The organism is Phaeobacter sp. 11ANDIMAR09, from assembly GCF_001294455.1.
In the GTDB taxonomy this organism is placed as follows: Bacteria; Pseudomonadota; Alphaproteobacteria; order Rhodobacterales; family Rhodobacteraceae; genus Pseudophaeobacter.
The window spans coordinates 113,221-170,275 of the sequence record NZ_LIKT01000009.1 but is presented as its reverse complement, the minus strand read 5'-3'; the positions used below and the strand labels follow the sequence as shown (position 1 = coordinate 170,275).

The following is a 57,055-nucleotide window of genomic DNA, read 5'->3' as shown; positions in this document are numbered from 1 at the left end:
CGTAATACTGGCGCGAGGCCTGATCTGCGCCATCCAGACGGGTGAGTAGCGACAGGATGCGCCCGTTTAGCGCTCGTTTACCGGCACTTATGGCATCGGGGGAATAGCCGCCGTCAATGGTCGTGTCGGCATAGAGCCGGGGCAGGCTGTCAGCCAATTTCTGCGCAAGGGTCAGGGCAAAGGTCTCAGCCGCATCGCCAATCTTTTGCGGGTCGGGCGTATGGCCGCGTTCAAACAGCGCCTGGGCAATATCGGACTGGCTGGGAGGTTGCAGCACCAATGCTCGGAAAGCCGGGTCCAGATCATCGTCGCGCACCAACTTTTGCAACGCATCCAGATAAGCGCTATCTGGGGCGGCGCCCTCCAGAACCATGGCAATGCGAGCCTCGCGGGCCAGTGCATTGCCGGCCTCCCAGCGGTTGAACAGATCGCTGTCATGGGCCAGCAAAAAGGCCCGCTCCGCGTTGCTGATCTCGCGCTCCAGAATGACCGGGGCTGAAAACTCGCGCAGGATCGACGGCACCGGCTTGCTGGCGAGCCCCTCAAATCGGAAGCTCTGCTTGGCCTGTGTCATTTCCAGAACCGTGGTGGGCTGGACCTCATCACCATTGTCATTCAACAGGCCAACAGCAATTGGAATGACCCGTGGATCTTTGTCCGGCTGGCCGGGCGTTGGTGCGGTTTTCTGTTCAAAATTGAGCGTATAGGTGCCGTTTTCATAGCTTTCAGCCACCTGCAGGCGCGGGGTGCCGGCCTGGGCGTACCAGCGTTTGAACTGGGCGAGATCACGGCCGGTGCTGTCTTCGAACACCTGCAGCCAGTCCTCGATGGTGCAGGCCTGGCCATCGTGACGGTCAAAATAGAGATCCACTGCGGCGCGATAGGCCTCATCCCCCACCAAGCGTTTCAGCATACCGATGATTTCGGCGCCTTTCTCGTAGATGGTGGCGGTGTAGAAGTTGTTGATCTCTTGGAACTCCTCGGGGCGTACCGGATGTGACAGCGGGCCCTGATCCTCGGGAAACTGGCGGGCGCGCAGATCAATCACATCCGAGATCCGTTTCACCGAGGCAGAGCGCATATCGGAAGTGAACTGCGCGTCGCGGAACACTGTAAGCCCCTCTTTGAGGCAGAGCTGGAACCAGTCGCGGCAGGTGATACGGTTGCCGGTCCAGTTGTGGAAATACTCATGCGCGATGATCGCTTCGATGCGTTCAAAATTGGCATCCGTCGAGGTTTCCGGCGAGGCCAAGACGCAGGAAGAGTTAAAAATATTCAACCCTTTGTTTTCCATAGCGCCCATATTGAAATCATCCACTGCGACGATGTTGAAGATGTCGAGATCATATTCCCGGCCATAGGCTTCCTCGTCCCAGGTCATGGACTTCTTCAGTGCCTCCATGCCAAAGGCGCATTTGTCCTCATCTCCGGGGCGCACCCAGATGTTCAGCTCCACCTCTTTGCCGGAGCGGGTGGTGAAGCTGTCGGGGTGATTGACCAGATCGCCAGCCACCAGCGCAAAGAGATAGGCAGGTTTGGGCCAGGGATCGTGCCATTCCGCCATGCCCTGTTCTTGGCAAACCGGGTTGCCGTTGGAGAGCAGCACTTCCTCGTCGCCCTCGATGCGCACGGAGAAGGTGGACATCACATCGGGGCGGTCGGGATAATAGGTGATCTTGCGAAAGCCCTCGGCCTCGCATTGGGTGCAATACATGCCGTTCGACATATAGAGCCCCTCGAGTGCAGTATTCCCTGCCGGGTCGATTTCGACCTCGGCTTCCCACAGGAACGAGACCGCCGGGACAGCGCAGGTCAGCCCCTCGGCGCTGACCTGGGGCGAGACCTCGGCGCCGTCGATTTTGGCGGAGATCAGGTTCAGTTTTTCCCCGTGTAAAAAGAAACGCGGATCAGCGGCATCCGCTTTGGGCGTAAAGCGGATCTGGCTCAACACGCGAGTGGTATGGGGCGCAAGTCGGAAAGTCAGCTGGACGCTGTCCACCTCAAATCCAAAGGGGGTATAGTCTTTTAGATAAAAGGTTTCTGCTTCGGTTTGGGCTGCTTCGCTGGTCATCTTGCTGTCCTCGTCTCGCCGTACCCTAAGCCTAGGTCGGGTGTTTTAGTCTTGTCTGGGTCTAGTGGTAGGCAATGGCGCTGGGCCGGGCAAGCGGATGTCGCGGAAAATGCGAGCAAAATCGAGCCGTATTCGCCAGTTCTTTTTGAAATACCGGGTGATTTGCTGGGAAATTTTGAAACAGCCTTGCGATAATTGGTAAAGTTTGTTTACCGCATCTGTTGCCGATAGGAAACTTTTCCTGTATCGGAGAAACAGGATCGACAATCGGCGAAGGAGATTATCAGTGAGCGAGATGCGCAATATCGAGGGAATGCAGGTCGCGGCCCATTTGGCGGAGTTCATTGAAAATAAGGCTTTGCCAGGCACCGGTGTCTCCGCAGCAGCCTTTTGGACCGGCTTGTCCGGGTTGGTCAATGGCATGGGCGATGAAAACCGAGCTTTGCTGGCCAAGCGCGCCGATTTGCAGGGTCAGATCGATGCTTGGCATGTGGCCAACCGGGGCGCAGCGCCCGATAGCGCTGCCTATCAGGCGTTTTTGCGCCAGATCGGCTACCTGCTGCCTGAAGGCGATGATTTTGAGATCGAGACCGAGAATGTCGACGCCGAGATCGCCTTTACGCCAGGTCCGCAGCTGGTGGTGCCGATCACCAATGCCCGTTTTGCGCTGAACGCGGCCAATGCCCGTTGGGGCAGCTTGTATGATGCGCTTTATGGCACCGATGCCATGGGCGACCTGCCTAGCGCTGGCGGCTATGATGCGGCGCGTGGCGCCCGGGTGATTGCCTGGGGGCGCGCCTTCCTGGATGAAACCTTCCCGCTTCAGGCTGGTAGCTGGAGTGACATCACTGGCCTTTCCGTTGTCGCAGGTGTCCTGCAGCCTCAGCTGAAAGATGCGACCCAGTTTGCGGGCCACGTCGGCGAGGCCGCGGCGCCAATGCGGGTGCTGTTGAAAAACAACGGTTTGCACGCGGTGATCGAGATCGACACCGCAGGAAACATTGGCGCTTCTGATGCTGCCGGTATCAATGACGTCACCCTCGAGTCGGCGCTTTCGACCATTATGGATTGCGAAGACTCGGTGGCCTGCGTCGATGCCGAGGACAAGGTGGTGGCCTATTCCAACTGGCTGGGCCTGATGAAGCGCGATCTGGCCGAAGAAGTCAGCAAGGGCGGCAAAACATTTACCCGCGTATTGAATGGGGATCTGGAGTTTACCTCCGCAGCGGGCGATGCCGCCAGCCTGAAGGGGCGTTCGCTTCTCTTGGTTCGCAACGTGGGTCATCTGATGACCAACCCGGCGGTTCTGGATAGCGCAGGGCGGGAGGCCGGCGAAGGCTTCCTGGACGCAATGATCACCGTGATGATCGCCATGCATGACCTGCAGGCCGAGGGCGGCAATTCGCTCAAAGGGTCGGTCTATGTGGTCAAGCCTAAGATGCACGGCCCCGAAGAGGTCGATTTTGCCTGTCGTATCTTTGACCATGTCGAAGCGGCGCTGGGCCTGCCGGCCAATACCGTCAAGATCGGCATCATGGACGAGGAACGCCGCACCAGTGCGAACCTCAAAGAATGTATCCGCGCGGCCAAATCCCGCGTGGCCTTTATCAACACTGGCTTCCTGGACCGGACCGGGGATGAGATCCATACCTCGATGGAGGCCGGGGCCATGTTGCCAAAGGGCGAGATGAAAGGCACCCCCTGGATTGCCTCCTATGAGGACCGCAATGTCGATATTGGTCTGGCCTGTGGTCTGAAAGGGCGGGCTCAGATCGGCAAGGGCATGTGGGCCATGCCCGATCTGATGGGCGAGATGCTGGCGGCCAAAATTGGTCATCCCAAATCCGGGGCCACCTGCGCCTGGGTGCCATCCCCCACCGCGGCCACTCTGCATGCGACCCATTACCACCAGTTTGATGTGCTGGCCCATCAGGATACGCTGCGCGCTGCTGGCCCGCGCGGCACTCTGGAGGATCTGCTCACCGTGCCGGTGATGCAGGGGCAGAACCTGTCTGACGAACAGATCACCCGCGAGATCGAGAACAATGCTCAGGGGATCCTGGGCTATGTGGTGCGCTGGGTGGATCAGGGCGTCGGCTGTTCCAAAGTGCCTGACCTCAATGATATTGGCCTGATGGAAGACCGGGCGACCTGCCGGATCTCCAGCCAGGCGCTGGCCAACTGGCTGCACCATGGCGTGGTGGATGAGGCCCAGGTGATGGCGGCGATGCAAAAGATGGCGGCCGTGGTGGATGATCAGAACGCAGGGGATGCCAGCTATATGCCGATGGCGCCCGGCTTTGACGGCATTGCCTTCCAGGCCGCCTGTGATCTGGTGTTCAAGGGCCGCATCCAGCCATCAGGCTATACCGAGCCAGTGCTGCATGCTCGCCGTCTTGAACTCAAGGCAGCAAATTGAGACACCATCAGACAATAGGGGCAGGGATCTTCCTGCCCCTTTTTCACACCCAGATCCTGATCACGAGGACAACCCCATGACGATCTCATTGAAATCCGCTCAGACCATCATCGACATCTCCCTGGCCAAGGGCAAGGAGATGGGCCTGAAACCGCTCTCTGCTGTGGTGCTGGATGCGGGCGGCCATGTTCAGGCCTTTGCCCGCGAAGACGGCGCTGCACCGGGCCGTTTTGCCATTGCCCATGGTAAGGCGTATGGGGCGGTTATGCTGGGCATGGCGGGCACAGCGCAGATGGCGCGCGCCGAGGCGCAGGCCTATTTCATGGCGGCGGTGAACGGTGTCTATGGCGGGCAGGTCATCCCTGTCCCTGGTGGGGTGCTGCTGCGCGATGAGGCTGGAGAAGTCATTGGTGCGGTGGGTGTGACCGGTGATACTTCGGACAATGATGCCATCGCCGCCATGGCCGGGATCGAGGCCGCCGGGCTCATTGGCGAGATCTGAGATCCGCAACATCTGTTGAAATGCATCGGGGGGCGTCGCAGTTTGCGGCGCCCCTTATTTACGCCCTGGGCTGAACCATGTTTCCGGTCTGCCTCATTTAACCTCTCATCTTCTCCGATGACGTCAGGGCGTGCAGAATTGAACAGGCCTTTGCGCGGGCTCCTGGGGTCTGGGAGGTTGCGGGACGCGGGGCTAGGCCTTAGCCTTGGGTCATCTATCACATTCGGAGTCCCCATGGCGCGTCCCAAAGTCGGCATTATCGGCAATTCCTATTTGCTCAACGATCAATACCCAGCCCATGCGGGTGGCACCATGAATTCCGAGGCCGTGGCCGAGGTTGCGGGCTGTATGCCGCTCTTGATCCCCTCGGATCCGCGCTTTTTGTCGGTGGAAGAACTGTTGGAGAGCTTTGACGGCTTCCTGCTCACGGGGGGGCGCCCCAATGTGCACCCAAATGAATATGGCGAGGCTGAGACCGCAGCCCACGGGGCCTTTGATCGGGCCCGCGATGCCATCGTGCTGCCGCTGGTGCGGGCCTGCGTTGAGCGCGGTCAGCCCTTCCTGGGGATCTGTCGGGGCTTTCAGGAGGTCAATGTCGCCATGGGCGGGACGCTCTATCCGGAAATTCGCGATCTGCCGGGGCGGATGAACCACCGGATGCCCCCAGATGGCACACTGGAAGAGAAATTTGCCCTGCGCCATCCGGTCAAACTGGAACCTGCTGGTGTGTTTGCGCAGGTCTTCGGCGCGGAGGAGGTCATGACCAACAGCCTGCACGGGCAGGGGATCAAAACTCCCGGCGCGCGGATCGTGGTCGAAGGCCAGGCGCCTGATGGAACCCCTGAAGCGATTTATGTTAAGGACGCGCCGGGCTTTACCCTTGCGGTGCAATGGCATCCGGAATGGGATGCCAATAACGATCCGGTCTCTAGGCCTCTGTTTCAGGCCTATGGTAAGGCTGTGCACGCTTGGGCGCAGGGCGAACGCCCCGCCGCCCAGCAGCAAAAGAGGGCCTGACATCAATCTGTGTGGCAGCTTCTAGCGCAACTGGAGCCAGGCTTTGGCTTGCCGCCGTAGGGGTGCGAAGTATTCGCGCTACCTTTCACAACACTGCGACGGAACTTGTCCCTGATTGCGTTACATAGGTAACGCAATCAGAAGGGCATTGTTATGTTTTCTCGTCTGTCCCCCTTTTGGCTTTGGCTGCTCCTGTCTCTTCCTGCCCTCGCCTTCATGTCCCAATCCGTTTCTTCACCGGACCCAAAGGTCTTTCATCAGTTGTTGCATCCTACCGGAGAGTTTGGCGCGCGGCTGCTGATCATATCCATGTTGGCCTCTCCCTTGGCACTGGTGTTCCGCGGCTGGCGCGGCCCTGCTTGGCTGAAAAAGAACCGACGCTACTTTGGGGTTGCCGCCTTTGGGTATACCATGCTGCACTTGGTGTTCTATTTTGTGGATCGCGCCAGCCTGACCAAGGCTATTGGCGAAGTGACCCAACTAGATATCTGGACCGGTTGGCTGGCCTTTTTTATCTTTCTGGCATTGGCCGCGACGTCCTTTGATGCAGCAGTCAAGGCCATGGGCACCCGTTGGAAAACCTTGCAGCGCTGGGTCTATCTGGCGGCAGCCCTGACCCTGCTGCATTGGGCCGCGCATGATGAGTTTAAAGGGATTGGGCCCGCGTTGGTCCATTTTGGCCCTCTCCTGCTGCTGGAAAGCTATCGTCTTTGGTTTTGGTATCTGCGCCCGCCTGCGCGAGTTGCCTAGGAGCTGGGCCGACAAAAGTAAAAAAGGCGCCCTGTCATAGGGCGCCTTTTTCTAGTGCGTTGCTGATGTGGTCAGCTCAGCAGATCAAAGTCATGCATCAGGGGCAGGCGGCGGGCGCGTTTGCCGGTGAGATCAAAGAGCGCATTGGCCAGGGCAGGTGCGGCCGGCGGGGTGCCGGGTTCGCCCGCACCACCCATGTGTTTCTGGTTCTGCAACACAGCGACCTCGACACGTGGCATGCTGGGCATGCGCATGGCCTCATAATCGGGGAAGTTCTCCTGTTCGACCATGCCCCCCTCAAAGGTGATTTCGCCAAAGCAGGCGGCGGAGAGCCCATAGGCCAATCCGCTGAACAGCTGGGCTTCGGTGTTCTTTGGATCCACGACCAGCCCCAGATCGGCGGCAATCCAGGCCTGTGTGATGGCGATCTGACCGTCGCGATCCTCGACCTCGATCACCTGGGCCACAGGGGTGCCAAAGCTATAGGCCATGGCAACGCCGCGCCCAGTGCCTTCTGGTGTTTTGCCGCTCCAGCCGGACATATCGCGGACCTGCTCCAGCACCTGTGCCGCGGGCTCCCATTCGGCGCGGGCCAGTTCCAGACGGAACTCCAGCGGGTCGCGCCCGGCCTTATGCGCCATCTCGTCGATGATACTGTCCGAGAAGAACCCGTTGAAGGAGGCCGCCACCGAGCGCCAGAAGCCAACCGGTATCATTGGTTTCGCCAGATAGCCTTCGACCCGGAAATTGGGGATTGCCAGCGGTTGGTTAAAGGCGGCATCCACATGGCCCTTGTCGGGGCCGGACATCGGCAGGCCCAGCATCCGCCCGGCGCCTTCCTGGGTGGTCGATTGCGCCGCGATTTTGCCATGGACCATCAGCGCTTTGCCATCTTTGACAGCCGCGCGGTAGCGGGCAATGGCGCCGGGGCGGAAGTAATCATGGCTCATATCTTCTTCGCGCGACCAGGTGAGCTGCACCGGGGTGCCCTTCATCTGCTGGGCGATCTGCACCGCGCGGTTGCAGTAATCCACCTCGATGCGGCGACCAAATCCTCCGCCCAGATAGGTGGTATGAACCTCGATTGCCTCTTTCGACAGGCCCGTCAGATCCGCTGCGGCCTGTTGCACAATGGTTGGCCCCTGGTTTGGCGCCCAGATCTGCAGGGCGTCGCCGGTATATAGCGCGGTGGCATTCATCGGCTCCATGGTGGCATGGGCGAGATAGGGCAGCTGGTATTCGGCTTCGATCAGCTCGGCGCCGTCGGGCAGGGCGGCCTCGACATCGCCATCATCACGCAGGGTGGAATTGGCCGAGCCGTCAAAGGCGGCGGCGATCTCAGCAAAGATGGCATCGGTGGTTTCGGGATAGCTGGGGGCTTCCCAGTCCACGTCGATGGCGTCAACCGCCTGCTGTGCCAGCCAGGTATTGCTGCCGACAACGGCGACAGCATCGCCCAGATCGAGGATTTTCTCTACTCCAGGCATGCCTTCGGCGGCAGAGGCGTCATAGCCACGCTTTCCGGCACCAAAATATGGGCTTTGCTTGATGGCGGCGAATTTCATACCCTCGAGGCGGGTGTCGACGCCAAACCCAGCGGTGCCGGTGACCTTGGCCAGCATGTCAATGCGCGGCACTGGCTTGCCGATGTATTTCCACTGTGCGGCCGGGCGCAGTTCAACCTCTTGCGGCTCAATCCCGGCGGCCTCGGCAGCCAGTTCCGCATAAGAGAGCGTCACACCGCCGGGCGCCAGAACCTGACCATCCTTGGTGTCGAGCAAGGCGCGCGATACGCCCAGCCGCTGGGCGGCGGCCTCTTTCAGCGTTTCTCGCGCAGAGGCACCTGCATGGCGCATACGCTCAAACCCGTCCTTCATCGAGGAGGAGCCGCCAGTGACCTGAAGATCGAGGAATTTGGAGAAATTCCCCACCACCTGTCCCAATGAGTGTTGGAAATCGCTGTTGTTATAGCCACGCCCGGGCAGGGCCTCGGCCATCATCGCGCTGTTGTAATAGGCTTTGGCGGCGGGGCCGTGCAGCACCGTGACCGCTGCCGGATCCACGTCCAGCTCTTCGGCGATCAGTGCGGCCCAGGAGCTGCGCACGCCCTGGCCCATCTCAGCCCGTGGTGCGATCAGGGTGACGCCAGATTGATCCACAAAAACAAAGGGATTGAGCACCGCCTTGCCCTCGGCAGGTTGCAGCGGGTTGGGGGCGGGCTGGTGGTATTTGTAGGTGCCAAAGGCCACCCCGCCGAGAATGGCGGCAGAGCCGATGAGAAAGCTGCGGCGGGCAATTTTTTTCAAGCTGGCCATGGGATCACGCCTCCTGCATCATCTTGGCGGCGGAATGGATCGCGGCGCGAATCCGGGGGTAGGTGCCACAGCGGCACAGATTGCCCTGCATGGCCTCGTCAATATCGGCATCCGTGGGGCTGGGGTTCTCGGCCAGCAGGCTGGCGGCCTGCATGATCTGGCCGGACTGGCAGTAGCCGCATTGCGCCACCTGATGCTCGACCCAGGCAGCCTGAATCTTGGCCATATTGTCAGGCGTGCCCAGGCCCTCGATGGTGGTGATCTCGCCTTCGACATCGCCCAGCGGCAGCTGGCAGGAGCGCATGGCCTCGCCATCCACCTGCACGGTGCAGGCGCCACAGGCGGCAACGCCGCAGCCAAACTTGGTGCCGGTCATACCCAGCTCATCACGCAGTACCCACAAGAGGGGCACATCATCAGGCAGATCGACCTGGTGGGTCTTTCCATTGATACGGAGTGTTTTTGACATGGGACTGGCCTCTTTGCTGGGTCCAATGGATTTCTGACAAAATGGGTGATTTGTGTCAGGGTGTCAATTGACATTTTTCAGCGAAACTGTCAGAAGCACATCATGACTGCGCAAGATCCTATGATGACTTCTGTTTCTATTGCTCCTGATCCCAAGGTGGAGGGCATCCTCAAGGCTGCCTGGGCCGGTTTTGCGGCCTATGGGTTCCGCAAGACCTCGATGGATGACATAGCCCGGGGGGCGGGCATGTCACGTCCGGCGCTCTATCTGCATTTCAAGAACAAGGAAGCGATCTTTCGCGGCCTCGTTGGGCTCTACTATCAGGGTGCCGAGGCTGAAATCCGCGCAGCCCTGAAGGAAGAGGTGACGCTGGAGGCCAAGCTCGCTCGGGCCTTTGCCGCCCATGGCGGTGACAGCATGGAAGACATGATGTCCTCGGCCCATGGTATGGAACTGTTTGAGGCCACGATGAATGTAGCCGGTGACATGATCGAAGCGGGCGAAGGCGTCTTGCGCGGGCTCTATCAGGAGTGGCTGGCGCAGGAGGCGGCAAAGGGGGCAGTCAGCCTAAGTGGCAGCGCTACGCAGGTTGCCTGGCTGTTTTGTGCCTGCCTCAAGGGGATTAAGCATAATGCCACGGGTTTTGCTGAATATTCCACAGGCGTGTCTGACTATGCTCGGCTCTGTGCTATGGCTTTGAAGCCCTGATAGCAGAGGCATTCCCTTCGGTCATAAAGAGTGGTGCGCCTTCGCGTGGGGGAGGTCAGGCGCTGCCCGGCCCCTCAGGGCCGGACATGGCATTCATCGACGAAGTTTTGTGTTTGGCTACAGCGTGGTGCGCAGATGCCAGAGCTCCGGGAAGAGTTCCACCTCCAGCATCCGTTTGAGGTAATTTACCCCGCCGGTGCCGCCGGTGCCGCGTTTGAAGCCGATGACGCGCTCGACCGTGGTCACATGGTTGAAACGCCAGCGGCGGAAGTAATCCTCAAAATCCACCAGCTTTTCGGCCAGCTCATATAGCTCCCAATGCTCTTCGGGGGACTGATAGACCTTGGTCCAGGCTTCCTCGACCGCTTCGCTGGGCTGATAAGGGGCGCTGGAGTCACGCTCCAGCACCTCGGCGGGCAGGGCAAAGCTCTGGTGCAGCGCCTTTAGTGCCACATCATAAAGCGAGGGCTGCGCCAGCTCCTCCTCCAGCAGTTTCACCAGATCCGGGCGGTGGGCATGGGGGCGCAGCATGGCCTTGTTGCGGTTGCCCAGCATGAACTCAATCAGCCGGTACTGATGCGACTGAAACCCCGAGCTCTGCCCCAGGGCATCGCGGAACCGGGTGTAATCCGATGGGGTCATGGTACGCAGCACATCCCAGGCGGAGTTGAGCTGTTCAAAGATGCGCGCCACCCGCGCCAACATCTTGAAGGCCTGTCGGAACTCTCCGGCAATCAGCTGCCTGCGGGCCGCCTGCAATTCATGGATGGCAAGGCGCATCCACAGCTCGGATGTCTGGTGCTGAATGATGAAAAGCATTTCATCGTGGGTGTCGCTCCAGGTCTTTTGCGCATTCAGCAGCATATCCAGCGACAGGTAGTCGCCATAGGACATGCGCCCGTCAAAATCCATCTGGGCGCCATCTTCCGCCGGGTTGAAGGGGCAGGTCTGGGGTTTGGTCTGTGTCTTAGGTGTGGGGTCGCTCATCGGGAGCCCTCCTTTTCCTTGAAAATAGCATGGTTCAGGAAAAAGCGAGGGTTCTCCGGTTGAGCGTGCCGCATTGTGCCAGGCGACGCCAGAGCGCCACCCAGCCAGCGGGCCTGCACAGGGGCAGGCTATGAGATCGACCCAGGTGCATCAGGTCACGGCCGAGCGGATTTTGTATTCGGGCTGATCCCAGAGGCGATCGCCCATGATTTCGGCCAGGATCTCGACCGCGCCATCGACATCTCCCTCGTCGATATAGAGCGGCGTAAAGCCAAAGCGCATGATATTGGGCGCCCGGAAATCACCGATCACGCCGCGCGCAATCAGCGCCTGCATGGCGGCATAGCCCTCGTCAAAGGCAAAGGAAACCTGGCTGCCACGCCCCGCACCATCGCGCGGAGAGGCCAGGGTCAGCTCGGGGCATTTGGCCTCGACCCCGGCAATGAAGCGATCACAGAGCGCGATGGATTTTGCGCGCAGCGCCTGCATGTCCACCTGATCCCAGATGTCCATCGAGGCTTCCAGGGCGGCCAGCTGGATCACCGGCGGTGTGCCGACACGCATGCGCTCAATGCCAGTGCCGGGACGGTAGTCGAGATCAAAGGCAAAAGGCGCCTCGTGCCCCAGCCAGCCGGACAGGGCCGGGCGGGCGGTTTCCGCATGGCGCGGAGCCACATAGATAAAGGCCGGGCCGCCGGGGCCGGAGTTTAGGTATTTATAGGAACAGCCAACGGCAAAATCCGCATTGCAACCTGCCAGATCCACCGGCAGCGCCCCAGCAGAATGCGCCAGATCCCAGACCGTGACCACGCCATTTTTATGGGCCAGTTCGGTCAGGGCCTTCATGTCGTGCTTGCGGCCCGAACGATAGTCCACTTCGGTCAGCATCAACACCGCCAGATCCTCGGTGATATTGTCTGCAACATCCTCAGGGTTTACCACCCGCAGCTCATACTCCGGCCCCAGCGATTTCAGCAGGCCCTGCACGATATAGAGGTCAGACGGGAAGTTGCCGTTGTCCGACAGCACCACCTTGCGGCTGGGGTTCAGCTCCAGCGCTGAGGCGACGGCCTGATAGACCTTGATCGACAGGGTGTCGCCCATCACCACATGGCCGGGCTCCGCCCCGATCAGGCGGCCAATACGGTCCCCAATTGCGGTGGGTTTCTGCATCCAGCCGGCCTTGTTCCAGCCGGTGATCAGCATCTGGCCCCATTCGTCTTCGATCATGGTCGAGACACGATCCTTGGTGGCCTTGGGCAAGGGCCCCAGGGAATTGCCATCGAGATAGATCATGCCTTCGGGCAGGTCGAACATCGCCTTGGTGGCAGCAAAATCGGTCATGGGGCCTCGCAGGTCTGTAATTTATTTCATGCTTAAAGCTTTCTTGTTTCGTATCCGATCGGAGAGAGGCTGTCCAGCCTCGGTTTTTGCCGGATGATCGATTGGAGCAGGCTGCGTTTACGCACGACCTTATAGGCCGCGCCGCGCCTGGTCTGTGCCTCGTGAAGGCGCTTTGCACCCACCCAGGCCGGGGCGCGGCCCTTTTCTTTGCTAGGAGGTTTGAGAATTACTCTGGCTCCGGGATACCCAGTTCTCTGCGCTTCTTTTTGGACAGGCCTGCCGTCACCAACTGATAGGACTGGCGGATACAATCACGCAGCTCCGCATCCGTCAGGCCATCCTCGGCAAACTGCTGCAACCATTTCATGCCGCGCGAGGCAAGATAGGGGGCAGGGCGCACACCGGGGCGCTCTTGCAGCACCTCATAGGCGATTTCGCCCGCTTTGAAGGTAAAGGCATCCGCGCCATCAGCCCAGCCGCAGACGGCAAAGAGCTTGCCGCCTGCTTTCCAGACGTCGGAATTGCCCCATTGCACCACATGGTCCGCAGCCGGGAATGTCGCGCAGAACTGGTTGAATTCCGCTCTGTTCATCTTGTCTACCTCCTCAGGTCTGACCGCCTGCGATCTCGATGGTCTGGCCATTGATCGACTGGGAGCCGGGGCCGACCAGCCACAGGGCCGCCGCTGAGACCTCTTCGGGCTCGATCAGGCGCTGGTGGCGGTTGGCATTGACCATGACCTTGAGCGCCTCTTCCTCGCTGATGCCTGCGCGCTGGGCGATCGAGGTGATGTTGCGATCCACAATGGGCGTATCCACATAGCCGGGGCACAGGGCATTTACGGTGATGGCGGAGCCCATGAAGTCTTCGCTCAGCGCCCGGGTCAGGCCGATCATGCCATGTTTGCTGGCGCTGTAGCAGGCGCCGCCCTTGAGGCCGCGCAGCCCGGCGATGGAGGCCACGGTGATGATGCGGCCCCAATCTGTCTGCACCATGGATTTCAGGCTCTCGCGGATGGTGAGAAAGGCGCCATCCAGATTGGTCGACATCATGTTCCGCCAGAATTCAAGCGATGTCTTATGCAACGCCTTGCCCTCGGCCACGCCAGCATTGGCCACGCAGATCTGGATTGGGCCGCGAGCCTCGACCGCAGCGGCAACCTTGGCAATGATGTCGGCTTCGTCGCGGACATCCATGGCCATAGGATGCAGGCCTTCGGTTGCCACCTCTTCCAGCACCTCGAGGCGGCGCCCGGTGATGGTGACCTGTGCACCCTGTTCGGCCAGAGCCCGTGCAATCGCCAGGCCAATTCCGGTGCCGCCGCCGGTGACCAATGCGTGTTTCCCGTTCAAATCCATCTGTGTCTCCTCCTGTTTGCGACAGGGTATCGGTGCGGCGGGGCGGCGCAAGCGCGCCGTTCCGTCACAGAGCCCGGGGGCGGGAGAAAACCCTATTTACAATCATATTCGCAAGTGTGAATGATTTGTGCAGACCATATGGGAGGATGACATGACCAAAACCGCGTTGACCGGGCTCTTGGCGCCGATCTGTGCCGCAGGGCTGACAGCGCTTGGTGTGGGGTTGCCCCTGGCAGCCACCGCAAGCGAAGAGATTGCCGATCAATATCCCCAGTCCGAGCTGTATTCAAAGCCGGTAGAGGTGATCCCGCATGTCTTTTCGGCCATCGGAGCCACCGCGCCACCGACCTATGAAAACGCAGGTCATAACAACAACCTGTCCTTTATCGTCACGCAAGAGGGCGTCGTGGTGATCAACTCCGGCGCCTCGGATGCTCTGGCAGCGGCCCTGCACAGCGAGATAAAAGCGGTGACAGATCAGCCTGTTGTTTTGGTGATCAATGAAAATGGCCAGGGCCATGCAGTGCTGGGCAATGGCTATTGGCGCGATCAGGGCGTAGATATTCTGGGCCATGCAGATGCTATTGCCGAAACGCAGAAAAACGGTGATTTTATCCTGCAGCGGATGCAATCCTACAATAAGGACCGCGCAGGCGACAGCCGGATGGAGCATGCCAATATCAGCTTTGACGACCGCTATGACCTGAACCTGGGCGGCGTGGAGATCCAAGTTCTGCACCTGGGTCCGGCCCATGATCCCGGCGATGTCCAGGTCTGGATTCCGCAGTGGCAGATCATGATTGCCGGCGATATCGCCTTTCATGAGCGCATGCTGCCAATCTTCCCGCATACCTGCACCAGCTGCTGGATCGAGACCTGGCAGGACAAGCTGGAGCCGATGGCGCCGACCTATGTGATTCCCGGCCATGGTCATCCAACCAATTTTGCCCAGGTGCGCCGTTACACCCTGGACTATCTGACCGATCTGCGCGGCAAGATCGGCGCTCATATCGACGAGGGAGGCGATCTGGCAGAGGCCTATTATGTGGATCAGGAGCAATGGCGCGGGCTGGACACATTCGAGGAGTTGGCAACAAAGAACGCGGGCCGAGTGTTTGAAGAGATGGAGTGGGAATAGGTCAATATGGCCCATTCCGTCTGTTCTGTTTTACAGGTCAGGGTCAAAGCTGATGGAGCAGCGGGAACGAAGTTGTGATAGGGCTTAAAAAATTAGCACGCTGTTCTTTTATCTAGACGGTATTTGCTGAGCCTATGGACCTTCCCTCAAGAAGCGGGGACTGTGCCGCAAACCGCCAGTTACATTGTGGTTTGCGGCTTTGATGAAAGAGACATGAGATGAAATGGATAGACCTTCCGCCGGTCTGGTTGGCGGGATTTGTCGCTCTTGCCTGGTGCCAAGCCCGGTTTATGTCGCTGGGGCTAGACTTCGGGCCGGTCTGGGCGGATCTGCTGGGCGGGCTCTTGGTGGGCGGTGGCGTGGTGCTGATGGCACTGGCTGTCACCGAGATGCGCCGCCAGAAAACCACGATCATGCCGCATGAAACGCCAAGCCATCTGGTGCAGTCCGGCATTTTCACCCGCAGTCGCAATCCGATCTACCTCGGTGATGTGATGATCCTGGCTGGGTTGATCCTGTATTTTGATGCGATTCTCAGTTTGCCGCTGATTCCAATTCTGACCTGGATCTTGGAAAAGCGCTTCATCATTGGGGAAGAAAACCGGATGCGTCGTAGTTTTCGCGCCGATTGGGCGCGCTACGAGGGCAAAGTGCGCCGTTGGCTCTGATCCTTGGGTTGGAAAGGTGTATTTAGAGTGTCTGTATGGCTGAACCCCTGCGGCATATGCGGCAGGATCTTCGGGAATTTGTTGCAAAATGCGACATCTTTTCGTTCAGTGATGCAGAAATGCGGCAGCGCGGCAGTCTCATGCGGCGACGCAGCGAAATGCTTGCGCAAAAATATTGCGCAATGTAGCTAAAATATTTGCAATACGTACCCGGCCGATGCCGGCGCGGATAAGACGAGGGGGACCGACAAGGTGAAAATTGGAACACCCAAAGAGGTGATCACTGGAGAAGCACGCGTTGCCATGACGCCGGAATCTGCGCGCCAGCTGCAGAAACTCGGCTATGACTGCGCCATTGAAAGCGGGGCGGGCCTATTGGCCGGTTTCAGCGATGCCACCTACGAGGAGGCCGGTGTCGAGGTGATCAAGACCGCTGCGGCCCTGTGGAAGGCAAGCGACATCATCGCCAAGGTGCGCCAGCCAAACGAGGCTGAGCTTAAGCGGTTGAACAAGGCGAAAACACTGATCTCCTTCTTCAACCCCGGTGGCAACGAGGAAGGTCTGGAACTGGCCAAAGCCAAAGGCGCCAATGTGGTGGCCATGGAAATGGTGCCACGGATCAGCCGGGCCCAGAAAATGGACGCGCTGTCCTCGATGGCCAATATCGCCGGCTACCGCGCGGTGATTGAAGCAGGTAACAACTTTGGCCGCTTCTTTACGGGGCAAATCACGGCGGCGGGCAAGGTGCCCCCAGCCAAGGTGCTGGTTGTAGGCGCCGGTGTGGCAGGTCTCGCCGCTATCGGGACCTCGACGTCTCTAGGGGCCATCACGCTGGCCTTTGACGTGCGGCCAGAAGTGGCGGAACAGGTTGAGTCGATGGGCGCCGAATTTGTCTATCTCGACTTTGAAGAAGAGCAGGCCGATGGCGCCTCCTCTGGTGGCTATGCTTCGGTCTCTTCGCCGGAGTTCCGCGAAGCGCAGCTGGCCAAGTTCCGCGAGTTGGCGCCAGAGGTAGACATCGTCATCACCACCGCGCTGATCCCCAACCGCGAGGCCCCTGAACTTTGGACCGAGGACATGGTCCAGGCGATGAAGCCGGGCTCGGTCATTGTTGATCTAGCAGCGGAAAAGGGCGGCAACTGCAAGCTCACCGTGATGGACGAGAAGATCGTCACTGAAAATGGTGTGACCATCATCGGCTATACCGATTTCCCCTCGCGGATGGCTGCGCAGTCTTCGACGCTCTATGCCACCAATATCCGTCACATGATGACGGATCTGACCCCAGAAAAGGACGGTCAGATCAATCACGACATGGAAGACGATGTCATCCGTGGCGCCACCGTCACCCATCAGGGTGAAATCACCTTCCCACCGCCCCCTCCCAAGGTGCAGGCGATTGCCGCCAAACCCAAAGAGGTGGTGCCGGAACTGACGCCGGAAGAAAAACGGGCTGAAGAGGTGGCGGCCTTCAAGGCGCAGACCAAGCAGCAGGTGACTTTGCTGGCTGTTGGCGGCGCTTTGCTCCTGCTGGTGGGCCTGGTGGCTCCGGCCTCCTTCATGCAGCATTTCATCGTCTTTGTGCTCTCCGTCTTTATCGGCTTCCAGGTGATCTGGGGCGTGGCACATTCCCTGCACACCCCACTGATGGCGGTGACCAATGCGATCTCCTCGATCATTATTCTGGGCGCCTTGATGCAGATCGGATCCGGGTCCTTCCTGGTGATCCTGTTGGCAGCCTTGTCGGTCTTTATGGCCGGTATCAACATCTTTGGTGGCTTCCTCGTCACCCGGCGCATGCTTGCCATGTTCCAGAAATCTTAAGGGGGACACTGAGATGGAATATGGATTCACCACAGCGGCCTATGTAGTTGCCGCCGTTCTCTTCATTCTCTCCCTGGGCGGCTTGTCCGGTCAGGAAAGCGCCAAACGCGCGGTCTGGTATGGTATTGTCGGCATGGCGCTGGCGGTGTTTGCCACCCTGGTGGGCCCCGGCTCTGGCCTGTGGCTGCTGTCGATCCTGCTGATTGCCGGTGGCGGCGCTATTGGCTACCAGCTGGCAACGCGGGTGCAGATGACCCAAATGCCGGAACTGGTGGCCGCAATGCACTCGCTGGTTGGGCTGGCAGCGGTCTTTGTGGGCCTCATCGCCCATATCGAACTGGGCCGGGTTATGGCCATGGGTGCCGAGGAAAAGCAGGCTCTGGATGGCTTTGCAAAACTGCTGGCCAAGAAATCCTCGGTTGAGATCTCGATCCTGCGGGTTGAACTTTTCTTGGGTATCTTCATCGGCGCGGTGACCTTTACCGGCTCCGTGGTGGCTTATGGCAAATTGGCGGGCAAGCTGACCTCGGCGGCAACCAAACTCCCTGGCGGCCATATGCTCAACGCCGGTGCCGCTGCCCTGTCGTTGATCGCACTGATCTGGTACTTCAACACAGGCGGCTTCTTCCCGCTGTTCCTGATGACACTGGCGGCGCTGTTCATTGGTTACCACCTGATCATGGGCATCGGTGGTGCTGATATGCCGGTGGTGGTCTCGATGCTGAACAGCTATTCCGGCTGGGCCGCAGCGGCGATTGGCTTTAGTCTTGGCAATGATCTGTTGATCGTGGTTGGCGCGTTGGTGGGCTCTTCCGGGGCCATCCTCAGCTACATCATGTGCAAGGCGATGAACCGCAGCTTTGTCAGCGTCATTCTGGGTGGCTTTGGTGGCAGCACCGGCCCCGCAATGGAGGTCGAGGGCGAACAGGTGGCGATTGACGCAGATGGCGTTGCAACCGCGCTGGAAGAAGCCGACAGCGTCATCATCATCCCCGGTTACGGCATGGCGGTGGCCCAGGCTCAGCAGAATGTGGCGGAACTGACCCGCCGTCTGCGCGCCAAGGGGAAGGAGGTGCGCTTTGCCATCCACCCCGTCGCAGGTCGTCTGCCAGGCCACATGAATGTTTTGCTGGCCGAAGCCAAAGTGCCCTATGACATCGTCATGGAAATGGATGAGATCAACGAGGACTTCCCGGAAACCGATGTGGCCATCGTCATTGGCTCCAATGACATCGTCAACCCGGCGGCTCAGGAAGACCCAAACAGCCCGATCGCTGGCATGCCGGTTCTGGAATGCTGGAAGGCCAAACAGGTCTTTGTCTCCAAACGTGGCCAGGGCACCGGCTATTCCGGCATCGAGAACCCGCTGTTCTTTAAAGAGAACACCCGCATGTTCTACGGCGATGCCAAGGCCAGCCTGGATCAGCTTCTGACCATGATCCAGTAAGCGGTTTAAAAACCTAAATAGGGCGCTCCTTCGGGGGCGCCTTTTCTATGGTCTTGGCCGAAAAACCCCCGATCTTCATTTGGCCTCAAATATCCCGGGGGAGGCCGCAGGCCTGGGGCAGAGCCCCAATCCCAGCATGCTCGAGCTGGCTGGCGTGGATTTGTATACCATTGTATCCCTGTAACATGTTGAAATAAAAGAATTCTGTACAGATTGAAACATGGGTCCTATGGTGGCGTCACTATTGGAGACCCGACGTCATGCCCCCCATCCCAGATCATCCCCTGCGCTACTCTCTTGCCAATGAACTGCATGCCCGGCCCTTTCCCGCCATGCAAAGCCCTAGCACGGTGATCTATCTGGCGGTGAAACAGCCCAGGGAAGCAGTGCACCGCGACCGCAGCCTGGACCTGGCGCATCTTGTGGCGCTGCTGGACCGCCACGGCGCAGCGCATCCGCAACCCGGTGCCACCCATCATTCGGCGCAACTGGGGCGCTACACCCTGAAATGGGAACAACACACCGAATTTGTCAGCTATACGCTCTATGGGGATGGAGTCGCAAAACGGGCCTTTGACCCGTCGGATTTTGACATCTTCCCAGCCGAGTGGCTGGAAGCCGCGCCGGGGCAGCGGGTGACCTCTTTGATGATCCGTATTCTGCCGCGCCCGGAGCCAAAGCGGATCAAGGCTGCACTCAAGGATTGGTTTGTCCCGGAAAGCCTGGCCGTGGCCGATGTGTTGGATGACAGCGCTGTGGTGGCGGGGGATTTCCGCATTGATCCAGCGGGACATATGCGCTTTGCCCTCTTTGCCAATGCCGCTACCGGCTCGCAACGCATCGGCCGATTGGTCCAGCGACTTTGCGAGATCGAAACCTATCGTGCCATGTCGATGCTGGGATTTTCGCGGGCGCGGGATCTCAGCCGCGACATTGGCACATTGGACACGCATCTGAGCAAGATGATGGCCGAAATGACCTCAGACACCATTCCGGCGGAACAGACCCTGACGCAGCTTCTCACCGTCTCGGCTGAGTTGGAGGCTATGGCGGCGCGCTCGGCCTTTCGCTTTGGCGCCACAGGCGCCTATGAGGCACTGGTCAATCAACGCATCAGCCTGCTGCGCGAGGCCCGCCATGGTGGGTTTCAAACCTTTGCGGAGTTCATGCTGCGCCGCTATGAGCCCGCCATGCGCACGGTGAAATCCACCGAGAAACGTATCGGCACTCTGGCGGATCGGGCGCGTCGGGGAGGCGAGCTGCTCAGAACCCGGGTTGATGTGGAGCGCAGCGCGCAGAATCAGGCGCTTTTGGCCAGTATGGACCGGCGCGCGGATCAGGCGCTGCGGCTGCAGCACACCGTTGAGGGGCTCTCGGTGGTGGCGATCAGCTACTACGCCGTCTCGCTGGCCTCTTACCTGCTCTATCCCCTCGCGCAGGCCTTGGGCCAAAGCAAGGGGATGATGACGGCCCTGATCACTCTGCCGGTTGTGGCGCTGGTGTGGCTGGCGATCCAGCGGGTGAAAAAGAAGCTGCATTAGGCCTGTCTCTCAGCACCCGGTGCGCCAGGATTCCACCCAGGGCAATTGCACCCAGCGCCAGAGGTGCCGCCACCCCCAGGGTGGAGACCCCCGCTAGACCGGCGCCGAGGGTGCAGCCACCCGCAAGAACCCCACCAAAGCCCATCAGGCTGGCGCCCAGAATGTAGCGGCCGGTCTGGCCTGGGTTTTCAAAACTCTGCCAGTGGAATTGCCCCCGCAGCAGGGCGGTGAGCAGCGCGCCGACCAGGACACCGCCAATCAATCCGGGTCCAAAGCCCGCAGGGACGGCGCTGGAGGCGATCGCATAGAACAGCCCTTCGGACATTGGCGCAGTAAAGGACAGGCTCTCCATGGCGATGGGGTCGAATTCATCAAAGAGCACAAATCCGGTGGTCACCCAGGCCAGCGGCACCAGCGCCCCGATCATGGCGCCGCCAAGCAGGGCCAATGCAGCGTTCTTTGAGCGCAGCGCCACCCAAAGGGCGGGCAGGGCGATGAGGGCGCTCCACAGGGGCGCACCGCCGGGCAGGGCGGCCAGTGTTGCATAGTCCCCCAGCTGGACAGTGTAGCTGCCCAATGCGCTGCGCAGGGGTGCCAACACGCCTTTGAGCGTGGCATGGGCGGTGATGGCAAAAACCACCAGGCAGAGCAGGGCGCGCAGATTTCCGGTGCCGCTGAGCACGGTGAGGCGGGAAATGCAGCCCCGGGTCAGCACCATACCAATGCCAAACATCACGCCACCTAGCGCAATGGCCAGCAGCGGCAGATCCGAGACCAGCAGGCGGTGGGCATCAAAGCTGATCCAGCCCTGGATCACGGCAGCCTGAGTGCCCAGAACCGACACCACAAGCGCCAGTGCCCAAATGCCCGCGGCTTGACGTCGGTCTTCACCGATCACAGCGCGACGAAAACAAAACCGGGTGAGCTGAGCCAGCACGCCAAAGCCCAGGCCCAGTGCGAGGGAAAAATAGAGCGAGGCCAGTCGTGGGCTGGTCTCTTCAAAGCCGAGTGTCTCAAACATTGCCTGTACCCGTTTCACTGTGACGTGGAATTGCGAAGTGGAATTATTTCCCGAAATGAGAGCAAATCCATTGTCAGGCAAGGGGCGGTGACGTGTTTGGATTGGTTTGGGGTGGAACGGCTTCCCGCTTGATACGGTCCTGGTGGGATCCTGTTCGCAATTTTCACAGGAGCTGTGAAACAAAAACGGCCGCCCCAGGGGACGGCCGAATGTTATGTTCTTATTTGAATATGTCTCAGCGACCGGGGCTGAGACGGGGCATTGCCTTAGCGGCCGCGAATCCGTGGATCCAGGGCATCCCGCAGACCATCACCAAGGTAGTTCACGCTCAGCACGGTCAAGGAGATCGCCATGCCGGGCCAGAATACCCGCTCTGGATGCTGCTGCAGATAGTCGGTGGCATCAAACAGCAACCGTCCCCAGGTTGGGAAATCCGGTGGGAAGCCGAGGCCAAGGAAGGACAGCGAGCTTTCGGTGATGATCGCCGTGGCAATACCAAGGGTGGCCGAGACCATGATGGGTGACAGCACGTTGGGCAGGATATGCCGGGTGATCAGCCCCTTGTTCGAGGTCCCGATGGAGCGGGCCGCCAGAACAAACTCACGTTCCTTGATCGCCAGAACATCGCCGCGCACGATCCGGGCAGTGGGCATCCAGGAGGTCACCCCAATGGCGCAAACGATCAGGATAAAGATGCCCTGTTCCGGTCCGAAGGCCGCGTTCAGCGGTTCGCGGAACAACAACATCATCACCAGGAGCAGCGGCAGCAGGGGCAGCGCCAGGAACAGGTCGGTCAGGCGCATCAACGGCCCGTCCAGCCGTTTGAAGAACCCGGCGACCACGCCGATGAAGGAACCCAGGAACAGCGCCAGCGCCATCGCAGTAAGACCCACCGAGACCGAGGTGGAGCCGCCTGCCATCATCCGGGCCATCATATCGCGCCCCAGCTGATCGGTGCCAAAGGGATGCGCCCAGCTAGGCCCCTGATTACGCGAGCGGATGTCGATATGGGTTGCTTCGATGTCCCAGAACAATGGCCCAAGGTAAACGGAGGCAACAATCAGCAGGAAGAGAATCCCGCCCATCAGGGCTCCGCGGTGCGATTTGAACTGGTCCCAGACGTCCAGCCACTGGCTGCGCGGTGGCTTGCTGGGGATGGGATTGCTAAGCTCAGTCATAGCGGATCCTCGGGTCTAGGATGCCGTAGAGAACATCGGCGATCAGATTGAACAGCACGATGAGGATGGCAAAGATAAAGGTCAGCGTCTGCACCATGGGCAGGTCATTGGCCTGGATGGCGCCAATCAGCAACTGGCCGATGCCATTCACCTTGAACACCTGTTCAGTGATGATGGCGCCGCCAAAGATCGACGGGATGCCCAGGGCAATCACGGTGACCACAGGAATCATCGAGTTGCGCAGCACATGCACCATGACCACAACATACTCGCTGAGGCCCTTGGCCCGTGCGGTACGCACATAGTCCTGATTGAGGTTATCCAGCATCGAGGCGCGCATGAAACGGCTGAGCTGTGCGGTGATCTGCAAGGCCAGAACCATGACCGGCATGATCATCTGCTTCATCTGGTAAACAAAACTGTCCCAGCTATCGACCACATGGGTGGTGTCATAGATCGAGGGGAACCAGCCAAGCTGCACCGAAAAGATCACGATGACCAAAACACCGGAAAAGAACGGTGGCACGGAAAAGCCAACCATCGACACAAAGGTGCCAAGCTGGTCGAACCAGCTGTACTGGCGATAGGCCGAATAGATACCAATTGGCAGGGCGATAAAGATGGCAACCACGTAGGCGGTGCCAACAACCCACAGGGTCTGGGGCATCCGCTGGATGACGATATCCATCACTGGCGAACGGGTCTGCCAGGAGATCACCCGCAGGTCACCCTGCGAGAAGGTGGTGCCAAAATAGTGGTCGATCAGAACCTGGGGTTCAATCCAGAAGAACTGCACCAGCCATTTCCAGAACCGAATGGGGGCGGGTTGGCCAAGGCCCAGGGCCTCGCGCATTTTTTCTTTGACTTCAGGGGGAACTGTGAGGGGAACCTGTGCCATCGGGTCGCCAGGGGCGAGTTCGAGCAGCAGGAAAATCACGAGACTGATAAACAGCAGTGTCGGAACCGACAGGACCAGTCGCCTGATTGTAAAGGTCAGCATGGAGCGTGCGCCTTTTGCAATTTGTTATTGTTGAGCTGGACAGGCGATCGCACCTCAGAGGCTGCGTCGCGTGGCCAATGTACCCGCGATAGAACGGAATGGGGCACTGATGGCAAGAGGCCCCGGTGAAACACCGGGGCCTCGTTTGGGCTAAAGCCGCTTACTTGATGCGGTGCCAGTCAGCTGCGTTCCACAGCTCGCTGTCCCAGACGTTCAGCACAACGCCACCCAAAGAGTTGGCATGCGCCGACAGACGACCACGGTGAACCAGTGGGATCATGCCGCCGTTTTCAACGATGATGTCATTGAGACGCTTGGAGATTTCGGCACGGGCTGCGGCACCGGCTGTTGTTGTCAGCTCAGCGTGCAGCTTGTCGAACTCTTCGTTACAGAAGCGAGAGATGTTCTCACCCTGCCACTGGGACGCAGGCGTAGGCGCCTTGTCGCACAGGCCGTTGGCCAGGTAGGACTGAGGGTCGGTGCCGTTGAAGGTATTGGCATACATTTCAACGTCGGCATAGAACTTCTGGAAGGTGTCAGGCGAGCCGGGGTCGCCACCAAAGAACACGGAACCGCTGAGGTTACGCAGCTCGGTTTCGATACCAATTTCGCTCCACCACTGTTTGATCAGAGCCTGAAAATCCTGACGCACGGCATTGGTCGAGGTCTGGTACAGGATCTTCATCGGAACACCCGATGGAGTTTCACGGACGCCGTCACCATTGGTGTCTTTGTAGCCCGCTTCGTCCAGCATCGCGTTTGCGGCTGCGATGTCCTGCTTGTCGCAGGTGAAGGTGTCGGAGTTCACAGCGGCAGGCGCTGGGATCCAGTTACAGGTGACTTTACCTGCTTTGCCATAGCCGATTTCGACCAGCAGAGGACGGTCAATCGCCAGCGACATCGCTTTGTAAACCGCAGGGTCGCCCAAGAATGGGTGAGGACGGATCACCGAACGCTCATCTGGGCCAAGCGCCGGGTCAGGGTTGGTGTTGTTCAGCATGATCCGCTCAACCAGTGGGCCGAAACCTGCGACAGGCGTACCTTTGCCAGCGGATTCCATCTGGGCCACAACTTCAGGAGCCAACTGCAGGTTCCAGGCGTAATCGAACTCGCCGGTTTCCATAACCGCACGGCCAGCAGCCGTTGCGTCGCCGCCCCCTTTGAACAGGACCTTGGCAAAGGCAGGCTTAGCCGGGTCACGGTAGTTGGGGTTCGCCGACATGGTGATCACGTCGTTGGGCTTGAACTCATCCACAACAAATGGGCCGGTGCCGATGGGACCAAAGTTGGCCTCGGTGCACTCAGGAGCCTTGGCGCCCATGCAATCCGCAAACTGAGCCGCCTGGATGATGGGGCTCTCGCCGCCAACAAAGGGACCGTAGGGGAAAGGGGTTGGCTTGTCGAAGGTGACTTTGACAGTCAGGTCGTCAAGCGCTTCGACCGAGGTCACGCCTTCAAATTTGGTGACCTGCGCGCAGCCGCCTTCAGGGTCCATGCAGTAATCTGCGGTGAATTTCACATCAGCCGAGGTGAAGGCTGAGCCATCGGACCATTTGAGGCCAGAGGCGATTTTCCAGGTGATGGAGGTCAGGTCTTCGCTGACGCCGCCGTTTTCAACTGTTGGAATTTCGGCTGCCAGGAAAGGCACCATTTCACCAACTTCGTTGTAGCGGGCCAGAGGTTCGATCACCAGCGACGCGGATTCAACGTCCTTGGTGCCGCCGGACAGGAAGGGGTTCAGGATCGAAGGCGCTTGCCAATAGATGATACTGACCTGGCCATCCGAGCCGCGCTCGGCAAAAGCTGCCGGAGCGATGGCGGCCGTGGCGATGGCACCCATCAAGAGGGTTTTGAGTTTCATTACACTCTCCTTGTCGAACACATTACGTGTCTTTTTGTGCCGAAGATTTATACTCCGGCTTGTTGCCGCAAAGCTGCGGGTACGATGTCGTTCTGCCTAAGTTGGCGTGGAACAAATTGAAAGATCGAAATTTTTCAACATCTTTGGTCGCTATACGACCGGCCCCCATGTGCAGATACTGGCCGTATCGAAAACCAGTTTCCAAAAAAATGCAAATCCGAATTTTGGATTTGCCTATGCAATATTTGCATGAGTATTGTTGAGGCGAATTGTGCTATCCGCTGCAAAAGCGGCGCTTGCATGCTGTGCGAGGCCAAAAAGAAGAACTAAGGGGAGCCGCCATGCTGGACAATGCTATCGCATCCATCAGTAACTTGCGTGTAGAGTTTCAAACCAAAGATGGGCCGGTCGTCGGCGTCGAAAATGTCTCTTTTGATGTCCACCCTGGTGAGACCGTCTGTGTCGTCGGTGAATCCGGCTCTGGCAAATCTGTTTCTTCCCTTTCTCTTATGCGCCTGGTGGAGTTTGGCGGCGGCGAGATTGCTGCTGGCGAACTGATGTTTGACCGGCGCGACGGCGGCGAGATGGATCTTTCCAAAGCCCCTGGCGAGGTGATGAAAGACATTCGTGGCAATGAAATCGGCATGATCTTTCAGGAGCCTATGACGGCTCTGAACCCGGTGTTCACCGTTGGCCGTCAGCTGACCGAAGGCCTGCGGGTCCATAAGGATATGAACAAGGCGCAAGCCGAAGAACGTGCGGTTGAATTGCTGCGTGAGGTGCGTATTCCCGAACCCGAGCGCCGTATGGCGCAATATCCCCATGAACTCTCTGGCGGCATGCGCCAGCGGGTGGTGATCGCCATGGCCATGGCCTGCGAACCGCGCCTGTTGATCGCGGATGAGCCCACAACCGCGCTGGATGTGACCATTCAGGCGGAAATCCTGGCCCTGATGGACCGGCTAAAGCGTGAAACCGGCACTGCGGTGATGTTCATCACCCATGACATGGCGGTTGTGGCCCAGATGGCGGACCGGGTTGTGGTGATGTTCCGGGGCAATAAAGTCGAAGAAGGCACGGTAGAAGAAATCTTTGAAAATCCTCAGCATGACTATACCAAAGCGCTGCTTGCGGCTGTGCCAAAGCTGGGCGAGATGCAGGGCAAAGCCTACCCAGAGCCGATGAAACTGATGGGTGTTGAGGACCAGAAGATCGAACCGATTATCGGCACCGAAGAAGTGCTGCTAAACGTTGAAAACCTGACCACCCGTTTCCCGGTCAAAGGCGGCTTGCTGCGCCGCACCGTGGCCAATGTGCATGCGGTCGAGGACGTGTCCTTCAAGGTTTTTAAGGGGCAGACATTGTCGCTAGTGGGCGAATCGGGATGCGGGAAATCAACGGCAGGTCGCTCGATTCTGCGTTTGGTTGAGCCTCTTTCAGGCAAGGTCGAGTTCGAGGGACGTGACGTCATCGGCTTGAACCAGAGCGAGTTGCACAAGGCGCGCCTGGATATGCAGATGATTTTTCAGGATCCTTTTGCCTCGCTGAACCCGCAGATGCAACTCTTGGACCAGGTTGCTGAGCCGCTGCGCAACTATGGGTTGGCGTCAGGCTCTGAGCTGCAGGACCGCGTGGCGAATCTGTTTGATCGAGTGCAACTGCCGCGCAGCTTTATGCGGCGTTATCCGCATGAAATGTCTGGTGGGCAGCGTCAAAGAATCGCAATTGCCCGTGCCTTGGCGCTGAACCCTAAATTGATCGTCGCTGACGAGGCGGTGTCGGCACTGGACGTTTCGGTACAAGCTCAAGTTTTGAACTTGATGATGGAATTACAGGCAGACCTTGGATTGTCTTTTCTCTTCATCAGCCATGATATGGCCGTGGTCGAGCGAGTCAGTCACCAGGTGGGGGTGATGTATCTGGGGCGAATCGTGGAATTGGGCCCGCGTGCCCGCGTCTTTGAAAACCCGCAGCATGCCTATACCCAGGCCTTGATGAAAGCAGTGCCGATCGCTGATCCACGTCGCCGCAAGAGCGAAAAAGATCTGAACTTCAAACCGATTCCATCGCCTATTCATGGCTTGGACTATCAGCCCGAGCCCTCAAAGTATCTAGAGGTGGAGCCGGGTCATTTTGTGCTGACCACCGACAGTGGATACTGATCGCATGGCGAAGGTGCTTTCGCCGCTCGAAATCATGACGCAGCTGGTGGCATTCCCGACTGTAAGCCGGGACAGCAATTTGCCTCTGGTCGACTGGGTGCAGGACTACCTGTCGGAACAGGGCATAGCTTCGCACCGCTGGGTGGATCCGGACCAGCCGCATAAGGCGGCTGTGTTCGCCCATGTCGGCCCTGAGATAGAGGGCGCGGTGGTCCTGTCGGGTCACACAGATGTGGTGCCGGTGGATGGCCAACCCTGGGACAGCGACCCGTTTACGGTGGTTGAACGCGACGGTAAGTATTTTGGCCGTGGCACCTGCGACATGAAGGGCTTTGACGCCCTGGCGATCTGGGCCCTGGTGGATGCTCATCACAGGGGCGTGCAACGACCGCTGCAATTGGCGCTTAGTTTTGACGAAGAGATCGGCTGCACCGGGGCGCCTCCCATGATCGAAGAGATGCAAAAGCATCTGCCCAAAGGATCAGCGGTGATTGTGGGGGAACCTTCGATGATGCAGACGGTGACCGGCCATAAGGGCGGTATCGGCTACCGGACGCATGTGGTTGGCTTTGAGGTGCACAGCTCGCTTATGCATACTGGCGTCAGTGCCATTATGCAGGGGGCCCGGCTGATCGACTGGGCCAACCATCGTAATGCCGAAAACATGGGTCGCAAGCCGGGGGCGATGCAATCCCTGTTCAACCCACCCTTTACCACCTGCCATGTTGGAATGATCTCGGGCGGGACCGCCCATAACATCACCGCAAAGGACTGCGAATTCATGATGGATTTTCGGGTGGTTCCTGGTGAGCAGGCCTCGGATTGGGAGGCGGCCTATCGCGCTGAAGTGCAAAGGGTCGAAGCGGAGATGCAGGCCATCCACCCCGAGGCGCGTATCGAGATCCGCAAGGCCTTTGACGTGCCGGCCCTGGTGCCCGAAGAAGAGGGGCAGTCCGAAGCGCTGGTGCGCAGCCTCACCGGAGACAACGCAACCCATGTGGTCAGCTATGGCACTGAGGCCGGTCAGTTTCAGGCAGCAGGCTATTCCGCTGTGATCTGCGGGCCCGGCGATATTGCTCAGGCTCATCAGCCCAATGAGTTCATCACGGTGGCGCAATTCTCCGCAGGTCATGACTTTATGAAACAGCTCGTTGCGCGGTTGGAGGATTTTACGTAACCGGAGGTCGATTGTTCCGCTCTGCCGTTTAGTGAAAGGTGACCATGTCAAAGTTTGAGAGTGAGCTTCCCAAAGGGATCTACGAGGACATCGATTTTGCTGTATTGCTGCAGATCGCTGGCCGGATGATCGCGCAGCATGTCGAGACCATCGGCAAGGACGCAGGGCTCTCCGCCGGACACATGAGCGTTTTGGGCATGATCCATCGCAAGCCGGGGCTGGTGCAAAGCGTCTATGGTGGGATTCTGGCGATCAATGACGCCACCTTGGGGCGCTATGTGGACAAGCTGGAGGATCGGGGCCTGGTCCTGCGCGAGCGCTGCGACGGGGACCGGCGCACCGTTCGGCTGACGCTGACGCAGTCAGGGCTGACCTATACACTTGCCTCCAAAAAGCGCCTGGCCACTTTGCGTGCAGAGGTCACAGGCGGGTTGGGCTCGGCTGACATATCAATCTTGCAAGAAAACCTTGTCACCTTTCTCGCGGCCCAGGGCCCCGATCAGCAAGAGGCGTAGACAAGGCTTTTTAATTCTCGTAACAATTATCTCACTTGAGAGGAGTTGTGCCTTTGCCTATCAAAAATCGTTTTGCTGAGCTGCAGAAAGAGATCACCGCCTGGCGGCATCATCTGCATGAGAATCCTGAACTCATGTATGAGGTGCATCAGACCGCAGCCTTTGTACAGGAACAGCTGAAGGGCTTTGGCGTCACGGATGTGACCCCCGGCATTGCTAAGACCGGCGTTGTTGCGGTGATCGAGGGCAAGACCAATACCTCGGGGCGGGTCATTGGCCTGCGTGCCGATATGGATGCGCTGCCCATTCATGAGGCGTCTGGGGTGGACTATGCCTCGAAAACGCCCGGTGTGATGCATGCCTGCGGCCATGATGGCCATACGGCTATGCTGCTGGGGGCAGCAAAATACCTGGCAGAGACCCGGAACTTTGATGGCAAGGCCGTGCTGATCTTCCAACCCGCCGAAGAGGGCGGGGCTGGTGGCAAGGCCATGTGCGATGATGGCCTGATGGAGCGCTGGGGTATTCAGGAAGTCTACGGGCTGCACAATACGCCGGGCATGCCTGTGGGTGAATTTGGCATTCGCCCAGGTGCCCTTTTGGCCTCCTCGGATGAGTTCGAGATCAAGGTAACCGGCAAGGGCGGCCATGCTGCGGCCCCGCATGATGCGATCGATACCACCCTGGTGGCCTCGCAGATTGTGGTCTCACTGCATTCGATCGTGTCGCGCAATGTGGATCCGCTCAAGCGGGTGGTGCTGACAGTTGGCACCTTTGAAACCGACAGTACCGCCTCCAATGTGATTGCTCATACCGCCAAACTGGAAGGCACTGTTCGGACGCTGGACACAGAGTACCGCGCCCAGGCTGAAGACTGGGTGCGGCGCGTTGTCACCAGCACGGCGGAGGCCTTTGGCGCCACTGCCGAGGTGATCTGGACCCCCGGGTATCCGGTGACTATCAATACCGAGACCGAAACTGCCTATGCGGTTGATGCCGCCCGTGCAGTGGGCGCTCGGGTGGATGAGGACACCCCGCCAATCATGCCATCTGAAGATTTCTCTTACATGCTGGAAGAGCGCCCAGGCGCCTATATTTTCCTAGGGAACGGTGACACGCCTATGTGTCATCACCCGTCTTATGTCTTTGATGATGAAGCGATTCCGCTGGGATGCAGCTGGTTTTCCGAACTCGTCGAACGACGAATGCCCGCAAAATAATTCTGACAAAAGGACATGCGCGATGCCAGTCAAAAACCGAATTGCTGATCTGCACGAAGAAGTGGCCGGCTGGCGCCGCGATATCCACGAAAACCCCGAAATCCTCTACGAGACCCACCGCACCTCGGCGCTGGTAGCAGAAAAACTGACGAGCTTTGGCTGCGATGAAGTGGTGACGGGCCTGGGCCGCACCGGTGTGGTTGGGATCATTCGGGGTCGCAGTGATACGCAGGGGCGCGCCATTGGCCTGCGCGCCGATATGGACGCGCTTCCGATGCAGGAACAGACCGGGCTGCCGCATGCCTCCAAAACCGATGGGGCGATGCATGCCTGTGGCCATGACGGCCATACGGCCATGCTGCTGGGCGCCGCCAAATACCTGTCGGAGACGCGGAACTTTGATGGCACCGCGGTGGTGATCTTTCAGCCCGCCGAGGAGGGCGGCAATGGCGCCGAGGCAATGTGCAAGGACGGGCTGATGGAACGTTTTGGCATTGATGAGGTCTATGCCATTCACAATTACCCGGGGCTGGAACTGGGCAAGTTTGCCGTGCGCCCCGGTCCGATTCTGGCCTCGGTGGATGAGTTCACCCTGATCTTGCAGGGCCGTGGCGGCCATGCGGCCAAACCGCAGGAAACCGTCGATACCACGGTGATGATGTCCCATATCATCTGTGCCCTGCAAAGCGTGATCTCCCGCAATGTCGACCCAGTTCAGCAGGCGGTTCTGTCGGTGACCTCGGCAGAGACCTCCTCCAAGGCTTTCAACGTCATTCCGGATCGGGCTGAAGTGCGTGGCACTGTGCGGACCCATTCGCCTGAGGCGCGTGCCCTGATCCCAGAGCGGATCAAGGCCATTGCCGAAGGAATTGCCCAAACTTTTGGCGGTTCGGTAGATCTGTCCTTCCATCTGGGTGTCCCGGTCACGATCAATGACGATACGGCGGCGGATTTTGCGCAGCTGGCCGCCGAGACCGTCTCTGGTGCGGGGGCCTGTGAGATGGCAGATGTCTCCATGGGCGGAGAGGATTTCTCTTTCATGCTGCAAGAGCGCCCCGGAGCCATGATCCAATTGGGCAATGGGCCTTCGGCAGGGCTGCACCATCCCGAATATGACTTCAACGACGAGGCAATCCCAACCGGGATCAGCTGGTTTGCTGAAATGATCGAACAGCGGATGCCCGTGGCCTGATCCAGATCGGGCTCCACAGATTATCATTCAATACAACCCGGGGAAATCACCGGGACATCTATACCAAGGAGAGTTTCCATGCCGGTCAAGAACCGCTTTGCCGAATTGCAAAAAGAGATCACCGAATGGCGTCGTGATATTCACGAAAACCCTGAAATCTTGTTTGAAACCCACCGCACCTCGGCCTTGGTGGCCGAAAAGCTAAAGGCTTTTGGCTGCGACGAGATCGTCACCGGCATTGGCCGAACGGGTGTTGTCGGCGTGATCAAGGGCAAGAGAGACACTGCAGGGAAGGTGATTGGCCTGCGTGCCGATATGGATGCCTTGCCGATCCACGAACAGACCGGGTTGGACTATGCCTCCAAGACCGCAAATGCCATGCATGCCTGCGGCCATGATGGCCATACCGCCATGCTGCTGGGGGCGGCCAAATACCTGTCTGAGACCCGCAACTTTGACGGCACCGTTGTGGTGATCTTCCAGCCTGCCGAAGAAGGCGGCGGCGGCGGCAAGGAAATGTGCGACGATGGCATGATGGAGCGTTGGAACATCCAGGAAGTCTACGGCATGCACAACTGGCCGGGCCAACCTATTGGCAGCTTTGCGATCCGCTCTGGCGCTTTCTTTGCGGCAACCGATACCTTTGACATCACCTTCGAAGGCCGTGGTGGTCACGCGGCCAAACCACATGAAACCATCGACACCACTGTGATGACCGCCCAGGCGGTGTTGGCGCTGCAGACCATTGCCTCGCGCAATGCGGACCCGATTGATCGCGTCGTGGTCTCGGTGACATCGTTTGAGACCTCCTCCAAGGCCTTCAATGTGATCCCGCAGCGGGTGCAAATCAAAGGCACCGTGCGCACCATGTCCAAAGAGATGCGCGACCTGGCCGAGACCCGGATCAAAGAGATCTGCGCCGGTGTGGCCGCGACCTATGGCGGTGCGGCGGATGTGACCTATAACCGGGGCTATCCGGTCATGGTGAACCACGACGAGCAGACCGAATTCGCCGCCAAAGTTGCCAGCGATATTTCGGGCAAGTGCGACGAAGCACCTTTGGTCATGGGGGGCGAGGATTTTGCCTATTTGCTCGAAGAGCGCCCCGGGGCCTATATTCTGGTGGGCAATGGCGATAGCGCCGATGTGCATCACCCTGAGTACAATTTCAACGACGAGGCCATTCCTGCGGGATGCAGCTGGTGGGCTGGCATTGTTGAGCAGCGTATGCCCGCCGCCTAACGGGCCGATGCGTCATTCCCACATTGAAAAAGCCCGGCTATTGCCGGGCTTTTTTGTTTGCGCTTCTTGTGGGGCTTTTGCGTTGCTGTCCTGCCGGCAGGGACGGGGTTAGCCACCGGCCCACAGCTCCTGATAGACGGCCTCGATTGCCTGTGCCTCGCGGGCGGCGCTGAAGCTGTGTATAGCCACTTCGCGTGCCTGGGCGCACATAGCCTGGTAGAGATCCGGATCCCGCAATAGGGCAAGCGCTGCCTCTGCCCCCTGCGCCGGGGCGTCCTGCGGGACAACCCGTCCCGCTGTGCCCTGCGCGGAAAAGGCCCGATAATAGCCAGCCTCAGAGCCAACAAAGGGCACTGCGCTGGCCATACCCTCAAGGGGCACCATGCCGTAGCCCTCGTAGCGGGGCAATTGCATAACCAGCGACAGGGCCTGCATGATCCGAGGCAGATCAGCGGCAGGGATTTCGCCGGGAAAGAGGATGCGATCTGTCAGTCCTGCGGCCCTGATCTTGTCCTGCAAGCCTCTCAGAAAACCCTGATGCTCGCGCGCAGCGCGGCCCAGAACCAGCGCCTTTGCACCGGGAAGCTGCGGCAGCAGTTGCAGCATGGCTTCGACAAACAGATCGGTGCCTTTTTCGGGGCGAATACGGCCAATGGTGGCGATCCCCATCTCGCCGCCATATCCCAGCGCCTGCCAGGCGGCGCGGCGGTCCGGCGCCGGGGTGAAATTGTCGGTATCGACCCCATGGGGCGCAACGGCGCGCACATGAGGGACAAAGCTTGCGGCCTCATCGCTGGTGGCAACAATGGCATCCATGCGCGCAATCAGCCAGCGGGGAAAGGCGGAGTGGCGGCGTATAGCAGCCGAGGTGAAGACAATACGGATGGGCAGGCGCAGCACATCCCGTGCCCAGATTGCGGCGCGCATTTCAGTATTGCGGCGCACATGCCAGATGGCAAAGGGGTATTTTTCGGGAGGCGTTACCGACATCTGCCGCGCCTGTTTGACACTGATCGGGGCGGGGCAGCCGGGCAGGGGGCGCCCCACCAAAGCCAGATCATGCAGAGCAACCTGTTGACGCAGCACATTTGCCGCCGTGGAAGAGACCCCGGTGAAGTTCTTATTGAAATTGGTGACAAAGAGTTCGGTCATATGGCTTGCTTCAGGTTGAGGCTCTGGATCAGCCGCTCGACCACTGTGTCGAGCTGGCCGGATTGTACATCGATAAAGGTGCGGGCAGAGGTGCGCGCGGTTTGCAACCGCTCCGGCTGGGTCAGCCACAGATCCACCGCCTGGGCCAGATCCGTGGCATTGCTCACTTCGGTAGCGCCGCCAGCTTTGATCATCGGCGGGAAGGTCTCGATGAAGTTGCTGTAGCCCGGCCCGGTCAGCACCGCTGCGCCGGCCTGAGCGACCTCAAAGGGATTGTGGCCGCCAATCGGCAAGAGGGAGCCGCCGAGGAAAACAATCGGAGACAGGGCATACCAGCTGCCCAGCTCGCCCAGGGTATCGGCCAGATAGACCTGGGTATTGGCTGTCAGCGCCGTTCCTGCGCTGCGTTTGACTGAGCTCAGCCCTGCTTTCGCAATCTCTTGGGCGATTTCATCGGCACGCTCTGGGTGGCGTGGGGCCAGCAGCAGGCAAAGGTCGGGATGGTCACGCAGCAGAGCCCTATGGGCCGCCAGCACGATTTCCTCTTCGCCATTATGTGTCGAGCTGGCAATCCATAGGGGGCGACCGGCAAGACCACGCTTCATCTCCGCCACCAAATCGTCGTTCTGTGGCAAGGCGGCTGCCCCAGCCTTAAGATTGCCACTTGGAAAAACCCGCTCCGGGTTTGCGCCGAGCGCGCATAGATCCCGGGCCACGGTTTTGTTTTGGGTCAACAGCAGGTCAAATAGCCCGAGAACAAACCGTGCGGTTGGCAGTTTCTTGCGCCAGCCTGCCACCGATTTGGCCGAGAGCCGGGCATTGACCAGCGCCAGCCGGGTGCCGCGGGCCTTGGCTGCCGACAGGGTCACGGGCCAGAGCTCGCTTTCAACAAAGATCCCGGCGTCGGGGCGCCAATGGGACAGAAACCGGGTTACCGCCCTCTGCGAATCCAGCGGCGCAAATTGGTGCTGGGCGCAGTCTGGCAGCCGCTTTGCAGCCATTTCGGCGGAGGTGGCGGTGCCGGAGGTGAGCAAGAACCGCGCCTCGGGTAGGCACCTGTGCAGCCGCTTGATCAGGGTAATGGCCGCCAGGCTTTCCCCGACGGAGGCGCCATGAAACCAGATCAGCGCGGCCCCTGCGTCAAGATCCGGGCGTGGCTGGCTGGCATGGCCCAGTCTTTCGCGCTGGCGTGTCGTGCTAACCCCCTGGTCGGCAAGTTTTGCAGAAACCCTGCGATAGGCAAGCGGAGCCAGGAGCGCCGTCAGGGCGCGATAGCTGTGAAACAGCAGCGTCGGAGGTGCTGTTTTTTGGGGCTTGGTCATGGTGTTTCGCTTAACCGCCGGTGTGGCTCATGTGGCGTGACATGGTGCCCCCCACCTCTTGCCGGGAATAGTCGAAATCATGGCCCTTGGGCTTGTCACCAATGGCGGCACGGATGGCCTGCTCCAGCACCTCAGGATCGCCCTGACTGGCGCGCAAAGGTGCCCGCAGATCCGCCGAGCCTTCCTGCCCAAGGCAGGTGTAGATTTCGCCGGTGCAGGTGATACGCACGCGATTGCAGCTTTCGCAGAAATTATGGCTGAGCGGAGTGATGAAGCCGATCTTTTGGCCGGTCTCTTCCAGCCGCACGTAGCGCGCGGGGCCGCCGGAACGCTCGGCCAGATCGCTGACAGTGTAGTGTTTTTCATACTCTGCCCGCACCTCTTTGAGCGACCAGAACTGGCCGATGCGCTTTTCATCGCCCATGTCTTCGCCCATCGGCATCACTTCAATCCAGGTAAGGTCCAGATCGCGCGTGGCGCACCATTGGGTGATTTTCGGGAGTTCTTCCTCGTTAAACCCTTTGAGCGCCACTGCGTTTATCTTGACCCGCAGGCCGGCCTTTTGTGCCGCATCAATGCCGCGCAGCACCTGGGGCAGGCGGCCCCAGCGGGTGACATCCGCAAATTTTTGTTCATCCAGAGTGTCGAGCGAGATATTCACCCGGCGCACCCCGGCGGCATAGAGCGCTTCGGCGTATTTCTCCAACTGCGATCCATTGGTGGTCAAGGTCAGTTCCTTGAGCGCGCCGCTGTCCAGATGGCGGGTCATGCTTGCAAAGAAGGTCATAATCCCACGCCGTACCAGGGGCTCACCGCCAGTGATGCGCAGTTTCTGCACCCCCAACTTGATAAAGCTGGAACACAGCTGGTCCAGCTCTTCGAGTGTGAGCAGCTCTTTCTTAGGCAGAAAGGTCATGTTTTCCGACATGCAGTAAACGCATCGGAAATCACACCGGTCGGTGACCGATACGCGCAGATAGGTGATGGCGCGGGCGAAGGGATCAATCAGTGGAGCAGTCATGGTGTCATAGCTAAGGCGCACACTCGCTCAGGGCAAGGAGAGACTGCGTTTTGGTGCTGGCAATAGGTCCGCGCCAAGGCTAGGCTTGCCGCATGAAACAGATGATTTTTGCCCTTGTGCCTGCAGTGTTTTTAAGTGGCTGCAATACCTTGCAGTGGAACTCCGATATTCTGGGAGGGGGAGGTGCCGCGCCGGTTCAGGCACCACAAAGTGATCCCGGGGCGCCGCTCTCGGCCATTCCGGAACTGGAAACCGCGCAAGAGGGGGCAATGGTGCAGGACCCTGCCGCTGTCAGCTCCAGCGCCTTGGGCGCTGGTACAGGGAGTGGGGGCGCTCTGCCCGGATTTCAGGGGCGGGCACAAACGGTGGCCTCCCTGGGTGATCCGGTGATCCCGGGGCTATGGATGGAGACCTCTTTGGTCACAACCGAGCAAATTGCCCGGCTGCGCAGTGCAAATGGTAAGGTCATCACCGTGACGCTGAAACCTGCGCCGGGTGACGGGTCCGCTGGACGCTTGTCGATCAGCGCCATGCGCGCCCTTGGCGCGCCGCTGACCGAACTGGTTGAGGTCGAGGTGCTGCCCGCAGGCTGAACTCAGGAGTCTGGGGCTGCGTTTTCACCGGCGTCGGATGTTTCCACCTCTGGGTCTTGCGCGGTTTCTTGTGCCACAGATGCGAGGGTCGGGTACTCGATCGGCTCTTTAAGATACTTCGCGGCTTCTTTGCGGGCAAAGGGCTTCATCCCGGCGCCATGTTGCACCAAAAAGTCGCGGCTGGCTGTGGCGTCATGTTTGCTGAGATCGCGGACCCACCAGGCGATGGCCTTTTGCAGGAACCAGGTGCGATCCGGTACATAAGAGGCAGCCCAGCTCAGGATTTGGTCACGGCGGGCTTGGTCTTCTGGTTTGAGGTTGTTGAGCTTGGCCCAGGGCAACGTGGCCACCAAAGCAGCGCGCCGGGTCCACATGTGATCAGAGGTGGTCCAGACGGCAACCTCATCCAGGCGGGCGGGATTTGCCACCAGGCGCTTTTGCATCGCCATACAGGCGTGATCAGCAATGGCCCAGCTGTCAAAATCTGGCAACCAGCTTTGCAGCAGCGCCCAGACCGCCGAGTCATCCTGAATCCGCGCCTGGGTGAGCAGCTTGCCCGCAGCAATGCGGGCCTCAAAGACATCTGTTTTCCACAGCTCATCCGCTAGGGTGACGCGCTCCTCCACAGTCAGCGCCTGACGCCAGCCCTTGGTGATGTCATTGATTGCTGTATTGGGGATGCCCAGGACGATGCGCTTTTGTTTGTGATAGCTCACCATCTGTTCCGCGCGGCCGGGCTCAAAAGCCGCGTTCAACTCATTCAGGGCATCTTCAAGGGTCATCAGGTCACTCCACCGTAACGGATTTGGCTAGATTGCGCGGCTGATCCACATCGGTGCCTTTGGCCACCGCGGTGTGATAGGCCAGCATCTGGGCTGGCAGCGCATAAAGGATGGGCGTCAGGCTATCGTGCACCTGTGGCATCTGGATGGTTTCCCAGGTACCGTCGCCGCCCTCCTTAAGGCCAGCCTCATCCGAGATCAACAGCACCTTGCCCTTGCGTGCCATGACCTCCTGCATATTGGAGACAGATTTATCAAAAAGCGCGTCCCGTGGGGCCATGACCACCACCGGCATTTGTTTGTCGATCAGCGCGATGGGCCCGTGCTTCAGCTCGCCCGAGGCATAGGCTTCGGCGTGGATATAGCTGATTTCCTTGAGCTTGAGCGCGCCTTCCAGCGCCAACGGGAACATCAGCCCACGGCCCAGGAACAAGATATCGCGGGCTTCGCTCAGCTTTTGAGCCGCCTGACGGATCTTGTCGTTTTGCTCCAACCCGGCAGCCAGAACGTTGGGCAGTCCCCGCAGCGCGGAGATATGCGCCTGCAGATCCTCTGCAGAGATTTCTCCGCGGTCGGTTGCCGCCTTGAGCGCTAGCATCAGCAAAACGCTGAGCTGGCAGGTGAAAGCCTTGGTCGAGGCCACGCCAATTTCAACGCCTGCATGAATGGGCAGCGCCAGATCGCTTTCCCGCGCAATCGAGCTTTCAGGGACATTGACCACCGACAGGATCTTATCCGCCTTGCCCTCACAGTAGCGCAGCGCCGCCAGGGTATCGGCTGTTTCGCCGGACTGAGAGACAAACAGCGCAGCGGTTTTGCCCGGGATAGGTGGTTCGCGGTAGCGGAATTCCGAGGCGATATCGACCTCGACGGGGATGCGGGCGATCTGCTCGAACCAGTATTTGGCAGTAAGGCAAGCATAAAAGGCGGTGCCGCAGGCAACCAGGGTCAGCCGCTCGATCTGAGAGAAATCAATGCTGTCGTCCGGCAGATGCACCTTATCTTCGCCCACGGGCAGATAGTGGCGGATGGCCTCGGCAATCACGGTGGGCTGTTCGGCGATCTCTTTTGCCATATAATGTTTGTGGCCAGCCTTATCGACCTGCGAGACGTCGATCTGGATGGTTTTCATCGCCCGATTGGCCAGGACGCCCTGGGCGTCGCGAATTTCGACACTGGTGCGGGTCAGGTAGACGCGGTCGCCTTCTTCCAGATAGGTGACGCGATCGGTGAGCGGCGCCAGGGCAATGGCATCGCTGCCAATGAACATTTCGCCGTCGCCGTGCCCCACAGCTAGCGGCGAGCCCTTGCGGGCGGCGATCATCAGGTCTTCTTCGCCGTCAAACAAAAACGCGAGGGCAAAAGCCCCTTCGAGCTGATCCAGCGTCTTGTTGGCCGCCTCGACAGGCGACAGCCCCTCTTGCAGATAGCGCTGGGTCAGCAGGGCAATGGTTTCGGTATCGGTTTCGGTCTGAAACTCGATGCCGCAGTCTGCCAGCTCGGCCCGCAGGTCGCGGTAGTTTTCGATAATGCCATTGTGCACAACAGCCACGGCACCGGCGCGATGCGGATGGGCATTGCCAACCGAAGGCGCGCCATGGGTGGCCCAGCGGGTATGGCCGATGCCAGACTTGCCGGGCAGGGGCTCATGCACCAGAAGGTCGTTCAAATGAACCAGCTTGCCCAGAGCACGCCGCCGGTCCAGGGTGCCATTGTTCACGGTGGCAATACCGGCGCTGTCATAGCCGCGATACTCCAGCCGTTTCAGGGCTTCGACCAGGATCGGAGCTGCTTCGTGGTTGCCAAGGACGCCTACGATACCACACATTATTCGGATCCTTTTTTCAGGCGGGCCTTTTTGGCGCGCAGCATGTCCATGAGTTTTTCTGCGTAGCCTGCTTTGTTTTCCTGCCTGGTGCGGGAGATGGCCAGGTCGCCATGGTCGACATCCTTGGTCACGACGGTGCCGGAGGCGGTCATGGTTTCATGGCCCAGGGTTACAGGCGCCACCAGCAGGGTGTTGGAGCCGATAAAGGCGCGGGCGCCAATCTTGGTGCGGTGTTTCATTACCCCGTCATAGTTGCAGGTAATTGTGCCTGCCCCAATGTTGGTCTCTTTGCCAATAGAGGCATCGCCGATATAGCTCAGATGGTTGACCTTGGCGCCCTCGGCGATTTCAGCGTTTTTGATTTCGACAAAATTGCCGATATGGGTGTTTTCGGCTAGCTCAGCGCCTGGGCGTAGACGCGCGTAGGGCCCGATCTTGGCGCCACGGCTGACGTGGCAGCCTTCCAGATGTGAAAAGGCGCGGATCAAAGCGCCGCTTTCAACCGTGACACCGGGGCCAAAAACCACATTTGGTTCAATCACCGTGTCGCGGCCAATGACGGTGTCAAAGGCGAGATAGACTGTTTCGGGGGCCATTAGTGTGACACCCAATTCCAGCAGTTCAGCCCGGGCTTTGTCCTGGAAAACCGCATCCGCAGTGGCCAAATCGGCGCGGGAATTCACGCCCAGGGTTTCGCTTTCATCGCAGGCAATTGCTGTGACGCTACGACCGGTTGCACGGGCGAGTTCTACCAGATCGGTGAGGTAATACTCGCCAGAGGCATTTTCATTGCCAATCTTGGCCAAGAGATCAAACATCAGCGCAGCATCACAGGCCATTAGGCCCGAGTTGCAAAAATCAATGGCGCGCTCGGTGTCAGAAGCGTCCTTGAATTCGACAATGCGTTCCAGGCTGTCGCCCTGCATCACCAGACGTCCATAGCGTGCCGGGTCTGCGGCGTGAAAGCCCAGCACCACCAGATCGGCAGAGGCGCGTGCAGCGACCATACGTTCCAGCGTTTCGGCGCTGACAAAAGGGGTGTCGCCATAAAGCACCACAACGTCACCAGTGAACCCTCTCAGGGCCTCGCGGGCCTGATCCACCGCATGGGCCGTGCCCAGCTGTTCTTCCTGCAGGACAACTTCGGCACTCTCGTCGATTTCGGCGACGGCTTCGCGTACAGCATCTGCTTCGTGACCGGCCACCACAATCACCCGCTCGGGGTCCAGCGCGCGACCTGCAATGAGGGCGTGCTCGAGCATCGCCCCCTGGGCGATGGGGTGCAGAACCTTGGGGATGTCAGAGTTCATTCGGGTGCCTTTGCCTGCGGCAAGGACGACAAGGGCAGTGCTCATTATCAGTTTTCTCTTTGACTTTTACCGCCCCCGTTCTATCCGCTAACAGCAAGGGTGCAAGCCAATCTGCCATCAAAACAGGTTGCGGCTTGCAATAAAGGGCAGCGAAAAGACGCCGAGCGGGGGCAATATGCGAACAGTTATCTTTGATCTGGATGGAACACTGGCGGATACATCGGGCGATCTATTGGCTGCGGCCAATGCCTGTTTTCGTCAAATGGGGCTGGGCGACATCCTGACTCAGCCGGAGGATGCGGCAACAGCTCTGCGCGGTGGTAAGATGATGCTGGCCGCCGGAATGAAACGGGCCGGAGTCTATGAGGCTCAAAAGGTGGACGCCTATTACCCGGTGCTGCTGGAGGCCTACCGCGATGCGATTGACCATCACAGCTTTCTCTACCCTGGCGCAATGGAGGCAATCGAGGCGCTAAAAGTGGCGGGTTACGGTGTTGGCATTTGTACCAACAAGCCCGAGGCGCTGGCCGAGCAATTGATGCGATCCTTGGGGGTGCGGGATGCCTTTGCCTCGCTGGTGGGGGCGGATACGCTGCCAGTGCGTAAACCCGACCCCGAACCGCTGTTTGAGGCGGCGCGCCGGGCTGGAGGAGATCCTAACAAAACGATTTTGATTGGCGACAGTGACACGGATCGCAACACCTCTGCCAATGCTGGGGTGCCCTCGGTGCTGGTGACCTTTGGCCCTGCCGGTGGCGATATGGCAGCGCTCAAACCCGAGGCGCTGCTGGACCGTTACGAGGACCTGCCCGGCGTAGTTGCTCGCCTGATCGGGTGACCGGGTGCAGCCGTTCTGGTGCTCATGCACAGGTTCTTCCCTCTTGACCCCTGCGGGGCGGCGGCTCACAAACAGGTCATGAGCGAGAATTTCACTGGCAGCTTCACCCAACAAGAAGCACTCCCGGAGGTGGCCATCGAGGCCGCTATGAATGTCATGCGTCACGGGCGCCTGCACCGTTACAATGTTGTTGAGGGCGAGCTGGGCGAGGCGGCCCTTCTGGAGCAGGAGTTTGCGGCCCAGGTTGGGGCAAAGTACTGCCTGGCGGTGGCCTCGGGAGGCTATGCCTTGGCGACGGCCCTGCGGGCGGTGGGTGTTCAGTATGGCGACAAGGTGCTGACCAATGCCTTTACCCTGGCCCCTGTTCCGGGGTCGATTGCCGCTGTTGGGGCAGAGCCGGTTTTTGTCGATGTCAGTGAGGATCTGGTCATTGATCTGGAAGACCTGGCGGCCAAGGCGGATCAGGCCTCGGTGCTGATGCTGAGCCACATGCGGGGCCATCTGTGTGACATGGAGCGCCTGATGCAGATCTGCGACGACGCAGGCATCACCGTGATTGAGGATTGTGCCCATACCATGGGGGCCGCCTGGAAAGGGGTCCCTTCGGGGCGTCAGGGCGCTATCGGTTGCTATTCCTGTCAGACCTATAAACATGTGAACTCCGGCGAAGGGGGGCTGCTGGTCACCGATGACGAAGAGGTCGCAGCGCGTGCTATCATGCTGTCGGGCTCATACATGCTCTATGAGCGTCATCTGGCTGCGCCGGGCCCTGAGGTTTTTGAGCGGGTGAAATATGAAACCCCCAATATCTCTGGCCGTATGGACAATCTGCGCGCCGCAATCCTGCGTCCGCAGCTGCGTGAGTTGGATACCCAAGTGGCGCGTTGGAACGAGCGCTATCAGAAACTTGAAGCCGGGCTGCGTGATTTGCCGGGCCTGACGCTTGTGGAGCGCCCGGAGGAGGAAACCTATGTCGGATCTTCCATTCAGTTCCTGCTGTTGGACTGGAGCGCGGAAGCCGTGGCGGAGGTGATCGCTCGTTGCGCCAAACGCGGGGTTGAGCTCAAGTGGTTTGGCGGCGCCGAGCCCAAGGGCTTTACCTCTCGATATGACAGTTGGCGCTATGCCGAAGCGCAGAGCCTGCCCTCAAGCGACCGCATTCTGGCAGGGATCGTTGATATGCGGGTGCCGCTGACCTTTAGTCTTGAAGACTGCGCGCTGATCGCCCGCATCATCCGCGCCGAAGTCTCTGGCGTCTTTCAGGCCGGTTAGAGCCATCTGATCCAACAATGATTGCAATGGGCCTCCCGTTTCCGGGGGGCCTTTTTTGTGGTGCGGCACATAGCGCAGGACCCAGCGATCGCTTGCCTGCGTCAAGGCGCGTGTCTTTGCCACAGGCAGGCGAAGGCAAAGACCGCAGGGCTGGGGATTGACCCGAATCGAGGTTTGCGGCTAGTAAATGAACAAGTGTTCAGATAACCTGACAGACAGCTTGATAGAGGGAGCGACCAATGTTCAATGCAAGCATGCAATTCGATCTTGGGGATGAGGTAAATGCACTGCGTGACATGGTGCATCGCTGGGCGCAGGATCGCGTAAAGCCGATGGCGCAGGGGATCGACCAGAAGAACGAATTCCCACCAGAGCTGTGGACGGAGATGGGAGAGCTTGGTCTGCTGGGCATCACCGTGCCAGAAGAGTTCGGCGGCGCAGGCATGTCCTATCTGGCCCATACCGTCGCGGTTGAGGAGGTGGCGCGGGCCTCGGCCTCGGTCTCGCTGTCCTACGGCGCGCATTCCAACCTCTGCGTCAACCAAATCAAGCTGAACGCCACGGATGAGCAGAAAAAGAAATACCTGCCTGGGTTGGTCTCTGGCCAGCATGTGGGCGCGCTGGCCATGTCAGAAGCAGGCGCCGGTTCCGATGTTGTGTCGATGTCGCTTCGGGCGGAAAAGCGCAATGATCACTACCGCCTGAATGGCAATAAATACTGGATCACCAACGGCCCAGATGCCGACACGCTGGTGGTCTATGCCAAGACGGACCCGGATGCCGGCTCCAAGGGCATCACCGCCTTCATCATCGAGAAAGACTTCAAAGGCTTCTCAACCTCGCCGCATTTCGACAAGCTGGGTATGCGCGGCTCCAACACCGCCGAGCTGATTTTTGAAGACTGCGAAGTGCCGTTTGAGAATGTGCTGGGCGAAGAGGGCCGGGGCGTCAAGGTGCTGATGTCGGGTCTTGATTATGAGCGCGTGGTTCTGGCGGGTATCGGTACGGGGATCATGGCCGCCTGTATGGACGAAATGATGCCCTATCTGAAAGAGCGCAAGCAATTCGGCCAGCCCATCGGAAACTTCCAGCTGATGCAGGCCAAGATCGCCGATATGTACACCGCGATGAACTCGGCCCGCGCCTATATCTACGAGGTGGCCAAGGCCTGCGACAAGGGCACTGTGACCCGCCAGGACGCGGCCGCTTGCTGTCTTTATGCCTCGGAGCAGGCCATGGTGCAGGCGCATCAGGCGGTTCAGGCGCTGGGCGGTGCGGGTTATCTGTCTGACAACCCCGTGGGCCGGATTTTCCGGGATGCCAAGCTGATGGAAATCGGTGCGGGCACTTCGGAAATCCGCCGGATGCTGATCGGCCGCGAGTTGATGGGCACCATGTAGGCCAAAGAAAACCCCCACCTGTCCGAGGGAGGCCAAGTGGGGGTTTTTAGAGCGGGGTGGTAGGCCCCATGAGGCCCACCAAGAGATGTTAGATCAAAGGATCAGAACCTGTGAACGTAGCTGACACCAATGGTGACCGGATCGATTTCCGCTGTGCCGATGGAGGCACCACCGAGATAGGCATCGGAATCGATGTCCATGTAGCGCACGTTCAGACGCAGAGCACCTTTGTCGGAGACCTGCCAGTCGGCACCGGCCTGCAGTGCAAAACCCCAGCTGTCTTTCAGCTCCAGTACACCCAGCGCAGTCTCTTCTTCAAAGAAAGTGGTGTAATTGATGCCTGCACCAACGAAGGGCTTGATTTTGCCTTTGGTGGGGAAGTGGTAGTTGATCGACAGGGTGGGCGGCAATTGCTTGGCGGTGGCAGAGCCAACACCGGCAATGTTGATGTCATGCTCAAAGGGGGTCGCGGCCAGCAGTTCGATACCGATGTTGTCGCGAATGAAGTATTCGACAGTCAAAGAGATCTGAGTGTCGTCGGTCAATGTGGTCGCACCACCAGCCAGAGTGCCGTTGTCGGACTTAGGGTTGACGTTGATGACACCAACGCCAAAGGTCCAGTCGCCCTGCGACTGAGCAAAGGCTGGAACGGCCAGAACGGTACAGGCAGTTGCCAGGGCCAGGATGGAAGCGGAACGTTTCATGGGGGGATTCCCTTTTCTTGTATTTGCCCGCTCTATCTGCGCCCAAAATCGCCAGGGCTCACTGATCTGGATCAAAAGAGCGTGAGCTTGCCACTTGGAATGTCAGGAAAAATCAGCATAGCAGCTATGCAATTTGGGAATAGTTTCGATGACTGAAGTAGTTCAAACCCCCGGCCTGACACCCCAGAGTGAATGGTGCCTCCCGGCTCAGATCAATTTGGCGCAACAGGCCATGGCCCATGCTGCAGACAAGCTGGCGATCATTGATCTCACAGGGGGGGAGCGGCGCGACATCACCCATGGAGAGCTGGCGACGATGGTTGATGGGCTGGCGCGCTATCTGATGACCCGCATCAAAGCGGGGGATCGGGTCGGCGTTTTGCTGAGCCAATCGCCCTGGTGCGCCGCGGCGCATCTGGCCCTCTGGAAACTGGGCGCCATTTCCGTGCCGTTGTTTAAGCTGTTCAAACGCGATGCCCTGGCCTCGCGGGCTGGCGATGCTGGTGTCTCTTTTGTATTGACCGACCCCGAAGGCGTCGACCTCTTGGGGGATCTGGCCGAAGCCGTGCTGGTGGACCAGGTCTCCCGCGAAGGTGCCTCGATTGCCTTTGCCGAGACCTCTGCTGAAACACCAGCGGTTTTGATCTATACCTCTGGCACGACCGGCAGCCCCAAGGGCGCCCTGCACGGCCATCGCGTGCTGACGGGGCATTTGCCCGGAGTGGCGATCAGCCACGACCACCTAGGCCAGCCTGGGGATTGCCTCTGGACCCCAGCGGATTGGGCCTGGATTGGCGGGCTGTTTGACGTGCTTATGCCGGGGCTGGCGCTGGGTGTGCCAGTTGTGGCGGCGCGGCTGGATAAGTTCACTCCCGAGGCCTGCGCCGATCTGGTCAGGCGCGGCGATGTGCGCAATGTCTTCTTTCCACCCACAGCCCTGCGCATGTTGAAAGCGGCGGGGCAGGGGCTCGACGGTCTGCGCTCGGTTGCCTCTGGCGGAGAGCCCCTGGGCGCAGAGATGCTCGCTTGGGGCCAGTCGAGCTTTGGCGTGACCATCAACGAGTTCTACGGCCAGACCGAATGCAATATGGTGGCTTCCTCCTGCGGCGTTGACTATGCGCCCAGCCCCGGTTGCATTGGCAAGCCGGTTCCGGGCCATCAACTGGCCGTTCTCGACAGCGATGGTCATCCCACCACAGGCGAGGGCGATGTTGGGGTGCGCCGCGGCTCAGCCTCAATGATGCTGAAATACTGGAACCGCCCGGAAGAGACCGCCGCCAAGTTCTGCGGCGACTGGTTGATCACCGGCGACCGCGGTATCTGGGAAGGGGACTTCCTGCGCTTTGTCGGTCGTGAGGATGACGTCATTACCTCGGCTGGCTACCGCATAGGCCCTGCCGAGATCGAAGACTGCCTGATGACCCACCCGGCCGTGGCCACCGTTGGCGTTGTCGGCAAGCCAGATCCGCTGCGCACCGAAATCGTCAAGGCCTATGTGGTGCTTAAACCGGAGGCTATGGCGACAGAGCGGGATTTGCAGATCTATGTCAAAGACCGGCTGGCCCAATACTCATATCCCCGAGAGATCGCCTTTGTTGAAAGCCTGCCCATGACCGTAACCGGTAAAGTCATCCGCAAAGAGCTTAAAGCGCGCGCCGCGCAGGAAAGCGCAGAACCGAAACAGGAGTCATCATCATGAAACTCAAATCCAAGGCGATGCCTTCCTCTGAGGGCTTTAAGGCCAATTTAAACGCGCATCTTGAAGCCTTAGAGCAGATCGACGAGGTTGCCGAGGCCGCGCGTCTGGGCGGTGGTGAAAAGTCCCGTGCCCGCCACGAGAGCCGTGGCAAGATGTTGCCGCGCCGCCGTGTGGCGAACCTTCTTGACCCCGGCTCGCCCTTCCTCGAAATCGGCGCCACCGCCGCCCACAACATGTATGGCAATGCCGCCCCCGCCGCAGGGGTGATCGCCGGTATCGGCCGGGTGCATGGCCAAGAGGTCATGGTGGTCTGCAACGATGCCACCGTAAAGGGCGGCACCTATTTCCCGATGACGGTGAAAAAACACCTGCGCGCCCAGGAGATTGCCGAGGAAAACCACCTCCCCTGCATCTACCTGGTCGACTCTGGCGGCGCCAACCTGCCGCAACAGGACGAGGTCTTCCCGGATCGCGACCACTTTGGCCGGATCTTCTATAACCAGGCCCGCATGTCCTCCAAAGGCATTCCGCAGATCGCTGTGGTTATGGGGTCCTGCACCGCCGGTGGTGCCTATGTGCCCGCCATGTCCGATGTGACCATCATTGTAAAGGAACAGGGCACCATCTTCCTGGCCGGTCCGCCCCTGGTCAAGGCCGCCACCGGTGAGGTGGTTTCGGCCGAGGATCTGGGCGGCGGCGATGTGCACACGCGCCTCTCTGGTGTGGCTGATTACCTGGCCGAAGATGACGCCCATGCGCTTGCTTTGGCCCGTCGCGCGGTGCAATCGCTCAACATCACCAAGCCACAAACGGTAAACTGGGCCTCTCCCGAAGAACCCGCCTATGACCCCGAGGAAATCCTCGGCGTGGTGCCCGGCGATCTGCGCACCCCCTATGACATCCGCGAAGTCATCGCCCGCCTGGTGGATGGCTCGCGCTTTGACGAGTTCAAACCGCGCTACGGTGAAACCTTGGTGACGGGCTTTGCCCATGTCAAAGGCTGCCCTGTGGGGATTATCGCTAACAACGGTGTGCTGTTTTCCGAAGCGGCGCAAAAGGGCGCGCATTTTGTCGAGCTCTGCTCGCAGCGCAAAATCCCACTGGTTTTCCTACAAAACATCACGGGCTTCATGGTGGGACGTAAATATGAAAACGAAGGCATCGCCCGCCACGGCGCCAAGATGGTGACCGCGGTGGCCTCCACCAATGTGCCCAAGATCACCATGCTGGTGGGCGGGTCCTTTGGCGCGGGCAACTACGGCATGGCCGGGCGCGCCTATCAGCCGCGCTTCCTCTGGACCTGGCCCAACTCGCGGATTTCCGTAATGGGCGGCGAACAGGCCGCCGGGGTTCTGGCCACGGTGAAACGCGACGCAATCGAGCGCCAGGGCGGCAGCTGGTCCACGGATGAAGAGGCGCAGTTCAAACAGCCCACAATTGATATGTTCGAAGAGCAAAGCCATCCGCTCTACGCCTCAGCACGTCTGTGGGATGATGGCATCATTGACCCGCGCAAAAGCCGCGATGTTCTGGCCCTGTCACTGAGCGCAGCCCTGAATGCAGAAATCGATGAAACCCGCTTTGGTGTCTTCCGGATGTAATCCGGGCTCTATCATCTTTCCCAAAATATTCCGGGGGTCCGGGGGCAGCGCCCCCGGTCCGACGTTCCAAACAAAGGACACAACCCCATGTTTGATAAAATCCTGATTGCCAACCGTGGTGAAATCGCCTGTCGCGTCATGGAAACTGCCAGGGCGCTGGGCGTCAAAACCGTAGCCGTCTATTCGGATGCGGACCGCGCCGCGAAACATGTAGCTATGGCGGATGAGGCCTGCCACATCGGCCATGGTCCGGCGCCGGCCGACAGCTATCTCCTGGGCGATGAGATCATCGCCATGGCCAAGGCTACGGGCGCCAAGGCGATCCACCCGGGCTACGGTTTTTTGTCGGAGAATCCCGACTTTGTTGACGCGGTTGAGGCCGCGGGTCTGACCTTTATCGGTCCTTCTGCGGATGCCATCCGCAAAATGGGCCTCAAAGATGCCGCCAAGGTGTTGATGGAAGAGGCCGGTGTGCCAGTTGTGCCTGGTTACCACGGCGCCAATCAGGACGCGGAGTTCCTGAAAGGCGAGGCCGACAAGATCGGCTATCCCGTGTTGATCAAGGCCGTTGCCGGCGGCGGCGGCAAGGGAATGCGCCTGGTCGAAGCCGCTGCGGAGTTTACCGTTGCCCTGGCCAGCGCGCAGGGCGAGGCGACAACCTCCTTTGGCAATCCCGATGTGCTGATCGAGAAATACATCCAACAACCGCGCCATATTGAAATCCAGGTCTTTGGCGATGGCACTCATGCGGTGCATCTGTTTGAGCGCGACTGCTCGCTGCAGCGCCGCCACCAAAAGGTGATCGAAGAAGCGCCCGCACCGGGCATGACCGATGAGATGCGCGCAGCCATGGGCGAGGCAGGCGTGCGCGCCGCTGAGGCCATCGGTTACAAAGGTGCCGGTACGGTGGAATTCATCGTTGATGGCAGCAATGGCCTGCGCGCCGATGGCTTCTGGTTCATGGAAATGAACACCCGTCTGCAGGTGGAGCATCCGGTGTCGGAGCTGATCACCGGTGTTGATCTGGTGGAATGGCAGCTGCGCGTGGCCGCAGGGGAGGCGCTGCCGAAACGGCAGGCCGAGCTGTCGATCACGGGCCATGCCTTTGAAGCGCGCCTGTATGCCGAGGATGTGCCCAAGGGCTTTTTGCCTGCTACCGGGACACTGACCCATCTGAAATTCCCCGAAAACTGCCGCGCCGACAGCGGTGTGCGGGCAGGCGATACCATCAGCCCCTGGTATGATCCGATGATCTCCAAGGTGATCGTGCATGGGCCAACGCGGGAAATCGCTCTGTCACGCCTATCGCAGGCGCTGGCGCAAACCGAGGTTGGTGGCACTGTCACGAACCTTGCCTTTCTCGGCGCGCTGGCGGCTCATAAAGGCTTTGCTGCGGGGGATGTGGACACGGGGCTGATCGCACGGGGTCTTGACGAGTTGATGCAGGCGCCAGCGGTCACGTTCGAGCACAGGGCGGCTGCTGGCATGCAGGCGCTCGGCCTTATCGACCTTGATTGGGATGCCGGCTTTACGCTTTGGTCCGACCTGCGCCGTTCGGTTCATCTCAGCCACCAGGGCGAGGTCTTTGAGGCCGTGGTCGAGGTGGGCGGGCCGAATGATCAAATCTGGGAATTTCCGGGGCATCCTGAGGATCAGATCTGTGCCCGCCGGATCGCCGGCTCCTGGGGTCTGAGTGGCGATCGCTTGCCGCCCCTGGCGCAGTCGGGGAATACCATCACCGTCTTTGATGGGTATGGACATGTCTTTGAAGTGGTCGATCCGCTGGACCGCGATGCCTCAGCCGGGGGCGATCTCAACCTGATCGAGGCGCCAATGCCGGGTCTGGTGAAAGCCGTTTTTGCCAAAGCCGGTGATGCGGTGAAAGAGGGGGACCGCCTGGCCATTTTGGAAGCCATGAAGATGGAGCACTCCTTGCTGGCGGCTCGGGATGGCGTTGTTGCCGAGGTTCTGGCCGCAGGCGGCGACCAGGTTGAGGCAGGGGCTGCACTGGTGCGCCTGGAAGAGGACTGAGGCGTGGGCTGCTGATCGGGCTTTTTGAATATTTATAGAAAGATGAAGAGGGAAGGATCGGCCATGAGCCAATCTGTCGAGATCTTTGAGATGGGGCCGCGCGACGGGCTGCAAAATGAGAAACGCGCCATTCCCGTGGCGGAAAAGGTGGCTCTGGTGGATTGCCTGTCTCGGGCTGGGTTTCGCCGCATAGAGGTTGCCAGTTTTGTGTCCCCTAAATGGGTGCCGCAGATGGCGGGCAGTGGCGAGGTTCTGGCTGGTATTCAGCGGGCTCCGGGGGTCTCCTATGCCGCCTTGACCCCCAATATGCGTGGCTATGAGGATGCGGTTGCGGCGCGGGCGGATGAGATCGCGGTGTTTGCCTCGGCCTCTGAAGGGTTTTCCCGCGCCAATATCAATGCCTCTATCCGTGAAAGCATTGAGCGTTTCAAACCGATCCTGCAGGCCGCCTCGACGCTGAAGTTGCCAGTGCGCGGCTATGTGTCCTGCGTCACGGATTGTCCCTTTGATGGACCAACTGATCCCGAACAGGTGGCGCTGGTTGCGGAGACGCTGCATTTGCTGGGCTGCTATGAGGTGTCGCTGGGCGATACCATCGGTCAGGGCACGCCGGACTCCATCAGCAAAATGCTGACTGTCGTAACGAAACGGGTGCCCGTCTCGCATCTTGCCGGCCATTATCACGACACCGCTGGGCGGGCCTTGGAAAATATCGAGGCCTCGCTCGACCAGGGTGTTCGGGTCTTTGATGCGGCGGTTGGGGGGCTGGGCGGTTGCCCCTATGCGCCAGGTGCCGCTGGCAATGTCGCCACCGAAGCGGTGCACGATCACCTGGTGGGACTGGGGTATGAAACCGGTTTGAACCCGGAGGTTCTGCTGCAGGCGGCTCAGATGGCCAAATCAATGCGCAGTGACAGCGCATAACGAGGCGCTAGAGCCGCAGGGGCCAAAGAGGCAAGAGGGAAGAGGGACTGAGAATGTACAAGACTGTCTTGATTGAAACGGATGAGCGCGGCGTTGCGACGCTGACCTTGAACCGGCCGGAAAAGCACAATGCCATGTCTGGTGAGATGCTGTTGGAGATCAAAGCGGCGGCGGAACAGCTTGCGGCGGATGATGAGGTGCGGGTGGTGGTGCTGACTGGCGCGGGCAAGAGTTTCTGTGCCGGTGGCGATCTGACCTGGATGCAAAAGCAGATGGAGGCGGATGCCAAAACCCGGGCGGCCGAGGCGCGTGTCCTCGCGGAAACCCTGATGATCTTAAACACCATGCCCAAGCCGCTGATCGGTGCCATTCAGGGGAATGCTTTTGGTGGCGGCGTTGGCATGGCCTCGGTCTGTGATGTGGCTATTGGTGTAGATCATTTGAAGATGGGGCTGACGGAAACAAAGCTGGGGCTGATCCCCGCCACCATCGGCCCCTATGTGGTGGCCCGCATGGGCGAATCTCGGGCGCGCAGGGTGTTCATGTCGGCGCGGCTCTTTGGCGCTGCGGAAGCTGTGGAACTGGGGTTGTTGGCCAAAGCGGTGCCCGCAGCAGATCTGGCTGCCGCGGTTGAAGCCGAGGTTGTCCCTTATCTGAGCTGTGCCCCGCGTGCAGTGGCCGCGGCAAAGCAGCTCACACGCAACCTTGGGCCGCGGCTGGATGACGAGGTCATCGATATGACCATTCAGGCTCTGGTTGATTGCTGGGAAGGCGACGAGGCGCCAGAGGGAATTTCGGCCTTCTTTGACAAGCGCAAACCCCGTTGGCAGGGCTGATTCACCGCAAATATTAACCAATATTTCCAATGTCTGTTTTTAAGGCGTCGCAAAAATATGCGGCGCCTTTCCTTATGGAAATAATAAGAAATTAACTCGTAGCGACCCAAATAGCGCGAAGTGATGCCGCAGGGTCGCGACTCGCACAGAAAGCCTCTTTCTTCACCATTGGTTTGGTTGACGCTGGGGGGGTGCGCGAGTAGACACATGCGCAAGTCAACACGCCAATTGACGGCGCGCGAGAATCCGCGCGCTCGGAAAGGAGCCACTCGTGGAAGAGATGTTGCGGGAATACCTCCCGATCTTGGTGTTTCTGGTCGTCGCGGTCGGCCTGGGAATTGTTCTTATTCTGGCGGCAGTTGTGCTTGCCGTGCGCAATCCCGACCCAGAAAAAGTCAGCGCTTATGAATGCGGTTTCAACGCCTTTGATGACGCGCGTATGAAATTTGACGTGCGGTTTTACCTGGTGTCGATTCTTTTCATCATTTTTGACCTGGAAATTGCCTTCCTCTTTCCCTGGGCCGTTGGCTTCAAGGATATGAGCGATACTGGCTTCTGGTCGATGATGGTGTTCCTGGGCGTCCTGACCATCGGTTTTGCCTATGAATGGAAAAAGGGAGCTCTGGAATGGGAGTGATGACCGGAGCCAATACCGCTGGGATCGACAAGGAAGTTGCCACTCAGGCGTTGAATGCTGAGCTGCAGGACAAAGGGTTCCTGCTGACCTCGACTGAAGACATCATCAACTGGGCCCGTACAGGGTCCCTGCACTGGATGACCTTTGGTCTGGCCTGCTGCGCGGTTGAGATGATGCATACCTCGATGCCACGTTACGATGCAGAACGCTTTGGCATTGCCCCGCGTGCCTCCCCGCGTCAGTCGGATGTGATGATCGTTGCGGGCACATTGACCAATAAAATGGCGCCCGCCCTGCGCAAGGTCTACGACCAGATGCCCGAGCCGCGGTATGTGATTTCCATGGGCTCCTGCGCCAATGGCGGCGGCTACTACCATTACAGCTATTCGGTTGTGCGAGGCTGTGACCGGGTGGTGCCCGTGGATATCTACGTGCCGGGCTGCCCGCCCACAGCTGAGGCTCTGCTTTATGGTCTGATGCAGCTGCAGCGCAAAATCCGCCGTACCGGCACCCTGGTGCGCTAAGCGATCTGGCTGGAGAAAGAAATGACTGAAGCACTGCAAGAACTTGGTACTCAGATCGCAGCCAAACGCCCTGACTGTGTCTTGTCCTGGGACGTGGCGTTTGATGAGCTGAACGTCGATGTGGCTCCGGCCAATATCGCTGGTCTTGTCGAGTTCCTCAAATCCGACAGCAACTGCAAATTTTCCTCGCTGGTTGATATCACCGCCGTAGATTACCCGGAGCGCGGCAAGCGCTTTGATGTGATTTATCACTTCCTGTCGATGTATCGGAACCAGCGCATTCGCTTGCGGGTCTCGGTGCGCGAAGATGACATGGTGCCCTCGATTGTTGATGTGCATCCATCGGCCAATTGGTTTGAGCGCGAAGTCTTCGACATGTTTGGCATTCTGTTTTCCGGCCATCCGGATCTGCGCCGCATCCTGACCGACTATGGCTTTCGCGGCTACCCGCTGCGCAAAGACTTCCCGACCACTGGCTATACCGAAGTGCGTTATGATGAAGCCGAAAAGCGCGTCGTCTATGAGCCCGTAAGCCTGGTACAGGAATACCGCCAGTTTGATTTCATGTCTCCCTGGGAGGGTGCTGAATACATCCTGCCCGGTGATGAAAAAGAGGGGGCAAAATGATGGACGGCTCCAAATTCGACGACGCCCAGACGGGCGAACAGAAGATCCGCAATTTCAACATCAACTTTGGCCCGCAGCACCCGGCAGCGCACGGCGTGTTGCGTCTGGTGCTGGAGCTGGACGGCGAGATCGTAGAACGCTGCGACCCGCACATCGGCCTGCTGCACCGTGGCACCGAAAAGCTGATGGAAAGCCGCACCTATCTGCAAAACCTGCCCTATTTTGACCGGCTGGATTATGTGGCGCCAATGAACCAGGAACATGCCTGGTGTCTCGCCATTGAAAAACTGACCGGCGTTGAGGTGCCCCGCCGTGGCTCCTTGATCCGGGTTTTGTATTCCGAGATTGGCCGGATCCTGAACCATCTATTGAACGTGACCACCCAGGCCATGGACGTGGGCGCGCTGACGCCGCCGCTCTGGGGCTTTGAGGAACGCGAAAAGCTGATGGTGTTCTATGAGCGCGCCTGTGGTGCCCGTCTGCACGCGGCTTATTTCCGCCCTGGCGGTGTGCATCAGGATATCCCGGATGATTTGCTCGATGATATCGACCTCTGGGCGCTGGAATTCCCCAAAGTGCTGGCCGATATCGATGGGCTCTTGACCGAGAACCGCATCTTCAAGCAGCGCAACTGCGATATTGGCGTCGTCACTGAGCAAGAAATCCTCGACTGGGGCTTTTCTGGTGTCATGGTGCGTGGCTCCGGTATGGCTTGGGATCTGCGCCGCGCGCAGCCCTATGAATGTTATGACGAGTTCGACTTCCAGATCCCCGTGGGCAAGAATGGTGATTGCTATGATCGCTATCTGGTGCGGATGGAAGAGATGCGCCAGTCGCTGTCGATCATTCGTCAGGCCACTGCCAAACTGCGCGAAGCCACTGGCGACGTGCTGGCTCGTGGCAAGCTGACCCCGCCCAAACGCGGTGACATGAAGACCTCAATGGAGAGCCTCATTCACCACTTCAAACTCTACACCGAAGGCTTTCACGTGCCTGCCGGTGAGGTCTATGCCGCCGTTGAGGCCCCCAAGGGCGAATTCGGCGTCTATCTGGTGGCAGATGGGTCCAACAAACCCTACCGCAGCAAGATCCGCGCGCCGGGTTTCCTGCACCTGCAAGCCATGGACCACGTTGCAAAAGGCCACCAGCTGGCCGACGTCGCTGCCATCATTGGCACCATGGACGTCGTATTTGGAGAGATTGACCGCTAATGCTTCGTCGCCTTCATTCCGAACAGCCCGAAAGCTTTGCTTTCACAGCCGAAAACCAGAAATGGGCCGAGGCGCAATTGACCAAATTCCCCGAAGGCCGTCAGGCCTCGGCTGTGATCCCCTTGCTGTGGCGCGCCCAGGAACAAGAGGGCTGGGTCTCCAAACCGGCGATTGAATTTATCGCTGACATGCTGGGCATGGCCTATATCCGCGTGCTCGAGGTCACCTCCTTTTACTTCATGTTCCAGATGCAGCCCACGGGTTCGGTAGCCCATGTGCAGATCTGTGGAACCCTGTCCTGCATGATCTGCGGTGCCGAGGATCTGATTGCGGTCTGCAAGGACAAGATCGCAGATAAGCCTTTTACCCTGTCGGCTGATGGCAAATTCACCTGGGAAGAGGTCGAATGTCTGGGCGCCTGCACCAATGCGCCCATGGCACAGATCGGGAAAGACTACTACGAGGACCTGACAGCAGAGGGCTTTGCCCAGATGCTCGACGATCTGGCAACAGGCAAACCCGTTGTGCCGGGCCCTCAGAATGGTCGCTACGCCGCAGAGCCCAAATCGGGTCTGACCTCGTTGACCGAATATGACAGCGGCAAGACGCAGTACAATGCGAGTGTGCAGCTCGCTGTTGATATTGGTGACGGTGTCAAACGTATCCAGGGGAACGAAGTGCCCCTGCTGACCCCCTGGGTGGGCAAGGATGGTACAGTTGCTGGCCGGACCGCAGCTGCAGCGCCGCCCAAAGCGCCTGAGGCTGCCAAACCTGTTGCCAAACAGGTCGAAGAGACAAAGAAAGCCGCCCCCAAGCCCAAGCCTGCAGAAAAGCCTGCCGCGGCCGAAGAGGTGGCTGAGGTCGCGCCCGAAACGCTGAAAGAAGCGCGTGGTGGTCTGCCGGATGATCTGAAACTGCTGAAAGGTGTTGGCCCCAAGCTGGAGCAAACCCTGAATGAGCTGGGCTTCTTCCACTTCGACCAGATCGCCGAATGGGGCGAGGCTGAGGTCGCTTGGGTGGATAGCCGTTTGAAGTTCAAAGGCCGTATCGAACGTGACGGTTGGATCGCCCAGGCTGCCAAGCTGGCAGTTGGGGATGAGACCGACTTTGCCAAAAAGGCCAAAAAAGACGGCCGCTACGACGACGAATAACTGACTTGTTCGCTCCGGTTCAGGGGCGGGCAGGGCGTAAAACTGAGGACCTGAATGAGCGCAGATCTGGATAGGGCTATCGCAGCAAAGGGGCGGCACATCTCATTGGTGATTGCCGGGACTATGCTGGCCTGGTTGGCCCTGACTATGATTATTGGCCCGGCGATTGGAATCCCTGGCCGTTACGCGCTTTTGTTTGATTTTGCCGCGCTTGCGGGGCTGATCTATGCATTGGTCAACATAATGCAACTCTGGCGCCTGCGTCAGACCAGTAAAAACAAAAACCAAGGGTAGGCAGACATGCTGAAGGACCAGGACCGGATCTTTACCAACCTCTACGGTATGCATGAGCGCACCCTGAAAGGTGCCCAGGCGCGCGGCCATTGGGATGGCACGGCGGGGCTTATTGAAAAGGGCCGTGACTGGATCATCCAGACCATGAAGGACTCCGGGTTGCGCGGTCGTG

At 59.4% G+C, this 57,055-nt stretch carries 51 protein-coding genes (2 of these 51 running past the window's edge); 33 read left to right on the top strand and 18 right to left on the bottom strand.

The genetic code is table 11. From position 1 onward, the window contains the following. Positions 1 to 2,071, bottom strand: the 5' portion of a protein-coding gene (gene pepN, locus AN476_RS10295; RefSeq protein ID WP_054461410.1) for an aminopeptidase N. Its footprint begins 494 nt before the window's first position; 2,071 of the gene's 2,565 nt are visible here — the first part of the coding sequence; it begins with the start codon at positions 2,069 to 2,071; the stop codon falls past the left edge of the window. A gap of 295 nt (positions 2,072 to 2,366) precedes the next feature. On the opposite strand from pepN, the gene AN476_RS10290 reads away from it, so the two are divergent. The 4 genes from AN476_RS10290 to AN476_RS10275 all read left to right on the top strand — a co-directional run bounded on the left by AN476_RS10290 (position 2,367) and on the right by AN476_RS10275 (position 6,759). Further along, entirely contained in the window at positions 2,367 to 4,490 is a 2,124-nt protein-coding gene (locus AN476_RS10290) for a malate synthase G (RefSeq protein WP_083464311.1), read from the top strand. A 76-nt stretch (positions 4,491 to 4,566) separates the two neighbouring features. Continuing rightward, positions 4,567 to 4,992, top strand: coding sequence for a heme-binding protein (locus AN476_RS10285; protein ID WP_054461405.1), 426 nt, complete (start codon positions 4,567 to 4,569; stop codon positions 4,990 to 4,992). Positions 4,993 to 5,226: 234 nt separating this feature from the next. Then, positions 5,227 to 6,009 (top strand): gamma-glutamyl-gamma-aminobutyrate hydrolase family protein, encoded by a 783-nt coding sequence (locus tag AN476_RS10280; RefSeq protein ID WP_054461404.1) that lies wholly within the window; start codon positions 5,227 to 5,229, stop codon positions 6,007 to 6,009. Positions 6,010 to 6,162: 153 nt separating this feature from the next. Continuing rightward, entirely contained in the window at positions 6,163 to 6,759 is a 597-nt protein-coding gene (locus AN476_RS10275) for a sulfite oxidase heme-binding subunit YedZ (protein ID WP_054461402.1), read from the top strand. 71 nt (positions 6,760 to 6,830) lie between these two features. Here AN476_RS10275 and AN476_RS10270 read toward each other — a convergent pair whose 3' ends face one another. Together AN476_RS10270 and AN476_RS10265 are read right to left on the bottom strand one after the other, a co-directional pair. Continuing rightward, a complete protein-coding gene (locus tag AN476_RS10270; protein ID WP_054461399.1) occupies positions 6,831 to 9,074 on the bottom strand; it encodes a xanthine dehydrogenase family protein molybdopterin-binding subunit in 2,244 nt (747 codons plus the stop codon). 4 nt (positions 9,075 to 9,078) lie between these two features. Further along, on the bottom strand, positions 9,079 to 9,543 hold the full coding sequence (locus AN476_RS10265; RefSeq protein ID WP_054461397.1) for a (2Fe-2S)-binding protein: 465 nt from the start codon (positions 9,541 to 9,543) through the stop codon (positions 9,079 to 9,081). A 102-nt stretch (positions 9,544 to 9,645) separates the two neighbouring features. On the opposite strand from AN476_RS10265, the gene AN476_RS10260 reads away from it, so the two are divergent. Further along, positions 9,646 to 10,251, top strand: a complete 606-nt coding sequence (locus AN476_RS10260; protein WP_253279875.1) for a TetR/AcrR family transcriptional regulator — start codon at positions 9,646 to 9,648, stop codon at positions 10,249 to 10,251. Between the two features lie 117 nt (positions 10,252 to 10,368). Here the strand turns inward: AN476_RS10260 and kynA are convergent, their stop codons facing one another. The 4 genes from kynA to AN476_RS10240 all read right to left on the bottom strand — a co-directional run bounded on the left by kynA (position 10,369) and on the right by AN476_RS10240 (position 13,940). Further along, positions 10,369 to 11,238: a tryptophan 2,3-dioxygenase gene (gene kynA / locus AN476_RS10255; protein WP_054461395.1), complete on the bottom strand. Its 870-nt coding sequence runs from the start codon at positions 11,236 to 11,238 to the stop codon at positions 10,369 to 10,371. 150 nt (positions 11,239 to 11,388) lie between these two features. Beyond that, positions 11,389 to 12,582, bottom strand: a complete 1,194-nt coding sequence (kynU, locus tag AN476_RS10250) for a kynureninase (RefSeq protein WP_054461393.1) — start codon at positions 12,580 to 12,582, stop codon at positions 11,389 to 11,391. 226 nt (positions 12,583 to 12,808) lie between these two features. Beyond that, complete coding sequence (locus AN476_RS10245; RefSeq protein WP_054461391.1) at positions 12,809 to 13,174, bottom strand: MmcQ/YjbR family DNA-binding protein; 366 nt, start codon at positions 13,172 to 13,174, stop codon at positions 12,809 to 12,811. Between the two features lie 13 nt (positions 13,175 to 13,187). After that, positions 13,188 to 13,940 (bottom strand): SDR family NAD(P)-dependent oxidoreductase, encoded by a 753-nt coding sequence (locus AN476_RS10240; protein ID WP_054461389.1) that lies wholly within the window; start codon positions 13,938 to 13,940, stop codon positions 13,188 to 13,190. A gap of 151 nt (positions 13,941 to 14,091) precedes the next feature. Here AN476_RS10240 and AN476_RS10235 point away from each other — a divergent pair, with 151 nt between their 5' ends. The 6 genes from AN476_RS10235 (at position 14,092) to AN476_RS10215 (ending at position 20,558) form a co-directional block, all read left to right on the top strand. Next, on the top strand, positions 14,092 to 15,078 hold the full coding sequence (locus tag AN476_RS10235; RefSeq protein ID WP_054461387.1) for an MBL fold metallo-hydrolase: 987 nt from the start codon (positions 14,092 to 14,094) through the stop codon (positions 15,076 to 15,078). A 218-nt stretch (positions 15,079 to 15,296) separates the two neighbouring features. After that, entirely contained in the window at positions 15,297 to 15,746 is a 450-nt protein-coding gene (locus AN476_RS10230; protein ID WP_054461384.1) for an isoprenylcysteine carboxylmethyltransferase family protein, read from the top strand. A gap of 35 nt (positions 15,747 to 15,781) precedes the next feature. Further along, the gene (locus AN476_RS22865) at positions 15,782 to 15,934 is read left to right on the top strand and encodes a hypothetical protein (RefSeq protein ID WP_157063727.1); all 153 of its coding nucleotides are present in this window, start codon (positions 15,782 to 15,784) and stop codon (positions 15,932 to 15,934) included. A gap of 64 nt (positions 15,935 to 15,998) precedes the next feature. Further along, the gene (locus tag AN476_RS10225) at positions 15,999 to 17,570 is read left to right on the top strand and encodes a Re/Si-specific NAD(P)(+) transhydrogenase subunit alpha (protein ID WP_054461382.1); all 1,572 of its coding nucleotides are present in this window, start codon (positions 15,999 to 16,001) and stop codon (positions 17,568 to 17,570) included. A 13-nt stretch (positions 17,571 to 17,583) separates the two neighbouring features. Beyond that, positions 17,584 to 19,017 carry an NAD(P)(+) transhydrogenase (Re/Si-specific) subunit beta gene (locus AN476_RS10220; protein ID WP_054461380.1) on the top strand — a complete coding sequence of 478 codons (1,434 nt, stop codon included), beginning with the start codon at positions 17,584 to 17,586 and terminating at the stop codon, positions 19,015 to 19,017. 260 nt (positions 19,018 to 19,277) lie between these two features. Next, positions 19,278 to 20,558, top strand: coding sequence for a DUF3422 family protein (locus AN476_RS10215; RefSeq protein WP_054461378.1), 1,281 nt, complete (start codon positions 19,278 to 19,280; stop codon positions 20,556 to 20,558). Here AN476_RS10215 and AN476_RS10210 read toward each other — a convergent pair. From AN476_RS10210 to AN476_RS10195, 4 genes are all read right to left on the bottom strand, one after another. Then, complete coding sequence (locus AN476_RS10210) at positions 20,494 to 21,579, bottom strand: YeeE/YedE family protein (RefSeq protein ID WP_054461376.1); 1,086 nt, start codon at positions 21,577 to 21,579, stop codon at positions 20,494 to 20,496. The two genes, AN476_RS10215 and AN476_RS10210, sit on opposite strands and share 65 nt — an antisense overlap. A 266-nt stretch (positions 21,580 to 21,845) precedes the next feature. Next, on the bottom strand, positions 21,846 to 22,757 hold the full coding sequence (locus tag AN476_RS10205; RefSeq protein WP_054461374.1) for an ABC transporter permease: 912 nt from the start codon (positions 22,755 to 22,757) through the stop codon (positions 21,846 to 21,848). Continuing rightward, entirely contained in the window at positions 22,750 to 23,757 is a 1,008-nt protein-coding gene (locus tag AN476_RS10200; protein ID WP_054461372.1) for an ABC transporter permease, read from the bottom strand. Before AN476_RS10200 ends, AN476_RS10205 begins: the two co-directional genes overlap by 8 nt. A gap of 160 nt (positions 23,758 to 23,917) precedes the next feature. Further along, entirely contained in the window at positions 23,918 to 25,618 is a 1,701-nt protein-coding gene (locus tag AN476_RS10195; protein ID WP_054461370.1) for a peptide ABC transporter substrate-binding protein, read from the bottom strand. A gap of 341 nt (positions 25,619 to 25,959) precedes the next feature. On the opposite strand from AN476_RS10195, the gene AN476_RS10190 reads away from it, so the two are divergent. The 6 genes from AN476_RS10190 (at position 25,960) to AN476_RS10165 (ending at position 33,126) form a co-directional block, all read left to right on the top strand. Further along, positions 25,960 to 27,780: an ABC transporter ATP-binding protein gene (locus tag AN476_RS10190; protein ID WP_054461368.1), complete on the top strand. Its 1,821-nt coding sequence runs from the start codon at positions 25,960 to 25,962 to the stop codon at positions 27,778 to 27,780. Positions 27,781 to 27,784: 4 nt separating this feature from the next. Continuing rightward, complete coding sequence (gene argE / locus AN476_RS10185; protein WP_054461366.1) at positions 27,785 to 28,957, top strand: acetylornithine deacetylase; 1,173 nt, start codon at positions 27,785 to 27,787, stop codon at positions 28,955 to 28,957. 44 nt (positions 28,958 to 29,001) lie between these two features. Further along, positions 29,002 to 29,472 carry a MarR family winged helix-turn-helix transcriptional regulator gene (locus AN476_RS10180; RefSeq protein WP_054461364.1) on the top strand — a complete coding sequence of 157 codons (471 nt, stop codon included), beginning with the start codon at positions 29,002 to 29,004 and terminating at the stop codon, positions 29,470 to 29,472. 53 nt (positions 29,473 to 29,525) lie between these two features. Beyond that, on the top strand, positions 29,526 to 30,692 hold the full coding sequence (locus AN476_RS10175; protein WP_054461466.1) for a M20 aminoacylase family protein: 1,167 nt from the start codon (positions 29,526 to 29,528) through the stop codon (positions 30,690 to 30,692). A 22-nt stretch (positions 30,693 to 30,714) separates the two neighbouring features. Next, on the top strand, positions 30,715 to 31,884 hold the full coding sequence (locus tag AN476_RS10170; protein WP_054461363.1) for a M20 aminoacylase family protein: 1,170 nt from the start codon (positions 30,715 to 30,717) through the stop codon (positions 31,882 to 31,884). Between the two features lie 78 nt (positions 31,885 to 31,962). Then, on the top strand, positions 31,963 to 33,126 hold the full coding sequence (locus AN476_RS10165) for a M20 aminoacylase family protein (protein WP_054461360.1): 1,164 nt from the start codon (positions 31,963 to 31,965) through the stop codon (positions 33,124 to 33,126). Positions 33,127 to 33,234: 108 nt separating this feature from the next. Here AN476_RS10165 and AN476_RS10160 read toward each other — a convergent pair whose 3' ends face one another. The 3 genes from AN476_RS10160 to moaA are packed head-to-tail and all read right to left on the bottom strand — an operon-like array spanning position 33,235 to position 36,621. Then, complete coding sequence (locus AN476_RS10160; protein ID WP_054461358.1) at positions 33,235 to 34,278, bottom strand: glycosyltransferase family 4 protein; 1,044 nt, start codon at positions 34,276 to 34,278, stop codon at positions 33,235 to 33,237. Beyond that, positions 34,275 to 35,600 (bottom strand): 3-deoxy-D-manno-octulosonic acid transferase, encoded by a 1,326-nt coding sequence (locus AN476_RS10155; RefSeq protein ID WP_054461356.1) that lies wholly within the window; start codon positions 35,598 to 35,600, stop codon positions 34,275 to 34,277. Before AN476_RS10155 ends, AN476_RS10160 begins: the two co-directional genes overlap by 4 nt. Before the next feature lie 10 nt (positions 35,601 to 35,610). After that, positions 35,611 to 36,621, bottom strand: coding sequence for a GTP 3',8-cyclase MoaA (gene moaA, locus AN476_RS10150; RefSeq protein WP_054461354.1), 1,011 nt, complete (start codon positions 36,619 to 36,621; stop codon positions 35,611 to 35,613). Between the two features lie 92 nt (positions 36,622 to 36,713). Between moaA and AN476_RS10145 the strand changes: the two genes are divergently transcribed. Further along, positions 36,714 to 37,214 carry a lipoprotein gene (locus AN476_RS10145; RefSeq protein WP_054461352.1) on the top strand — a complete coding sequence of 167 codons (501 nt, stop codon included), beginning with the start codon at positions 36,714 to 36,716 and terminating at the stop codon, positions 37,212 to 37,214. Between the two features lie 2 nt (positions 37,215 to 37,216). Here the strand turns inward: AN476_RS10145 and AN476_RS10140 are convergent, their stop codons facing one another. The 3 genes from AN476_RS10140 to glmU are packed head-to-tail and all read right to left on the bottom strand — an operon-like array spanning position 37,217 to position 41,179. Next, positions 37,217 to 37,996 carry a DNA alkylation repair protein gene (locus AN476_RS10140; RefSeq protein ID WP_054461349.1) on the bottom strand — a complete coding sequence of 260 codons (780 nt, stop codon included), beginning with the start codon at positions 37,994 to 37,996 and terminating at the stop codon, positions 37,217 to 37,219. Between the two features lie 4 nt (positions 37,997 to 38,000). Then, a complete protein-coding gene (gene glmS, locus AN476_RS10135; RefSeq protein ID WP_054461347.1) occupies positions 38,001 to 39,824 on the bottom strand; it encodes a glutamine--fructose-6-phosphate transaminase (isomerizing) in 1,824 nt (607 codons plus the stop codon). Then, a complete protein-coding gene (gene glmU / locus AN476_RS10130; RefSeq protein ID WP_054461345.1) occupies positions 39,824 to 41,179 on the bottom strand; it encodes a bifunctional UDP-N-acetylglucosamine diphosphorylase/glucosamine-1-phosphate N-acetyltransferase GlmU in 1,356 nt (451 codons plus the stop codon). The genes glmS and glmU overlap by 1 nt, the downstream gene beginning before the upstream one ends. 130 nt (positions 41,180 to 41,309) lie before the next feature. On the opposite strand from glmU, the gene AN476_RS10125 reads away from it, so the two are divergent. From AN476_RS10125 to AN476_RS10115, 3 genes are all read left to right on the top strand, one after another. Beyond that, positions 41,310 to 41,972 (top strand): HAD-IA family hydrolase, encoded by a 663-nt coding sequence (locus AN476_RS10125; protein ID WP_054461464.1) that lies wholly within the window; start codon positions 41,310 to 41,312, stop codon positions 41,970 to 41,972. A gap of 78 nt (positions 41,973 to 42,050) precedes the next feature. Further along, positions 42,051 to 43,244 (top strand): DegT/DnrJ/EryC1/StrS aminotransferase family protein, encoded by a 1,194-nt coding sequence (locus tag AN476_RS10120; protein WP_054461343.1) that lies wholly within the window; start codon positions 42,051 to 42,053, stop codon positions 43,242 to 43,244. A gap of 239 nt (positions 43,245 to 43,483) precedes the next feature. After that, positions 43,484 to 44,644 (top strand): isovaleryl-CoA dehydrogenase, encoded by a 1,161-nt coding sequence (locus AN476_RS10115; RefSeq protein ID WP_054461341.1) that lies wholly within the window; start codon positions 43,484 to 43,486, stop codon positions 44,642 to 44,644. A 101-nt stretch (positions 44,645 to 44,745) separates the two neighbouring features. Here the strand turns inward: AN476_RS10115 and AN476_RS10110 are convergent, their stop codons facing one another. Then, positions 44,746 to 45,348 (bottom strand): OmpW family protein, encoded by a 603-nt coding sequence (locus AN476_RS10110; protein WP_054461339.1) that lies wholly within the window; start codon positions 45,346 to 45,348, stop codon positions 44,746 to 44,748. A gap of 148 nt (positions 45,349 to 45,496) precedes the next feature. Between AN476_RS10110 and AN476_RS10105 the strand changes: the two genes are divergently transcribed. The 12 genes from AN476_RS10105 to nuoF form a co-directional block, all read left to right on the top strand. Continuing rightward, positions 45,497 to 47,047 carry an AMP-binding protein gene (locus AN476_RS10105; RefSeq protein ID WP_054461337.1) on the top strand — a complete coding sequence of 517 codons (1,551 nt, stop codon included), beginning with the start codon at positions 45,497 to 45,499 and terminating at the stop codon, positions 47,045 to 47,047. Next, entirely contained in the window at positions 47,044 to 48,648 is a 1,605-nt protein-coding gene (locus AN476_RS10100; protein ID WP_054461335.1) for a carboxyl transferase domain-containing protein, read from the top strand. The genes AN476_RS10105 and AN476_RS10100 overlap by 4 nt, the downstream gene beginning before the upstream one ends. Before the next feature lie 87 nt (positions 48,649 to 48,735). Continuing rightward, entirely contained in the window at positions 48,736 to 50,679 is a 1,944-nt protein-coding gene (locus tag AN476_RS10095) for an acetyl/propionyl/methylcrotonyl-CoA carboxylase subunit alpha (protein ID WP_054461334.1), read from the top strand. 63 nt (positions 50,680 to 50,742) lie between these two features. Further along, entirely contained in the window at positions 50,743 to 51,603 is an 861-nt protein-coding gene (locus AN476_RS10090; protein ID WP_054461331.1) for a hydroxymethylglutaryl-CoA lyase, read from the top strand. Positions 51,604 to 51,656: 53 nt separating this feature from the next. After that, positions 51,657 to 52,439: a crotonase/enoyl-CoA hydratase family protein gene (locus AN476_RS10085; protein ID WP_054461330.1), complete on the top strand. Its 783-nt coding sequence runs from the start codon at positions 51,657 to 51,659 to the stop codon at positions 52,437 to 52,439. A 271-nt stretch (positions 52,440 to 52,710) separates the two neighbouring features. Beyond that, positions 52,711 to 53,076: an NADH-quinone oxidoreductase subunit A gene (locus tag AN476_RS10080; protein WP_009808934.1), complete on the top strand. Its 366-nt coding sequence runs from the start codon at positions 52,711 to 52,713 to the stop codon at positions 53,074 to 53,076. After that, positions 53,067 to 53,600 carry an NADH-quinone oxidoreductase subunit B family protein gene (locus tag AN476_RS10075; protein ID WP_054461328.1) on the top strand — a complete coding sequence of 178 codons (534 nt, stop codon included), beginning with the start codon at positions 53,067 to 53,069 and terminating at the stop codon, positions 53,598 to 53,600. Before AN476_RS10080 ends, AN476_RS10075 begins: the two co-directional genes overlap by 10 nt. A 21-nt stretch (positions 53,601 to 53,621) precedes the next feature. Then, entirely contained in the window at positions 53,622 to 54,227 is a 606-nt protein-coding gene (locus tag AN476_RS10070; RefSeq protein WP_054461326.1) for an NADH-quinone oxidoreductase subunit C, read from the top strand. Next, positions 54,227 to 55,438 carry an NADH-quinone oxidoreductase subunit D gene (locus AN476_RS10065; protein ID WP_172684816.1) on the top strand — a complete coding sequence of 404 codons (1,212 nt, stop codon included), beginning with the start codon at positions 54,227 to 54,229 and terminating at the stop codon, positions 55,436 to 55,438. Before AN476_RS10070 ends, AN476_RS10065 begins: the two co-directional genes overlap by 1 nt. Continuing rightward, entirely contained in the window at positions 55,438 to 56,589 is a 1,152-nt protein-coding gene (locus tag AN476_RS10060) for an NADH-quinone oxidoreductase subunit E (protein WP_054461322.1), read from the top strand. Before AN476_RS10065 ends, AN476_RS10060 begins: the two co-directional genes overlap by 1 nt. A gap of 54 nt (positions 56,590 to 56,643) precedes the next feature. Then, positions 56,644 to 56,883, top strand: coding sequence for a DUF5337 domain-containing protein (locus tag AN476_RS10055; protein WP_054461321.1), 240 nt, complete (start codon positions 56,644 to 56,646; stop codon positions 56,881 to 56,883). A gap of 6 nt (positions 56,884 to 56,889) precedes the next feature. Then, positions 56,890 to 57,055 carry the 5' portion of an NADH-quinone oxidoreductase subunit NuoF gene (nuoF, locus tag AN476_RS10050; RefSeq protein ID WP_054461319.1) on the top strand. Its footprint extends 1,133 nt past the window's final position, so 166 of the gene's 1,299 nt are visible here — the first part of the coding sequence; the start codon lies at positions 56,890 to 56,892; its stop codon lies beyond the right edge, outside the window.

Bases quoted from the DNA above. Each gene is read 5' to 3' on its own strand.
- AN476_RS10290 (WP_083464311.1), top strand. From the start codon at position 2,367: ATGCGCAATATCGAGGGAATGCAGGTCGCGGCCCATTTGGCGGAGTTC.
- AN476_RS10285 (WP_054461405.1), top strand. From the start codon at position 4,567: ATGACGATCTCATTGAAATCCGCTCAGACCATCATCGACATCTCCCTG.
- AN476_RS10280 (WP_054461404.1), top strand. From the start codon at position 5,227: ATGGCGCGTCCCAAAGTCGGCATTATCGGCAATTCCTATTTGCTCAAC.
- AN476_RS10275 (WP_054461402.1), top strand. From the start codon at position 6,163: ATGTTTTCTCGTCTGTCCCCCTTTTGGCTTTGGCTGCTCCTGTCTCTT.
- AN476_RS10270 (WP_054461399.1), bottom strand. From the start codon at position 9,074: ATGGCCAGCTTGAAAAAAATTGCCCGCCGCAGCTTTCTCATCGGCTCT.
- AN476_RS10265 (WP_054461397.1), bottom strand. From the start codon at position 9,543: ATGTCAAAAACACTCCGTATCAATGGAAAGACCCACCAGGTCGATCTG.
- AN476_RS10260 (WP_253279875.1), top strand. From the start codon at position 9,646: ATGACTGCGCAAGATCCTATGATGACTTCTGTTTCTATTGCTCCTGAT.
- kynA (WP_054461395.1), bottom strand. From the start codon at position 11,238: ATGAGCGACCCCACACCTAAGACACAGACCAAACCCCAGACCTGCCCC.
- kynU (WP_054461393.1), bottom strand. From the start codon at position 12,582: ATGACCGATTTTGCTGCCACCAAGGCGATGTTCGACCTGCCCGAAGGC.
- AN476_RS10245 (WP_054461391.1), bottom strand. From the start codon at position 13,174: ATGAACAGAGCGGAATTCAACCAGTTCTGCGCGACATTCCCGGCTGCG.
- AN476_RS10240 (WP_054461389.1), bottom strand. From the start codon at position 13,940: ATGGATTTGAACGGGAAACACGCATTGGTCACCGGCGGCGGCACCGGA.
- AN476_RS10235 (WP_054461387.1), top strand. From the start codon at position 14,092: ATGACCAAAACCGCGTTGACCGGGCTCTTGGCGCCGATCTGTGCCGCA.
- AN476_RS10230 (WP_054461384.1), top strand. From the start codon at position 15,297: ATGAAATGGATAGACCTTCCGCCGGTCTGGTTGGCGGGATTTGTCGCT.
- AN476_RS22865 (WP_157063727.1), top strand. From the start codon at position 15,782: ATGGCTGAACCCCTGCGGCATATGCGGCAGGATCTTCGGGAATTTGTT.
- AN476_RS10220 (WP_054461380.1), top strand. From the start codon at position 17,584: ATGGAATATGGATTCACCACAGCGGCCTATGTAGTTGCCGCCGTTCTC.
- AN476_RS10215 (WP_054461378.1), top strand. From the start codon at position 19,278: ATGCCCCCCATCCCAGATCATCCCCTGCGCTACTCTCTTGCCAATGAA.
- AN476_RS10210 (WP_054461376.1), bottom strand. From the start codon at position 21,579: ATGTTTGAGACACTCGGCTTTGAAGAGACCAGCCCACGACTGGCCTCG.
- AN476_RS10205 (WP_054461374.1), bottom strand. From the start codon at position 22,757: ATGACTGAGCTTAGCAATCCCATCCCCAGCAAGCCACCGCGCAGCCAG.
- AN476_RS10200 (WP_054461372.1), bottom strand. From the start codon at position 23,757: ATGCTGACCTTTACAATCAGGCGACTGGTCCTGTCGGTTCCGACACTG.
- AN476_RS10195 (WP_054461370.1), bottom strand. From the start codon at position 25,618: ATGAAACTCAAAACCCTCTTGATGGGTGCCATCGCCACGGCCGCCATC.
- AN476_RS10190 (WP_054461368.1), top strand. From the start codon at position 25,960: ATGCTGGACAATGCTATCGCATCCATCAGTAACTTGCGTGTAGAGTTT.
- argE (WP_054461366.1), top strand. From the start codon at position 27,785: ATGGCGAAGGTGCTTTCGCCGCTCGAAATCATGACGCAGCTGGTGGCA.
- AN476_RS10180 (WP_054461364.1), top strand. From the start codon at position 29,002: ATGTCAAAGTTTGAGAGTGAGCTTCCCAAAGGGATCTACGAGGACATC.
- AN476_RS10170 (WP_054461363.1), top strand. From the start codon at position 30,715: ATGCCAGTCAAAAACCGAATTGCTGATCTGCACGAAGAAGTGGCCGGC.
- AN476_RS10165 (WP_054461360.1), top strand. From the start codon at position 31,963: ATGCCGGTCAAGAACCGCTTTGCCGAATTGCAAAAAGAGATCACCGAA.
- AN476_RS10160 (WP_054461358.1), bottom strand. From the start codon at position 34,278: ATGACCGAACTCTTTGTCACCAATTTCAATAAGAACTTCACCGGGGTC.
- AN476_RS10155 (WP_054461356.1), bottom strand. From the start codon at position 35,600: ATGACCAAGCCCCAAAAAACAGCACCTCCGACGCTGCTGTTTCACAGC.
- moaA (WP_054461354.1), bottom strand. From the start codon at position 36,621: ATGACTGCTCCACTGATTGATCCCTTCGCCCGCGCCATCACCTATCTG.
- AN476_RS10145 (WP_054461352.1), top strand. From the start codon at position 36,714: ATGAAACAGATGATTTTTGCCCTTGTGCCTGCAGTGTTTTTAAGTGGC.
- AN476_RS10140 (WP_054461349.1), bottom strand. From the start codon at position 37,996: ATGACCCTTGAAGATGCCCTGAATGAGTTGAACGCGGCTTTTGAGCCC.
- glmS (WP_054461347.1), bottom strand. From the start codon at position 39,824: ATGTGTGGTATCGTAGGCGTCCTTGGCAACCACGAAGCAGCTCCGATC.
- glmU (WP_054461345.1), bottom strand. From the start codon at position 41,179: ATGAGCACTGCCCTTGTCGTCCTTGCCGCAGGCAAAGGCACCCGAATG.
- AN476_RS10125 (WP_054461464.1), top strand. From the start codon at position 41,310: ATGCGAACAGTTATCTTTGATCTGGATGGAACACTGGCGGATACATCG.
- AN476_RS10120 (WP_054461343.1), top strand. From the start codon at position 42,051: ATGAGCGAGAATTTCACTGGCAGCTTCACCCAACAAGAAGCACTCCCG.
- AN476_RS10115 (WP_054461341.1), top strand. From the start codon at position 43,484: ATGTTCAATGCAAGCATGCAATTCGATCTTGGGGATGAGGTAAATGCA.
- AN476_RS10110 (WP_054461339.1), bottom strand. From the start codon at position 45,348: ATGAAACGTTCCGCTTCCATCCTGGCCCTGGCAACTGCCTGTACCGTT.
- AN476_RS10105 (WP_054461337.1), top strand. From the start codon at position 45,497: ATGACTGAAGTAGTTCAAACCCCCGGCCTGACACCCCAGAGTGAATGG.
- AN476_RS10100 (WP_054461335.1), top strand. From the start codon at position 47,044: ATGAAACTCAAATCCAAGGCGATGCCTTCCTCTGAGGGCTTTAAGGCC.
- AN476_RS10095 (WP_054461334.1), top strand. From the start codon at position 48,736: ATGTTTGATAAAATCCTGATTGCCAACCGTGGTGAAATCGCCTGTCGC.
- AN476_RS10090 (WP_054461331.1), top strand. From the start codon at position 50,743: ATGAGCCAATCTGTCGAGATCTTTGAGATGGGGCCGCGCGACGGGCTG.
- AN476_RS10085 (WP_054461330.1), top strand. From the start codon at position 51,657: ATGTACAAGACTGTCTTGATTGAAACGGATGAGCGCGGCGTTGCGACG.
- AN476_RS10075 (WP_054461328.1), top strand. From the start codon at position 53,067: ATGGGAGTGATGACCGGAGCCAATACCGCTGGGATCGACAAGGAAGTT.
- AN476_RS10070 (WP_054461326.1), top strand. From the start codon at position 53,622: ATGACTGAAGCACTGCAAGAACTTGGTACTCAGATCGCAGCCAAACGC.
- AN476_RS10065 (WP_172684816.1), top strand. From the start codon at position 54,227: ATGGACGGCTCCAAATTCGACGACGCCCAGACGGGCGAACAGAAGATC.
- AN476_RS10060 (WP_054461322.1), top strand. From the start codon at position 55,438: ATGCTTCGTCGCCTTCATTCCGAACAGCCCGAAAGCTTTGCTTTCACA.
- AN476_RS10055 (WP_054461321.1), top strand. From the start codon at position 56,644: ATGAGCGCAGATCTGGATAGGGCTATCGCAGCAAAGGGGCGGCACATC.